Source organism: Rosenbergiella gaditana, assembly GCF_018494065.1.
Taxonomy (GTDB): Bacteria; Pseudomonadota; Gammaproteobacteria; order Enterobacterales; family Enterobacteriaceae; genus Rosenbergiella; species Rosenbergiella gaditana.
In genome coordinates this window covers 1-55,927 of record NZ_JABBFR010000018.1, presented here as the reverse complement: position 1 = coordinate 55,927, position 55,927 = coordinate 1, and the positions used below count along the sequence as shown (strand labels likewise).

The 55,927-nt window shown below is 47.5% G+C and carries 65 protein-coding genes (1 of these 65 cut by a window edge); 50 read left to right on the top strand and 15 right to left on the bottom strand.

Going from position 1 to position 55,927, the window contains the following annotated elements; all coding sequences use genetic code 11:
- The 4 genes in view from recQ to yigL are tightly spaced (at most 48 nt apart) and all read left to right on the top strand, a layout consistent with a single transcriptional unit that may run on beyond the window.
- Positions 1–1,071, top strand: the 3' portion of a protein-coding gene (recQ, locus tag HH682_RS12585; RefSeq protein WP_214237894.1) for an ATP-dependent DNA helicase RecQ. Its footprint begins 753 nt before the window's first position; the window shows 1,071 of its 1,824 coding nt (coding positions 754–1,824); its start codon lies beyond the left edge, outside the window; the stop codon is at positions 1,069–1,071.
- A 35-nt stretch (positions 1,072–1,106) separates the two neighbouring features.
- Positions 1,107–1,727, top strand: coding sequence for a threonine export protein RhtC (gene rhtC / locus HH682_RS12580; protein WP_214237893.1), 621 nt, complete (start codon positions 1,107–1,109; stop codon positions 1,725–1,727).
- Between the two features lie 2 nt (positions 1,728–1,729).
- Positions 1,730–2,734, top strand: a complete 1,005-nt coding sequence (gene pldB / locus HH682_RS12575; RefSeq protein WP_214237892.1) for a lysophospholipase L2 — start codon at positions 1,730–1,732, stop codon at positions 2,732–2,734.
- Positions 2,735–2,782: 48 nt separating this feature from the next.
- On the top strand, positions 2,783–3,589 hold the full coding sequence (yigL, locus tag HH682_RS12570; RefSeq protein WP_214237891.1) for a sugar/pyridoxal phosphate phosphatase YigL: 807 nt from the start codon (positions 2,783–2,785) through the stop codon (positions 3,587–3,589).
- A gap of 40 nt (positions 3,590–3,629) precedes the next feature.
- Here the strand turns inward: yigL and glpQ are convergent, their stop codons facing one another.
- From glpQ to metR, 3 genes are all read right to left on the bottom strand, one after another.
- Positions 3,630–4,694 (bottom strand): glycerophosphodiester phosphodiesterase, encoded by a 1,065-nt coding sequence (glpQ, locus tag HH682_RS12565; protein WP_214237890.1) that lies wholly within the window; start codon positions 4,692–4,694, stop codon positions 3,630–3,632.
- A 6-nt stretch (positions 4,695–4,700) separates the two neighbouring features.
- A complete protein-coding gene (glpT, locus tag HH682_RS12560) occupies positions 4,701–6,050 on the bottom strand; it encodes a glycerol-3-phosphate transporter (RefSeq protein WP_214237889.1) in 1,350 nt (449 codons plus the stop codon).
- A 129-nt stretch (positions 6,051–6,179) separates the two neighbouring features.
- Positions 6,180–7,097 carry an HTH-type transcriptional regulator MetR gene (gene metR / locus HH682_RS12555; RefSeq protein WP_214237888.1) on the bottom strand — a complete coding sequence of 306 codons (918 nt, stop codon included), beginning with the start codon at positions 7,095–7,097 and terminating at the stop codon, positions 6,180–6,182.
- Between the two features lie 320 nt (positions 7,098–7,417).
- Between metR and HH682_RS12550 the strand changes: the two genes are divergently transcribed.
- Complete coding sequence (locus tag HH682_RS12550) at positions 7,418–7,723, top strand: hypothetical protein (protein ID WP_214237887.1); 306 nt, start codon at positions 7,418–7,420, stop codon at positions 7,721–7,723.
- A 56-nt stretch (positions 7,724–7,779) separates the two neighbouring features.
- Here the strand turns inward: HH682_RS12550 and HH682_RS12545 are convergent, their stop codons facing one another.
- The 8 genes from HH682_RS12545 to HH682_RS12510 all read right to left on the bottom strand — a co-directional run bounded on the left by HH682_RS12545 (position 7,780) and on the right by HH682_RS12510 (position 14,665).
- Positions 7,780–8,301 (bottom strand): tetratricopeptide repeat protein, encoded by a 522-nt coding sequence (locus HH682_RS12545; RefSeq protein ID WP_214237886.1) that lies wholly within the window; start codon positions 8,299–8,301, stop codon positions 7,780–7,782.
- A 136-nt stretch (positions 8,302–8,437) separates the two neighbouring features.
- Positions 8,438–10,519 carry a flagellar biosynthesis protein FlhA gene (locus HH682_RS12540; protein WP_214237885.1) on the bottom strand — a complete coding sequence of 694 codons (2,082 nt, stop codon included), beginning with the start codon at positions 10,517–10,519 and terminating at the stop codon, positions 8,438–8,440.
- Positions 10,512–11,636, bottom strand: coding sequence for a flagellar biosynthesis protein FlhB (gene flhB, locus HH682_RS12535; RefSeq protein ID WP_214237884.1), 1,125 nt, complete (start codon positions 11,634–11,636; stop codon positions 10,512–10,514). Before flhB ends, HH682_RS12540 begins: the two co-directional genes overlap by 8 nt.
- On the bottom strand, positions 11,620–12,402 hold the full coding sequence (locus HH682_RS12530; protein WP_214237883.1) for a flagellar biosynthetic protein FliR: 783 nt from the start codon (positions 12,400–12,402) through the stop codon (positions 11,620–11,622). Before HH682_RS12530 ends, flhB begins: the two co-directional genes overlap by 17 nt.
- A 4-nt stretch (positions 12,403–12,406) precedes the next feature.
- On the bottom strand, positions 12,407–12,679 hold the full coding sequence (fliQ, locus tag HH682_RS12525) for a flagellar biosynthesis protein FliQ (protein ID WP_092676732.1): 273 nt from the start codon (positions 12,677–12,679) through the stop codon (positions 12,407–12,409).
- A 1-nt stretch (position 12,680) separates the two neighbouring features.
- The gene (gene fliP / locus HH682_RS12520) at positions 12,681–13,430 is read right to left on the bottom strand and encodes a flagellar type III secretion system pore protein FliP (protein ID WP_214237882.1); all 750 of its coding nucleotides are present in this window, start codon (positions 13,428–13,430) and stop codon (positions 12,681–12,683) included.
- On the bottom strand, positions 13,427–13,807 hold the full coding sequence (locus tag HH682_RS12515) for a FliM/FliN family flagellar motor switch protein (protein ID WP_214237881.1): 381 nt from the start codon (positions 13,805–13,807) through the stop codon (positions 13,427–13,429). Before HH682_RS12515 ends, fliP begins: the two co-directional genes overlap by 4 nt.
- 6 nt (positions 13,808–13,813) lie before the next feature.
- Entirely contained in the window at positions 13,814–14,665 is an 852-nt protein-coding gene (locus HH682_RS12510; RefSeq protein WP_214237880.1) for a FliM/FliN family flagellar motor switch protein, read from the bottom strand.
- A 343-nt stretch (positions 14,666–15,008) separates the two neighbouring features.
- Here HH682_RS12510 and HH682_RS12505 point away from each other — a divergent pair, with 343 nt between their 5' ends.
- From HH682_RS12505 to HH682_RS12475, 7 genes are read left to right on the top strand one after another with little or no spacing between them, the layout of a single operon-like run.
- Positions 15,009–16,001, top strand: coding sequence for a sigma-54 interaction domain-containing protein (locus tag HH682_RS12505; protein ID WP_214237879.1), 993 nt, complete (start codon positions 15,009–15,011; stop codon positions 15,999–16,001).
- Between the two features lie 21 nt (positions 16,002–16,022).
- On the top strand, positions 16,023–16,343 hold the full coding sequence (gene fliE, locus HH682_RS15975; RefSeq protein WP_214237878.1) for a flagellar hook-basal body complex protein FliE: 321 nt from the start codon (positions 16,023–16,025) through the stop codon (positions 16,341–16,343).
- Between the two features lie 12 nt (positions 16,344–16,355).
- A complete protein-coding gene (gene fliF / locus HH682_RS12495) occupies positions 16,356–17,936 on the top strand; it encodes a flagellar basal-body MS-ring/collar protein FliF (protein ID WP_214237877.1) in 1,581 nt (526 codons plus the stop codon).
- The gene (locus HH682_RS12490; protein WP_214237876.1) at positions 17,911–18,942 is read left to right on the top strand and encodes a FliG C-terminal domain-containing protein; all 1,032 of its coding nucleotides are present in this window, start codon (positions 17,911–17,913) and stop codon (positions 18,940–18,942) included. The genes fliF and HH682_RS12490 overlap by 26 nt, the downstream gene beginning before the upstream one ends.
- Positions 18,943–18,952: 10 nt before the next feature.
- Positions 18,953–19,630, top strand: coding sequence for a FliH/SctL family protein (locus HH682_RS12485; protein ID WP_214237875.1), 678 nt, complete (start codon positions 18,953–18,955; stop codon positions 19,628–19,630).
- A complete protein-coding gene (locus tag HH682_RS12480) occupies positions 19,627–20,943 on the top strand; it encodes a FliI/YscN family ATPase (protein ID WP_214237874.1) in 1,317 nt (438 codons plus the stop codon). Before HH682_RS12485 ends, HH682_RS12480 begins: the two co-directional genes overlap by 4 nt.
- Positions 20,940–21,365 (top strand): flagellar FliJ family protein, encoded by a 426-nt coding sequence (locus tag HH682_RS12475; RefSeq protein ID WP_214237873.1) that lies wholly within the window; start codon positions 20,940–20,942, stop codon positions 21,363–21,365. The genes HH682_RS12480 and HH682_RS12475 overlap by 4 nt, the downstream gene beginning before the upstream one ends.
- On the opposite strand, the gene flgN is transcribed toward HH682_RS12475, so the two are convergent.
- The 3 genes from flgN to flgA all read right to left on the bottom strand — a co-directional run bounded on the left by flgN (position 21,362) and on the right by flgA (position 22,902).
- Complete coding sequence (gene flgN, locus HH682_RS12470; protein WP_214237872.1) at positions 21,362–21,805, bottom strand: flagellar export chaperone FlgN; 444 nt, start codon at positions 21,803–21,805, stop codon at positions 21,362–21,364. The genes HH682_RS12475 and flgN overlap by 4 nt on opposite strands.
- Complete coding sequence (flgM, locus tag HH682_RS12465; protein ID WP_214237871.1) at positions 21,802–22,080, bottom strand: flagellar biosynthesis anti-sigma factor FlgM; 279 nt, start codon at positions 22,078–22,080, stop codon at positions 21,802–21,804. The genes flgN and flgM overlap by 4 nt, the downstream gene beginning before the upstream one ends.
- Before the next feature lie 66 nt (positions 22,081–22,146).
- Complete coding sequence (gene flgA, locus HH682_RS12460; protein WP_214237870.1) at positions 22,147–22,902, bottom strand: flagellar basal body P-ring formation chaperone FlgA; 756 nt, start codon at positions 22,900–22,902, stop codon at positions 22,147–22,149.
- A 98-nt stretch (positions 22,903–23,000) separates the two neighbouring features.
- On the opposite strand from flgA, the gene HH682_RS12455 reads away from it, so the two are divergent.
- From HH682_RS12455 to tatD, 32 genes are all read left to right on the top strand, one after another.
- A complete protein-coding gene (locus HH682_RS12455) occupies positions 23,001–23,351 on the top strand; it encodes a flagellar basal body protein (RefSeq protein ID WP_214237869.1) in 351 nt (116 codons plus the stop codon).
- Positions 23,352–23,366: 15 nt separating this feature from the next.
- Positions 23,367–23,786 (top strand): flagellar basal body rod protein FlgC, encoded by a 420-nt coding sequence (gene flgC / locus HH682_RS12450; RefSeq protein ID WP_214237900.1) that lies wholly within the window; start codon positions 23,367–23,369, stop codon positions 23,784–23,786.
- On the top strand, positions 23,786–24,445 hold the full coding sequence (locus HH682_RS12445) for a flagellar hook capping FlgD N-terminal domain-containing protein (protein ID WP_214237868.1): 660 nt from the start codon (positions 23,786–23,788) through the stop codon (positions 24,443–24,445). Before flgC ends, HH682_RS12445 begins: the two co-directional genes overlap by 1 nt.
- Before the next feature lie 29 nt (positions 24,446–24,474).
- A complete protein-coding gene (locus tag HH682_RS12440; RefSeq protein ID WP_214237867.1) occupies positions 24,475–25,245 on the top strand; it encodes a flagellar hook-basal body complex protein in 771 nt (256 codons plus the stop codon).
- Entirely contained in the window at positions 25,245–25,976 is a 732-nt protein-coding gene (flgF, locus tag HH682_RS12435; protein ID WP_214237866.1) for a flagellar basal-body rod protein FlgF, read from the top strand. Before HH682_RS12440 ends, flgF begins: the two co-directional genes overlap by 1 nt.
- 13 nt (positions 25,977–25,989) lie before the next feature.
- Positions 25,990–26,775, top strand: coding sequence for a flagellar basal-body rod protein FlgG (gene flgG, locus HH682_RS12430; RefSeq protein WP_214237865.1), 786 nt, complete (start codon positions 25,990–25,992; stop codon positions 26,773–26,775).
- A 5-nt stretch (positions 26,776–26,780) separates the two neighbouring features.
- Entirely contained in the window at positions 26,781–27,452 is a 672-nt protein-coding gene (gene flgH / locus HH682_RS12425; protein WP_214237864.1) for a flagellar basal body L-ring protein FlgH, read from the top strand.
- 10 nt (positions 27,453–27,462) lie between these two features.
- Complete coding sequence (locus HH682_RS12420) at positions 27,463–28,563, top strand: flagellar basal body P-ring protein FlgI (RefSeq protein ID WP_214237863.1); 1,101 nt, start codon at positions 27,463–27,465, stop codon at positions 28,561–28,563.
- Entirely contained in the window at positions 28,560–28,931 is a 372-nt protein-coding gene (locus tag HH682_RS12415) for a rod-binding protein (RefSeq protein ID WP_214237862.1), read from the top strand. The genes HH682_RS12420 and HH682_RS12415 overlap by 4 nt, the downstream gene beginning before the upstream one ends.
- Positions 28,931–30,262, top strand: a complete 1,332-nt coding sequence (gene flgK, locus HH682_RS12410) for a flagellar hook-associated protein FlgK (protein WP_214237861.1) — start codon at positions 28,931–28,933, stop codon at positions 30,260–30,262. Before HH682_RS12415 ends, flgK begins: the two co-directional genes overlap by 1 nt.
- Before the next feature lie 14 nt (positions 30,263–30,276).
- Complete coding sequence (locus HH682_RS12405; protein WP_214237860.1) at positions 30,277–31,176, top strand: flagellin N-terminal helical domain-containing protein; 900 nt, start codon at positions 30,277–30,279, stop codon at positions 31,174–31,176.
- A gap of 2 nt (positions 31,177–31,178) precedes the next feature.
- The gene (locus HH682_RS12400) at positions 31,179–32,201 is read left to right on the top strand and encodes a hypothetical protein (RefSeq protein WP_214237859.1); all 1,023 of its coding nucleotides are present in this window, start codon (positions 31,179–31,181) and stop codon (positions 32,199–32,201) included.
- Positions 32,202–32,293: 92 nt separating this feature from the next.
- Entirely contained in the window at positions 32,294–33,205 is a 912-nt protein-coding gene (locus HH682_RS12395) for a flagellin N-terminal helical domain-containing protein (RefSeq protein WP_214237858.1), read from the top strand.
- A gap of 191 nt (positions 33,206–33,396) precedes the next feature.
- Entirely contained in the window at positions 33,397–34,671 is a 1,275-nt protein-coding gene (fliD, locus tag HH682_RS12390) for a flagellar filament capping protein FliD (protein WP_250318686.1), read from the top strand.
- 11 nt (positions 34,672–34,682) lie between these two features.
- Complete coding sequence (gene fliS / locus HH682_RS12385; protein ID WP_214237857.1) at positions 34,683–35,069, top strand: flagellar export chaperone FliS; 387 nt, start codon at positions 34,683–34,685, stop codon at positions 35,067–35,069.
- A gap of 1 nt (position 35,070) precedes the next feature.
- Entirely contained in the window at positions 35,071–35,361 is a 291-nt protein-coding gene (locus tag HH682_RS12380; RefSeq protein WP_214237856.1) for a hypothetical protein, read from the top strand.
- A gap of 4 nt (positions 35,362–35,365) precedes the next feature.
- On the top strand, positions 35,366–36,454 hold the full coding sequence (locus HH682_RS12375) for a flagellar hook-length control protein FliK (protein ID WP_214237855.1): 1,089 nt from the start codon (positions 35,366–35,368) through the stop codon (positions 36,452–36,454).
- 9 nt (positions 36,455–36,463) lie between these two features.
- On the top strand, positions 36,464–36,922 hold the full coding sequence (locus tag HH682_RS12370) for a flagellar basal body-associated FliL family protein (RefSeq protein WP_214237854.1): 459 nt from the start codon (positions 36,464–36,466) through the stop codon (positions 36,920–36,922).
- A gap of 9 nt (positions 36,923–36,931) precedes the next feature.
- On the top strand, positions 36,932–37,651 hold the full coding sequence (locus HH682_RS12365) for a FliA/WhiG family RNA polymerase sigma factor (RefSeq protein WP_214237853.1): 720 nt from the start codon (positions 36,932–36,934) through the stop codon (positions 37,649–37,651).
- Positions 37,645–38,514 carry a flagellar motor stator protein MotA gene (motA, locus tag HH682_RS12360; RefSeq protein ID WP_214237852.1) on the top strand — a complete coding sequence of 290 codons (870 nt, stop codon included), beginning with the start codon at positions 37,645–37,647 and terminating at the stop codon, positions 38,512–38,514. Before HH682_RS12365 ends, motA begins: the two co-directional genes overlap by 7 nt.
- Positions 38,511–39,413: a flagellar motor protein MotB gene (locus HH682_RS12355; RefSeq protein WP_214237851.1), complete on the top strand. Its 903-nt coding sequence runs from the start codon at positions 38,511–38,513 to the stop codon at positions 39,411–39,413. The genes motA and HH682_RS12355 overlap by 4 nt, the downstream gene beginning before the upstream one ends.
- A 12-nt stretch (positions 39,414–39,425) precedes the next feature.
- Positions 39,426–40,172 (top strand): C40 family peptidase, encoded by a 747-nt coding sequence (locus tag HH682_RS12350; RefSeq protein ID WP_214237850.1) that lies wholly within the window; start codon positions 39,426–39,428, stop codon positions 40,170–40,172.
- Positions 40,173–40,279: 107 nt separating this feature from the next.
- The gene (gene udp / locus HH682_RS12345; RefSeq protein ID WP_214237849.1) at positions 40,280–41,041 is read left to right on the top strand and encodes a uridine phosphorylase; all 762 of its coding nucleotides are present in this window, start codon (positions 40,280–40,282) and stop codon (positions 41,039–41,041) included.
- Between the two features lie 109 nt (positions 41,042–41,150).
- Positions 41,151–41,732: a LysE family translocator gene (locus HH682_RS12340; protein WP_214237898.1), complete on the top strand. Its 582-nt coding sequence runs from the start codon at positions 41,151–41,153 to the stop codon at positions 41,730–41,732.
- 26 nt (positions 41,733–41,758) lie between these two features.
- On the top strand, positions 41,759–43,243 hold the full coding sequence (rmuC, locus tag HH682_RS12335; RefSeq protein ID WP_420826215.1) for a DNA recombination protein RmuC: 1,485 nt from the start codon (positions 41,759–41,761) through the stop codon (positions 43,241–43,243).
- On the top strand, positions 43,233–43,988 hold the full coding sequence (gene ubiE / locus HH682_RS12330; protein WP_048911243.1) for a bifunctional demethylmenaquinone methyltransferase/2-methoxy-6-polyprenyl-1,4-benzoquinol methylase UbiE: 756 nt from the start codon (positions 43,233–43,235) through the stop codon (positions 43,986–43,988). The genes rmuC and ubiE overlap by 11 nt, the downstream gene beginning before the upstream one ends.
- A complete protein-coding gene (gene ubiJ, locus HH682_RS12325; RefSeq protein WP_214237847.1) occupies positions 43,988–44,593 on the top strand; it encodes a ubiquinone biosynthesis protein UbiJ in 606 nt (201 codons plus the stop codon). Before ubiE ends, ubiJ begins: the two co-directional genes overlap by 1 nt.
- A complete protein-coding gene (gene ubiB, locus HH682_RS12320) occupies positions 44,590–46,227 on the top strand; it encodes a ubiquinone biosynthesis regulatory protein kinase UbiB (protein WP_214237846.1) in 1,638 nt (545 codons plus the stop codon). The genes ubiJ and ubiB overlap by 4 nt, the downstream gene beginning before the upstream one ends.
- 85 nt (positions 46,228–46,312) lie before the next feature.
- Positions 46,313–46,555: a twin-arginine translocase subunit TatE gene (gene tatE / locus HH682_RS12315; protein ID WP_214237845.1), complete on the top strand. Its 243-nt coding sequence runs from the start codon at positions 46,313–46,315 to the stop codon at positions 46,553–46,555.
- Between the two features lie 3 nt (positions 46,556–46,558).
- Positions 46,559–47,092 carry a Sec-independent protein translocase protein TatB gene (gene tatB, locus HH682_RS12310; RefSeq protein ID WP_214237844.1) on the top strand — a complete coding sequence of 178 codons (534 nt, stop codon included), beginning with the start codon at positions 46,559–46,561 and terminating at the stop codon, positions 47,090–47,092.
- Positions 47,092–47,844: a Sec-independent protein translocase subunit TatC gene (gene tatC / locus HH682_RS12305; protein WP_214237843.1), complete on the top strand. Its 753-nt coding sequence runs from the start codon at positions 47,092–47,094 to the stop codon at positions 47,842–47,844. Before tatB ends, tatC begins: the two co-directional genes overlap by 1 nt.
- A gap of 85 nt (positions 47,845–47,929) precedes the next feature.
- Positions 47,930–48,718: a 3'-5' ssDNA/RNA exonuclease TatD gene (gene tatD / locus HH682_RS12300; RefSeq protein WP_214237842.1), complete on the top strand. Its 789-nt coding sequence runs from the start codon at positions 47,930–47,932 to the stop codon at positions 48,716–48,718.
- Here tatD and rfaH read toward each other — a convergent pair whose 3' ends face one another.
- A complete protein-coding gene (rfaH, locus tag HH682_RS12295) occupies positions 48,719–49,207 on the bottom strand; it encodes a transcription/translation regulatory transformer protein RfaH (RefSeq protein ID WP_214237841.1) in 489 nt (162 codons plus the stop codon). It lies immediately after the preceding gene.
- A gap of 181 nt (positions 49,208–49,388) precedes the next feature.
- On the opposite strand from rfaH, the gene ubiD reads away from it, so the two are divergent.
- The 6 genes from ubiD to hemG all read left to right on the top strand — a co-directional run bounded on the left by ubiD (position 49,389) and on the right by hemG (position 55,787).
- Entirely contained in the window at positions 49,389–50,864 is a 1,476-nt protein-coding gene (gene ubiD / locus HH682_RS12290) for a 4-hydroxy-3-polyprenylbenzoate decarboxylase (protein WP_214237840.1), read from the top strand.
- Between the two features lie 46 nt (positions 50,865–50,910).
- The gene (fre, locus tag HH682_RS12285; protein ID WP_214237839.1) at positions 50,911–51,612 is read left to right on the top strand and encodes an NAD(P)H-flavin reductase; all 702 of its coding nucleotides are present in this window, start codon (positions 50,911–50,913) and stop codon (positions 51,610–51,612) included.
- Positions 51,613–51,809: 197 nt separating this feature from the next.
- Positions 51,810–53,141 carry a Xaa-Pro dipeptidase gene (pepQ, locus tag HH682_RS12280; protein WP_214237838.1) on the top strand — a complete coding sequence of 444 codons (1,332 nt, stop codon included), beginning with the start codon at positions 51,810–51,812 and terminating at the stop codon, positions 53,139–53,141.
- Complete coding sequence (locus HH682_RS12275) at positions 53,141–53,752, top strand: IMPACT family protein (protein ID WP_214237837.1); 612 nt, start codon at positions 53,141–53,143, stop codon at positions 53,750–53,752. Before pepQ ends, HH682_RS12275 begins: the two co-directional genes overlap by 1 nt.
- 34 nt (positions 53,753–53,786) lie before the next feature.
- On the top strand, positions 53,787–55,238 hold the full coding sequence (gene trkH, locus HH682_RS12270) for a Trk system potassium transporter TrkH (RefSeq protein ID WP_214237836.1): 1,452 nt from the start codon (positions 53,787–53,789) through the stop codon (positions 55,236–55,238).
- Between the two features lie 9 nt (positions 55,239–55,247).
- Entirely contained in the window at positions 55,248–55,787 is a 540-nt protein-coding gene (hemG, locus tag HH682_RS12265) for a menaquinone-dependent protoporphyrinogen IX dehydrogenase (protein ID WP_214237835.1), read from the top strand.
- Positions 55,788–55,927: the final 140 nt, after the last annotated feature.

The following is a 55,927-nucleotide window of genomic DNA, read 5'->3' as shown; positions in this document are numbered from 1 at the left end:
ATTACCGCTCGTTTACAGAGCCGTGGGTGGAGTGTTGGCGCCTATCACGCAGGTCTCGAAGCGGATGAGCGAGCGCGGGTGCAAGAAGCCTTTCAGCGTGATGATCTTCAAATCGTCGTGGCGACCGTCGCATTTGGGATGGGGATTAATAAACCTAATGTCCGCTTTGTCTTCCATTTAGACATTCCGCGTAATATCGAGTCCTATTATCAGGAAACGGGGAGAGCGGGGCGTGACGGTTTACCTGCTGAAGCGATGATGCTCTACGATCCCGCAGATATGGGATGGTTACGTCGTTGCTTAGATGAGAAAAGCCCGGGATTAAGCCAGGATATAGAGCGGCATAAGCTTAATGCCATGGGGGCTTTTGCCGAGGCCCAAACCTGTAGACGCTTAGTGCTCCTTAACTATTTTGGCGAAAATCGCCAAGCAGCCTGCGGGAATTGCGATATCTGTCTGGATCCTCCTCGCCGCTACGATGGTTTGGTCGATGCACAAAAAGCGTTGTCCACGATTTATCGGGTCGGCCAACGTTTTGGTATGGGGTATATTGTTGAGGTGCTAAGGGGAGCAGCAAATCAGCGTATAAAAGAGTTCGGTCACGATAAGTTACCGGTTTATGCGATTGGCCGCGATCAAAGTCATGAGCATTGGGTTAACGTGTTACGGCAGCTGATCCATCTTGGATTGGTCACCCAAAATATTAGCCAGCATTCCGCTCTGCAACTTACGGAAAGTGCCCGGCCCGTTTTACGCAGTGAATCACCGTTGCAGCTTGCGGTTCCTCGAATAATAGTGACCAAAACCCGCCCTGTGATGAGCCGTTTGTCTGGTAGTCATTATGATAAAAAGCTATTTGCCAAACTACGTAAGTTACGCAAGGCGATTGCTGATGAGGAAAATATACCTCCCTACGTCGTGTTTAATGACGCAACACTCATTGAGTTGTCTGAGCTTCAACCGATATCCCCGTCTGAAATGTTGGGGATAAATGGTATTGGGCAACGTAAATTGGAGCGTTTTGGACGCCCCTTTATGCAGTTGATCAAGCAGCACTTAGATGATGAGTAACTCACCCTGTCGCTAAGCTATTATAAGGAGTTTTTATGATATCCCTTTTTCTAACCGTCGCCTTAGTGCAGATAGTTGCCTTGGCAAGCCCAGGCCCTGATTTTTTCTTTATCTCACAAACCGCAGCGAGCCAATCACGACGTGATGCCTTTAAAGGCGTGATCGGTATAACCCTTGCCGTCGCTATATGGGCGGCAGTTGCACTGCTTGGGCTGAATCTGATTCTGAAACAGATGGCTTGGTTACACCAACTCATCCTTCTGGCTGGAGGGGCTTACCTGATATGGATGGGTATTCAGATGATTAAGTCTGCACGCCAACCTCGCATCGCAGGCGAAGAGACTGGACCAGTATCAATCCCACGTAAGAAAAATACTTTTTTACGTGGACTGCTGACGAATCTTTCTAATCCTAAAGCCATTATCTATTTTGGCAGTATCTTCTCGTTAATTGTTGGCGATGATGTCAGCAGCGCGACACGCACTGCAATTTTTATCTTAATCGTTGCAGAAACACTGATTTGGTTTAGCCTCGTGGCAACGTTATTCTCATTACCTTGGGTTAAGACAAAATATCAGAAGCTGGCTAAATGGATTGATGGCGTCGCGGGAACATTATTTGTGGCATTTGGCTTACATCTCATTTTTTCGCGTTAAAAATGAAAAAACAACAGTCACAATGGACGCATCGAGAGAAATCCTTCTCAGCGTTTGTCACCGGTCCCTTATTATCGTTTTGGCGTCAGCGACAAGAGCGTCAGTTCGTCGGTAAAGAGGGGGTGGTCATTCGCTATATGCGCATGACCGCCGCAGCGCATAAGAAGGCGATTTTAGTTGTACCGGGCCGCTCGGAAAGTTACATCAAATACCCAGAAGTGGTATGGGACCTATTCAATTGTGGTTACGATGTTTTCGTTATTGACCATCGAGGGCAAGGACTCTCGGGACGGTTGCTCGACGATTCTCAGTTAGGCCATGTTGCACAGTTCTCTGATTATGTTGATGATTTAGAAACGTTATGCGAGTTGGAACTGTCTGGAAGTCGCTACCATCAGACTTTCGTGCTCGCGCACTCCATGGGCGGCGCTATCGCGACGCTCTTATCGCAGCGCCACCCTTCGCTTTTTACAGCAACCGCCCTTGTTGCACCGATGTTTGGTATTGTACTACCGATGCCGGAATGGGTTGTTGAGCGAATACTTAATTGGACGGCTACTCGGCCTCATCTACGGGAAGGTTTTGCGTTTGGTACTGGCCGCTGGCATGCAACCCCCTTTGGGATTAATAATCTTACGCATAGTCGCGTCCGTTATCAGCGTAACCTGCGTTTTTATGCCGACCAGCCCGAGCTGCAACTCGGCGGGCCGACAACCCACTGGGTACGCGAGGCGATTTTTACTGGCCGTTATATCGAGAGTATTGCGCCAGAACTGCATCATCCCGTCTTGCTGCTACAAGCCAGTGAGGACCAAGTGGTCGATAATCAGGCTCAGGATCGATTTTCTCTCGCGAGAAACTTAGCGGGCTTTCCCTGTTACGGTGATCACCCACAAGTAATGGAGGGAGCTCGCCATGAAATTTTATTTGAAAAAGACGAGATCCGTGCCGAAGCGTTACAGAAAATCACGGAATATTTTTTAACCTTTAATCCTAATACAGTTTAATTTCTCAGGTTTGAAATGGTTTTGAGCCTGTACAGTTGAGAGGTCGTCATGTACCAAATTGTTGCTTCTGATCTCGATGGAACATTGCTCTCACCAGAGCATTCAATCACCGATTTTGCCGCTCAAACGTTACAACGCGTCACCGAACAAGGTGTTTCGTTCGTCTTTGCAACCGGTCGGCACCATGTTGATGTGGGACAGATCCGTGAGAAACTTGGGATAGATGCTTATATGATCACGTCAAATGGCGCACGTGTACACGACACTGCAGGGAATCTTATCTTTGCACACAATCTTGAACAAACGATCGCTGAAGAGTTGATTACGCTCTGCTATAACGATCCTGAGATCCTTACGCAAATTTATCGTGATGATGAGTGGTTTATTGCTCGAGAAAGTCGCGATGAAGCCTCTTTCTTTATGGAGTCAGATTTTCGTTATCAAATCTATCATCCTGCAGATTTTTCAGTCGACGGGGTAAGTAAAGTCTTCTTTACCTGTAATGACCACCAGCACCTTGTACAGCTCGAAGAAGCCTTAGTTTCCCGCTTTGGTGATCGCGTTAACGTCAGCTTCTCACTGCCTATTTGCTTAGAGGTGATGGCCGGCGGGGTCTCAAAAGGCCATGCGTTAGATAGCGTATCTTGTCGCCTAGGGTATAGCCTTAAGGACTGTATCGCGTTTGGTGATGGGATGAATGATAAAGAGATGCTGAGTATGGCGGGAAAAGGCTGCATCATGGAAAACGGGCAACAGCGGTTAAAAGACCTCTTACCCGAGCTAGCCGTAATTGGTCATAATGGCCAAGATGCGGTACCGCAATATTTACGACAATTGTATGCAGTGACTGAGTAATAGGTAGAAAGGCTGCTGGGTTATCAGAAGCCTTTCAAGGCTAGTCAGTGTGTGGATGAGTCGCTAACCATGAGACGGCTTTATCCGGAAAATCGGTGAATAGTCCGGCAACCCCTGCTTGCTGATAAAGAATTTGATATAACTCGTCTATGTTGGTGACGTATGTAGGCAGCTGATCCGCGCGAACGGTATAAGGGTGTATGGGTAAGTTATAGCGATGTGCGGCAGCGACCATTGGCGCCAAACGAATATGACCTTGAGTAGAGTGTGAATCGATTAGCATGTGATAGTCAGGGCCAATACCATCCACTGTTTTTGATAATTTCTCAATCCCCTCTGGCGTCATCATCCAATCGTAATCGTAATTACGCCATTGACCATTGTGTAGCGTTTGCGTCTCGTTATCTTTGGTATAAGCGACTAACTGCACCTGCTTTAGATTCATCCCCAATTGTGGCTCTAGAGTATTTTTAATCCGCTGTAGTTCATCATAATCAAAACACTGTAACCATGCTTTGTCAGTAGGCTTAGTGTAACCATACTCTTTAAGGGTTGTCAGAACCGCTTTACTGATATCTTTACCTTCTTTGCGGTGGAACCACGGCGATTTAATTTCGGTATAGATACCAATATTTTTACCTGTAGAGTGGTTAAGCCCTTGGATAAACTCCAACTCTTCTGCAAGAGTGTGTATACGAAATTCTGAGCGATTCATTGGGAAACGCCGCGGATAGTTTTGAACGTGTTTTTCCCCTTCTAAATGAAAACCTTCGGTGAAATGTAATTGTCTGATTTCGGCGAGGGTGAAGTCGATAGCGTAATAACGGCCATCTTCACGATGGCGATTAGGGAACTGCTGAGCAACGTCGGTGACACGGTCTAGAAAGTGATCGTGTAGCACTACGAGTTGATCATCACGTGTCATGACGACATCTTGTTCGAGGTAATCTGCACCTTGCGCATAAGCCATGGCCTTAGCGGGGAGAGTATGCTCAGGGAGATAGCCACTCGCCCCACGATGAGCAATGACGAGTTTATCCTCACTGCCTTGAGCGAATAAACTGCATGAGAATAAGGCTAACCCCGTTAATAAATATTTCATCATCCTCTCCTAGTCATTGTGCAGTAGGGCTTGTTTATGCTTCTTTTCGCTGAATGTGGTTAACAGGAGAAGAAGAACGGCCAACACTGATCCCACTATCATGACAAGGAAACCACCGTCCCATCCAAAGTAATCCACGGTGTAACCTACAATCGCGCTTGCCGCGACCGAGCCGCCTAAGTAGCCGAATAGTCCTGTGAACCCCGCAGCGGTACCCGCTGCTTTTTTGGGTGCTAACTCTAGGGCATGTAAGCCAATAAGCATTACCGGCCCATATATTAGGAAGCCGATAATGGTCATACAGGCCATATCTACGCCCGGGTTACCTGCTGGGTTAAGCCAATAGATGATCGTGGCAATAGTGACTAAGCTCATAAAGATGACACCAGTGATCCCACGATTACCCTTAAAGACTTTGTCAGAAACCCATCCGCAGAGTAGGGTTCCCGGGATACCGGCATATTCATAGAAGAAGTAGGCCCAAGACGATTTGTCCAACGTGAAATGTTTTACTTCTTTTAAGTAAGTTGGCGACCAATCAAGGATACCGTAACGCAGTAAGTAGACGAAAACATTGGCTAAGGCGATATACCACAGAAGCTTATTGGGTAAAATATACTGACTAAAAATCTGTTTAGTGGTTAATTCAGTTTCACTTTCAGCACTGTAATTTGGGGGGTAGTCATTTTTGTAGGCTTCAATAGGCGGCAATCCACAGGACTGTGGCGTATCTCGCATCATAGCGAAAGCGAACAGTGCAATGACGATAGCCAGAAATGCGGGCATATAAAATGCCGCTTTCCAGTCACCAAACCACATCATACCCAATAAAAAAAGCAGTGGCGGGATGCCGCCACCCACATTGTGAGCACAATTCCATACCGAAACGATACTGCCGCGCTCCTTCTGGGACCACCAGTGAACCATCGTTCTACCACAAGGTGGCCAACCCATTCCTTGAAACCAACCACATAAAAAAAGTAGAAAAAACATCACCATGATGCTTGAGGTTGCCCAAGGGAGAAACCCCATCATCAGCATGACCAGTGCCGCTAAGATGAGCCCTGCCGGTAGAAAATAGCGTGGATTAGAACGGTCAGAGACCGAACCCATAATAAATTTCGAGAAACCATAGGCAATAGAGATCCCCGATAAGGCGAAGCCAAGGTCACCACGACTAAAACCTTGCTCGACCAGCGACGGGATCGCTAAAGCAAAATTTTTCCGGACTAAATAGTAAGCGGCGTAACCAAAGAAAATACCTATAAAAATCTGCCAACGTAGGCGGCGATAAGTGGGGTCAATAATCTCATCGGCGAGTGGTGCGGCATGTTTAGCCGGTTTAAATAGATTGAACATCGTCTTCTCCTTAATCGGACGAACACGAAAGAGGGACTTTCGCGTATGCATGCGGCAAGGATAACGATTATTGTGCGCAGTAACTTTGACTTATCACACAAATGTTACAAAACATTTTGTACGCTAAGGCTAGGTGGTGACTAATGCACCCGATGCATCCCGTACGAAAGGCAGTTGGCGGGCATGTTGTTGAGCATGGGTGATAAAGGCATCCAACATAGGTTGACGGTTCTCTCCTTCACGAGTCGCCGCATACAGACGACTCCAAAGGCCATTATCAAGTGTACGAGTGACTACCAGCTTCTGTCGCTCAATATTTTCCACTACCCAGTGAGGTAAGGCGGCAATCCCCATATTGGCAGAGACCATCTGAATCAGTAATAAGGTGTTATCGACTGTTTTTAAGGAAGGGCTTATTCCTGCGGGTTGCAGAAAATGTCGCCAGATATCCATACGTTGTCGCTGTACCGGATAGATAAGTAAGGTCTCGTCTTTCAGGTCTTCCGGTAAAATCACCGCTTTGGTCGCTAAAGGGTGGCCCACCGCAACCACGAGCCTCACCTCAAAATCGAACAGTGGTGTGTAATGTAATCCGCTCTTAGGCAATATATCTGAGGTCAGTACCAGGTCTAATTCACCTTGTTGTAGGGCCGGTTGCGGATCAAAAGTAACACCCGATGCGAATTCGACCAAGACCTGAGGCCACTGCTCTCGAAAGCTATTTAACGCGGGAGTCATCCATTGGATACAGCTATGACACTCTATTGCAATGCGCAGCGTGGTTTGTTGAGGCGCTTGGCATGCCTGTAGTGCTTGGTGGACTTGGGGTAAAACGCTATCCGCGAGTTGCAATAACACTTCACCTTGTCGAGTAAAACGCAGCGGCTGGCTTTTACGTATAAACAGCTTGAAGCCTAGACGTTGTTCGATATCACTAAACTGGTGGGATAGGGCTGATTGAGTTTGGTGCAAATGAGCGGCTGCGGCGGCTAGTGACCCCGTCTGTTTCAATGCCTGCAGTGTTTTCAGATGCTTAATCTCAATCATGGTACGCCTTAACGTTAGAAATCATCACTTTATTTATCACACTAGACAATGTACTGATTATTATCAGGCGTGTAAACATCTGGATGTCTAAACATCTAGGTTATTTTTCTTCAATGTGATCACGCATTTTTTTCATTACTTTATTTCCGGATAGGATTACACCCGTGCAGCGTACAATTACTCAGCCGAAACTCTGGCTAACCTTGACGTTTAGTCATTGATTACTTAGATTTTAGTGGATGTATTGATAAGGATGCTGGGAAGAGGGCTAAGGTGCCGCCTCAGCAGTGTTGAACTAACGAGGGAGCTGTGACAGTACTATGAAAAAGAATGACACCATGCTTGGTCATACCGCGCGTGCCCACCACTTGGAATGGGAAACGTATCTTATGTGGGCGGCTGATAGCTTTAAGCTGAATCATGGTGCAACCCAGTTAGAAAGCAACACCCTCGCTCGGCTGATTCCAGCGTTATCCTCACTCGCGACTCAGCATGATCTCGAACTACTCGAATCGTTTGAAGAGTATGAGTATCCCAATGAGATAGGCCCAAGTGTTTATGATATACACGGAGCGTGCTTGTCAGATATCGACTGGATGGTTAAACGATTAGATAAGGCACTGTAATACCCCGCCTGAGCTGCGAGCAGAACAGCTGACCGCGGGGAAGCGCCTGACAGCGATTATTTTTTAATCTGATTCTGTGCGCTACACGCCATTACATTGCCTTTCTTACAGGCTAGCGTCGCGTACTGTCGTGCCTTAGGCAGATTTTTATCAATACCGCGTCCATAACGATAAAGATTCGATAAATAGAGATAAGAGGTTGCATCCCCCAACTCTGCGCCTTGTTGATAAAGCTCACGCGCACGCGTTAAATCCTGCGGGATGGCATAACCGTTCTCAAACATATGCCCCAAAGCACTGTAGGCCGCAGGTTGCTTTAACCCCGTCCCTAACTGGTAGTAGCGTAGTGCTTGCGAATAGAAAGGTTTGCCTCGTAGTTCATACATCGTTCCCGCCGCAAGACAAGCTTCACCCTGCTGATGTTCACACCCTTTGATATGTTGGTCGAGCTCGGCTTGTTTAGCATAAGGAACTGATGACGAGGATGAAGAAAAATAATCAACAAACCGATGGTAAGTGCTGCAGCCCGACAGTGTTAACGCCAATAGTGCCACACTGGTAGGGATCAAAAATTTCATAGGCCCTCTCATTCAATATGGATCCTGCAGGGACTCGTTCCCTGAGGGTGAGTGAAAAGAGTATACGCCGATAATCCCTTGAGCGCTTTGCGCTGAACTCTGAAAGAGAGACTTATCCCTGTAAAAAAGATCATTTTTACGTTAAGTGTCCGCGTATGGCGACCTCTCGATCTTCAGGAACTTCATTATAGGACAACACAAAGAGCTCACTAGAGAAGGAACGTGCATAACGAGAGAGCAATGGGCGTAATGCAGGAGGAACGATCAATACTGGCGGTAAGTTCTCCGCTTTCATTTGTTGAGTGATCAACGGCATATTGGTTTGTAGCTGTGATAACAAATGGGGATCGAGGGGAATATTATCCAACTCTTTATTACCCGCCGCTTGTTGAGCCCTGAGTAACAGGTTCTCCAACTCATCGCTTAACGTGAATACAGCGAACTGAGGTCGGTTTTTATTGATCCCTTGGACAATTTGTCGGCGTAATGCATAACGTACATCGGCCGCGAGGAGCAGAGGGTCTTTAGTGACTTGATGACCCATTAATAATGCAGTGGCAATCGTTACGATATCTTTTAAACTGACACCGTCAATCAGTAAAGTGCGGTAAATACGTAACTGCTGAGCGTAAGTGAGTGCTTGTTGCAGGTCTTCGCTTAAGCGCGGAGCTTGATCGGCTAAACGTTTATGCAATTGGGTAATATCATCGTATTGGAAAAGGTCAGGCAGGTGGAGCTTAGCCACTTTATTGACATGGGTCGCAATAACACTTGCACAATCGACCACTTGATAGCCGAAGCGTAAGGCCTGGCTTTTCTGGCTGGGATCAATCCAGATCGCAGACATCCCATAGGCTGGGTCAGTCCCTAGAATTCCATCGAGCTCACCGTAAATTTCATTACTGGCCAGTGCCATCAACTTATCCGCATGGACTTCTCCCATGGCGGCTTGGATACCCTGCACCATAATACTGTATTGGGTAGGTTTTAAACGGAAGTTCTCTCTTACCTGAATTTCAGGGAGCAACATGCCGCTACTTTCTGACAGTATCTGACGTACACCGGTAATCCGTTGAGAGAGCAAGCTACCTTGCGAAGGATCAATAAGAGTGACCAGCTTATAACCCAAGTTTAGCCCGAGGGGTTCGGTCTGAGTGAGACTTTCCCACGCCAATGGCGGGGCCTGAGCGTCAAGGTGACTGTCGATCTCTGTAGACGGTATTACCTTCGCGGCAGTAATCCGTTTCGACTGTCGCCATGCGGTAAAGGCTAATAATAGGGTGAAACTAAGGAAAGCGATATGTGGCATGCCTGGCACGAGTGCCATAACGAGCATTATACCCGCTACCGTATAAAGTACGGTAGGTTGAGCAAGCAGTTGCTCGCGGACTTCATGACGAATATCTTGCCCATCACTGACGCGAGTGACGATAATTGCCGCAGCAGTGGAGAGAAGTAAAGAGGGGAGCTGCGCAACAAGGCCATCACCAATGGTCAGTAATACGTATTGCTGAAACGCTTGGCTTGCATCGAGCTGATACTTCACCATCCCAATCGCAATACCGCCCACCATATTAATCACCAGGATTAACATCCCTGCGATGGCATCACCCCGAACAAACTTTGAGGCACCGTCCATCGACCCATAGAAGTCAGCTTCTCGAGTAACGTCCGCACGTCTTTCACGGGCTTGCGTTTGAGTGATGGCTCCAGCATTTAACTCGGCATCAATGGCCATCTGTTTACCGGGCATGGCATCAAGGGTGAAGCGAGCAGAGACCTCAGAAATCCGTTCAGCCCCCTTGGTGATTACCACGAAATTAACGATCATTAAAATGATAAAAACCACCAAGCCAACCACAAAATCACCGCCGATGACGACTTGACCGAAGGCTTCGATGACTTTACCTGCTGCGCCTTCACCTTCATGGCCATGTAGCAGGACCACCCGAGTTGAGGCGACATTCAATGATAGCCGCAACAAGGTTGTGATAAGCAGCAATGTCGGGAAAATACTAAAGTCGAGTGGGCGCTGCGCATTGACCGAGACCAACAGTATTAAAATGGCCAATACAATATTGAAGGTAAATAGGCAATCAAGGACCAAAGGATTCAAAGGTAAAATCACCATGGATAATACCGACAAAAGAAGGATCGGTAGTCCTAATGGAAATTTTTTCGCGGAATGAAACCACGGAGTGAGTTGGAATTTATTCACTAAATTGTCCTTCGGCTGACAGCGATAACGTTTTATTGATACGTGGTTTTTGTAACGACTGGTTTTCACGCCAACGGCGCAACTGCATTACATAAGTTAAGACATGTGCGATGGCCTGATAAAGCTGGTGGGGAATTTGTTGATTCACTCGCGTCGAGGCATACACCGCACGGGCTAATGGGGGAAATTCCACCACTTCAATCGCATGTTCTTTACCGAGTTGACGGATAAACAGCGCGAGATCATCGATACCTTTTGCGACAACATAGGGGGCAGCAGCAGCTTGAGGATCATATTTTAATGCAACGGCATAATGGGTTGGATTAGTAATAATGACATTAGCTTGTGGGACGCTATGACGCAGCTGACCCTGAGCGATTTGTCGCTGTAGCTGCCGTAAACGCCCTTTTATTTGTGGGTTGCCTTCAGTATTTTTAAACTCATCCTTCACTTCTTGGCGGCTCATCCGCATTTTTCGCTGAAATTGATAGCGGCTTAATGGCCATTCAACCAAGGCAAAGCCAGCCATCAGTAATATAAAATAACCGAAGAGTTTTACCGCTAGCGTTAAGCCTGTAGCGAAAACACTCGGCCAGCTGAGACGAGAAAGAAGCATGATCTCGGGGAGGGAGTGACGGAGCACGACGACCAGCATCAATAAGATAATCACGCTCTTCACCATCACTTTACTTAACTCGATCAGGTTATCCATGGCGACTAAACGTGCGATACCGGTGAGTGGATTGAGCCGCTTGATATCGGGAAGCAGTTTATGCAGGCTAAAGATCCATCCGCCGCTAAATAGCGCGACTAAGCTTGCAGCCAGTGGCACGATACAAAAGCTGAGTACAATCAGCAGTACAGTATGCAGTGAACTGCCAACGAGAGAAAGTAGGGCATCACCGCTATAAGGCGCCACAGCTTGTTGAGGCAGGCGTTGAAATAATTCAGCAATAAGATGCCAATACCATGGGGTTAACAGTAGCAAGGTGGCGAAGGCGACAGCCAAAGACGCGGCAGAGGAGAGCTCTTTCGCACGACCGGCATCCCCTTTTTGACGTGCTTTTTTGAGTTTGGCAGGGGTCGCTTTTTCCGTTTTATCACTGGCTTGAGACATTGGCCCCTCGCAACAGATCAAACTGATGAATAATTTGGTTGGTCAACGATAAGTAGTGTTCTGACAAGGACGGGATCAGCAAAACAATGCTCACGATACCCGCTAAGGTTGCCAACGGAAAGCCTAGTGAGAATAGGTTAAGGCTCGGAGAGACCTTATTGAGTAACCCAAATACCCCTTGGATCAGCAACATGATGACCGTCGACGGCAGAGCTATAATGACCGCCGCCGAGATAATCCAGCCAAAACTATTGATCACTACCTGCAAGGTTGGCCAACTCAGCGCAGCACCTATAGGCCAATAGATAAAGCCTTTATATAACACGGTGATCAGGAGTAAGTGCCCGTTCGCAGCAAAGAAAATCAGCATCATGGTTAAATTGAAGAGCTGTGAAATCAGGGTATTGCTTGTCCCATTAACGGGATCATTTTGAACGGCCATCGACAGTCCCATATTCATAGCAATAATTTGCCCTGCGGTTTGTAATGATGAAAAAGCGAACTGCAGAAGCTGACCGAAAATGACTCCCCAGCTAATTTGTTCCGCCACTAATATCAACATCGTACTCGATAGCAGCGCAGGTAAAGGAAAGGGATTGAGTAACGGCCCGATAAGCGCCGTCAGGACGAGAGAGAGCAGTAGCCGAATTTTTCGAGAGATCAGCGCGCTTTCTGCTAATGGGCTAAATTGTAAAAAGGCAAGTATACGCACCCAAGGCAACAATAGGGTAAGGAGATGACTGTAAAAGCCAGTTAAGTCAAGCATGGGGCTATCCAGTCAGAGAACCAGCTTGATGAAACAAGAGCTCAGTAAAATCAATCAATTTGATCAATATCCACTTACCCGCGACGATTAACACGAGGAGAGTCACCACCAAGCGAGGCAGAAAACTCAGCGTTTGTTCATTAATTTGAGTCGCGGCTTGGAATATACTGACACATAGCCCGACTAGCAGCCCGGGCAAGATAATGACGGCTGAAATGAGCAACACCAATTGAATGGCACTGCCCATCTGGTCGCTAATACTATCCAGCGTAAACATCTTAAAATCCCTGAATACTGTGAGTAAGCGTACCCGTAATTAATGTCCAGCCATCACATAAGACAAACAGTAGAAGTTTAAAAGGTAGGGAGACAACCATTGGCGATAACATCATCATGCCCATGGCCATTAGAATACTTGAGACGATCAGATCGATGACCAGAAAAGGAAGATAGATCATAAAGCCAATCTGGAATGCGGTTTTCAACTCACTCAGCAAGTAGGCCGGCGTAATGATGGTTAAATCCTGTTCTTGAGGATTACCGCTGACTTTGGCTATGCTCATTATCTGCGCCAAGGCCGGTTTGCTGGTTTGAGCGAGCATAAATTTTTTCAATGGGTCACTGGCTCGCTGTAAAGCATCGGTAAGTGAAATTTGTTGTGCTTGATAAGGCTGCACGGCTTGTTGATTGATGGTCGTCCAGACTGGCCTCATCACCAGCAAGGTAAGACATAAAGCGATACCGGTTAGGACTTTATTTGGAGGCGTTTGCTGTAGGCCCAATGCTTGGCGCAAGATCGCTAACACTATAATAAAGCGTGTAAAACTGGTCATCATCAATACCATAATCGGTAATAGACCGAGTAGGGTCATCAACACCAGAATTTCGATATTGACGCTATATTGCTGCGAGCCATTTGCGGCTTGCGAGCTGAATAGCGGTAATCCGGGTTGTGCGGCAAACAGTGGAGCAGAAGATAACAGCCCGATAGCCGGCAGCAAGCAACCTGCTTTAGCGGTCAGATTCATGGTGTCAAATCACTCAACGATTGCCCAGTAAATTCAATAATACGTAAGCCGTACTTATCATTTACTACAACAACCTCTGCTTTACCGAACAGCACTCCGTTGACTTTTAAATCAAGCGGTTCCCCCGCCATCTTATTTAATTCAATGACTGAACTATTATCGATTGCTAATAACTCGGCAAGCGAGACAGTCACCGACGCGACTTCCAGCGTTAAGGTTAAGGGGATTCGATTAAATAGCTGTCGCTTACGCTCTTCGGCTTTTTGCTGTGCGAAATCGGTGCTCGATGCCTGATCTGTCACTTGGGGGGAGAGATCATCCAAGTTAATATCGTCCAGAGAAAAAGCGGACGGCGTCGTATTATTATCGTAATTCATACTGTGTTACCTGGTGTAATGATCAATAAAATCTGACAACACGAGTTGCCCTTGATGTTCAGAAACTTTTGCCTGAAACAGGACTTCATCGCCTAAAATAATCGGCACCGACTCATTCAAAAAAACAGGCAATACATCATCAACATTCAACGTTAACAAGCGCTCAAGTGTCGTTTCAACGCTGGCGAGCTGAGCCGTTAAGGTGAAAGGCACGCGCCGTAGCTGCCGTTCTAACTGGTCGTCGGATATCGCCGCTGGGGGAGTATGTTCGTTTTCTTGGCGTAAACCACTTAGAATTTGGTCAATAAGTTGATGATCAAAGTGTAATGTTATTACCCCTTGTGAGTAGCCTCGTAATTGAAAAGAGAGAGACCAAGCCCAATGGCTGTGTTGTTGGTTATGATGGGGCTGTAATGCGATAGGGAGTCCAATCACTTCAGGGGTCAAAAATATCTGACTGATTTCATCCCCAAGCCGCTCTTGTAAACGTAACTCTGTCTGAGTGATCTCACTAGCATCGCTGAGTTCTGGGCTATCGGTGACACCATAAAAGTCGTGTAATAACTTCAGTAATAAAGGACGGTCGATTTCAAAGGCTATTTTTCCGGCTGAGCAGGAATATATTTGATGGCATTTTTTATTTTCTTCGATAGAAAAAATAATATTAGCGAGCGAAGTATTTATTCTGAATTTATTGAGAAAATAACGACTCAAGTTTACATCGAAATTATCATAATTTTTATTAATATGTTCTGCGAGCTTATGCCACGGTTTGCCCAGCTGACTGACGGCAAGGGGCAATACACTGTCATCCGCCTCAATGTTTAGTTTTTTTATTGTGTCTTTAGCGAAAACCATGCTTTACCCGGCGTTCTGATGCTGTGTCTGGTAAAAAATACCAAGCATTTGGTAAGGGATTATGAAGAATATTATGAGATATTGGTTGCGGCTTGCAAGGGTTTTGTTTAGATTTGTATCAGAAGATTCTGTAAAATCGATCTAAAAACCAGCAATTATAGACTGAAAAGTAGACGAGAGTGGATAGGTAGCTCCATTTCTGTATGAATCATCGCCAACTTCAATGAATTTTATACTATAAAGACGTTATCTCTCTAGAATTCGTATATAAATCGAACAGATTAATGCGTCGTTGTTAATTATAAAACATTAATAAATTTTACTTTACACTTGGGAAATATCAATGGGTACTTATTCTTCTGGGATAAATACTGCTGATGCTGATCTAATTTCATGCGCTGCAAAGAGTATCGACACTTTACGCCTAGCTGAAAAAATAGCCAAGGTTAATGTGCCTGTTCTGATTTATGGTGAGTCAGGAACCGGTAAAGAGTGTATTGCTCGCTACATCCATCGACAACAATTTGGGGCATTGACCTCCGCGCCCTATATCGGCGTCAATTGCGCGGCTATCCCCGAAAGCTTGTTAGAGGCCACGCTATTTGGTTATGAAAAAGGGGCCTTTACTGGGGCAGTCCACACTATGCCAGGTAAATTTGAACAGGCGAATGGAGGAACGTTACTCCTTGATGAAATTGGGGATATGCCACTATCACTGCAGGTTAAGCTACTCAGAGTCTTACAAGAGCAAGAAGTTGAACGGCTGGGAAGCACACGGCGTATAAAACTTAACATTAGGATTATTGCTGCCACACATCAAGATATCCCTCTAGCGGTCAAAGAGGGACGGTTTCGACAAGACCTTTTCTATCGCTTAGCCGTTTTACCCATTACCATTTCGCCACTACGTGAACGTCCAGAAGATATTTTGCCGTTGGTCTATCACTTTATGCAGAAGTATCGGGCTTTTACGCCGTCAGAGATTACTGTTCCCGCCTCGGTGAAACGTGCATTAGTTGACTATGAATGGCCAGGTAATGTTCGTGAGCTTGAAAATAAGGTGCAGCGTGGTCTGATTCTCTGTCAAGGTGGTAGCCTCACGACTGAAGACCTCGGTTTATCAGTGACTTGCTCTGCGCAAAAAATATCGCACAGCGACGTAGATAGCATTCCTGCTATTAGGGATTTGGGGAAACAGGTGGAGCAACAATATGTGCTAGAAGTCCTCAAACAGTTTAATGGCAACAAAACGCTGACCGCTGAAAAACTCGGAATCACCCCCCGAGCCTTGCGTTACCGCCTTAGCTCGATGCGTCAAGCGGGTTTATGTCGTTAATTCCTCTGGAGGAATGGATAAATGAGTATCGATCCTAATATTTCGCTGTTTTCGCCATTGATGCAAAGTGGTGAAATTATCACGCAGAAACCGATTATTGCGCCACAAGCGGGTAATCCGACTGACAGCTTTCAGTCGGCCCTCTCACAAGCTGTTGGCAAGGTTAATCAACTACAGTTAGCGGCAAGTGAACAGCAGCAAGCTATTAATACCGGGCAAAGTGACGACTTAGCTGGGGCAATGGTAGCGAGTCAACAAGCAAACATCAGCTTTAGCGCGTTGCTGCAAGTGCGTAATAAGTTGAGTAGTGCGCTAGACGATATCTTAAGCACCCCCCTTTAATGCGGAGCCATGATGCTTGATTCACTTAATGCTTGGTTCGCAAAGCGTAATTTTTCGATTGAATTATTAAAAAAACCATGGGTATTAGCTTTAGCTGGCGGGGTATTAACCCTACTCATCGTCACGACACTGTGGCGGGGGCAAGTAGATTACGTTCCCTTGTACGGTGCCCATCAGCGTCTACCTAATGATGCCGTTGCCAGTGCTTTAGCTGCTGAGCAGATCGATTTTCGTATTAACCCAGAAAATGGCCAAGTGCTGGTAGCCGATAACGTTTTACCTCGCGCTCGGATGGTATTAGCAGGAAAAAATATTCAACCAATCGTTGCTCCCGGCTTTGAACTGATGGACAAAGATGAGGTTTTGGGGGCCAGTCAATATATTCAAAATATCCGCTATCAACGTGGGTTAGAGGGTGAGTTGGCACGTAGTATTATGTCACTGCAAGGTGTTGAAGAGGCACGGGTTCATCTGGGTATTCAGGCTGAGAGCGGTTTTGTACTCTCAAATCAGCCGGCAAGTAGCGGTTCTGTTTTGGTGACCTTGGCCCCGGGTATTCGTCTAACGTCGCAACAAGTACGGGCTATCACTCAGTTAGTGGCAGGAAGTGTCCCAGGATTGACGGCCGGTAATATTCATATTGTCGACCAAACCGGTGCGCTGCTGAATGATAGTACGCAAGATACCCCGAGCGTAACGCCGGATATTATACGTAGTATCAGCCAGCCCATTACTCAGAATTTAACGCAAATTCTCGATTCTGCCGTGGGACAAAAGAACTACCGTGTCACGGTAATGCCGGATATCGATTTTCGACGCACCGAAGAAACGCAAGAGACCTATCAGGGTGATCCTAAAGTTTTAGAAGAGCAGTTAAATAACGATAGCAGTGATCAAGCGATGGCATCGGGGCTCCCAGGGACCTTAAGTAATCGTCCAACGACAGCGACGTCAAATACAGCAGATGCCCCGAAATTGGACCGTACCGTTAGCCAAACGCAACGCAAATATGCCTACGACCACCAAATCAAACACATTAACTATCCGGTTCAGCAATTAGCCAAGCTACAGATTGCGGTGGCATTGAATACGGGAACAGAGACGGTTGCCAAAATGTCTGAAAGTCAGCTAGCCCAGCTCAAAAGTTTATTAGAAAACGCAGCGGGTATCGACGATCAGCGTGGCGATAAGTTAACGCTTGATAAACTCGCCTTTATTGCCCCCGTCGCGGTATCCGTACCGACACTGAGCTGGTGGCAACAGCCGGATATTCAGTTCTGGGCGATTTGGGGGGGTATCGGCGTTTTAGTCATCCTAATCATCTTGTTCATTCTTCGCCCAACCGTTAAGGCTATCATCGCCCAGCGTTCGGCGAACGTGACGACGGAAAGTCCAGCTAACACAGATCGAGGTGTCGCGGCGAGCGGTGAAAAACATCAGTTTGAAAATGAATCCGACCTCCCGCCACGTGCGTCAGGAATTGAAGATAAAGTGAGTTATTTACAACAGCTGGCGGCTAACGAGACTGACCGCGTGGCTGAAGTAATCAAACAGTGGATAAACAGTAATGACCGACCCCGCGACAACGTCTAATGTTTCATTGCTTACTCGACAACGTAACAGTGTTGAGCAAGCTGCCATTCTTCTCCTCAGTATTGGCGAAGATGCTGCTTCACAGGTGATGCAAAAGCTTTCTCGTGAGGAAGTGATTGTACTGAGCGAAACCATGGCACGGTTACAAGGCGTCAAAGTGTCACAAGCCCATCAGGCGCTGAACCACTTCTTTGACGATTATCGTCAGCAAAGTGGTATTCATGGCGGGTCGCGTGCTTATTTACAGACTATTTTGCAAAAATCTCTGGGCCAAGAGATCGCCACCAGTGTGATGAACCATATCTATGGTGACGCGATTCGCTACCGCATGGCTCGATTACAGTGGGTGGATACCTCTCAACTCTCGGCCTTAATCAGCCAAGAGCATGTTCAACTACAAGCCATATTTTTAGCCTTTCTGCCACCTGATGTGGCGGCTGACGTACTGGCTATGCAGCCTCTAGACCTACAAGATAAAATCTTGTTCAGGATTGCGCGCCTAGACGATATCAACCGAGATGTCATTGCTGAATTGGATCGGCTTATCGAACGAGGGATTACCACTATTTCCGAGCATGGGTCACGCATCACCGGCGCGCGGCATGCGGCGAATATTATTAATCGCCTACCGGAGCAGCAAAATCAATTAATGGCGCAGATGAAACAGCAAGATGCGGGATTATTCAAAGCGCTTGAAGACCAAATGTATGAATTCTTTATTTTGAGCCGCCAAAGTGAAGAGACCTTACAGCGTCTTTTTGATGAGGTGCCACTTGAAGAGTGGGCGATTGCGTTGAAAGGTGCTGAACCCGTTTTACGCGATGCACTCTTCAGCATTATGCCAAAACGTCAAGTTGGCCAATTGGAGCAAACATCTACGCGGCTTGGTCCTGTCCCCATCAGTCGAATTGAACAAGTGAGACGGGATATTATGGCGACACTACGCCAGCTAGCTGAAGAGGGTGAAATTACCATTCAAATGTATGCAGAGCGTACGGTCGAGTGATGGATAGACGATGAGCAAAACAGTGATCCCCTACCGCTTTCCAGCGCTACAAACCGACCACTCGCTTGAGACAGGATTAGCTAGTGATGAATGTGTCGCCATCGATAGCCAGTCACTGATAGAAGAAGCGCAAAGGGCAGGATTTCAGCAAGGGTTCGTAGAAGGAAAAAACCAAGGTATAGAACAGGGGCTGTTGGAAGGGAAACAGCAAGGTTACGACGAGGGGCACTCAACAGGTGTTGCCGCCAGTAAAGCCCTATTTGATCAGGCGAGTGAGCCAATCACCACACTGGTGGCGACACTCAACGATTTTTATGCAACCGCTGAACAGCAGCAAAGAGAGGCGACCTTGGCCTTGGTGACGCGGATCGCAGGGCTGGTAATTCAACATGAGATAGCGACTCAGCCCGAATTATTGCTGACTTGGATTGATGATAAATTGGCGAATGAACAGTTGAGCGGCTCAACATTCTCAGTGCGAGTGTCTGAGGATGATTATCAAGCATTACGACAATTAGCCCCGGAAAAAATCGACCAATGGAAACTCCAGGCACAGGCTGATCTCCGCCGTGGTGAGTGTGTTATTGATACAGTGGAGCAGCATTTCGATCTGGGATGCCAACAACGTCTTGAGAGCTGCTTAACGACGCTTGAACAGAGCCTAACGACGACGAGTACTGGGGAATGAAAGGGCTTGAACAGGCTCTCTCTACCCTCGCGGCCGTTCCCCTAAGTCAAGACTTTGGGAAATTATGTCGGGTCACCGGGCTATTAATGGAAGTCAGTGGCTGCCCATTAGCTATCGGAGAGCGTTGCGAAGTGGAAACAGTCGATAAAAAAAGAATTATCGCTGAAGTCGTGGGCTTTAATCGCGAACTCACCTATTTAATGCCTCTTCACAGCCTTGCAGGGTTAAGGAGTGGGGCAAGAGTCCTTCCTTCCACTCAGCGTCCAAAGTTAACCTTGGGCCTAGAGTGGCTAGGACGGGTAGTCAATGGTTTGGGAGAACCCATTGATGAGAAAGGCCCTACAACAGGGAATGCCTCTCTGCCGCGACAGCTACCCCAAATACGGGCTTTATCGCGTCGCCCAATCTCTGCCCCTTTAGATGTTGGGATCCGTGCGATCAACGGTTTATTGACCTTGGGCCGCGGCCAACGCGTAGGCTTGATGGCCGGAAGCGGTGTAGGAAAAAGTGTTTTGCTTGGCATGATGGCACGAGCGACTGATGCACAAATTGTGGTCGTCGGGTTGATCGGCGAACGAGGACGGGAAGTGAATGAATTCCTCTTACATACCTTAGGGGAAGAGGGATTAAAAAAGGCGGTTGTGGTCGCTGCACCCGCCGATGAAAGCCCCTTGATGCGCTTGAAAGCGACTGAACTCTGCCACGCAATTGCCGCCTTTTTCCGCGATCAAGGTTTCCATGTATTACTGATGATTGATTCTCTGACTCGTTATGCCATGGCGCAGCGTGAGATCGCATTATCCCTCGGAGAGGCACCTGCAACGAAAGGCTACCCAGCTTCCGTTTTCTCGTTGATCCCCCGCTTAGTTGAAACGGCAGGTAACAGTGCGAGTGAGGGAAGTTTAACGGCAATTTATACTGTATTGGCTGAGGGGGATGACCAACAAGACCCTATCGTCGATGCGGCCCGTGCCGTCTTGGATGGTCATATTGTATTGTCTCGAACCTTGGCCGAAACGGGCCATTTTCCGGCTATCGATATCAGCCAATCTGTGAGTCGTTGTATGGGGTTAGTGACCACTGCGGAACATCGTCATCTGGCGCGGGCTTTTAAGCAGCATTATAGTCGTTATCAAGAGATCAAGCCGATGATCGCCTTAGGGGGATATGTATCGGGTGCCGACCCCGAGGTTGATCGCGCTATGCAACTGGCCCCTGCTATTGTGCAATTCTTACAGCAAGAGGATCAGCAATTAAGCGACTTTAACCAAAGTCTTGAGGATCTCTTTTCCGTTATGCAGGGTGAACGATGAGTCACCCCCTCTCACCCCAACTTAAGGCTCTTGAGCGCTTAAGGCAGCAACGTCGAGTACAGTGCCAGCAGCGTGTGGTAGAACAGCAACAGCGTGTCGAACGAATGCGTAATAAGCTGGATACCCTGCAACACTTTATCGACTCGCCAAAGCCTTCTATGGCTAGCGGCTTAGTATTAAGTAATCAGGAGATTTATTCACGAGAATTGCGTCGGTTGTATCAATGGCAACAGCAACAGTACCAGTGTGCTGAGCAGGAATTAGCCCAGCGCAACGCCCAGCTTATCGCGAGTCATCGCCAAGAAAAACAACTGGAACATTACTGCCAAGCGAAAACGGATGCAGAAGAGAAGAGACAGCAACAGCATGCTCAAAAGCTGAGTGACGAGTTAGCGGCGTTACGTTTCAGTAGCAAAAGTTAGCCCATATTATCGGGGTGATAAAGCCATGCTACGGGGTCTACTTCTGGCATACACTCGGTCAAGAGGCTGTGCTGCATTTCAAGAAGTTGTTGATTAGAACTATTTGCTTGTTGGCAACGCTGCAGTTGTACAGGGAGATCCTGCCATACTTTGAGCAAATGCTGTTGTGCGGCAGGGGCAAGGCCTTGAAGTAGCTGGCTCATTCCATGATGGTTGGCAGTTAATGATAATTGCTGTAAACCACGTATACGTTGCTGAGCGTGTTGGTGAATCTGTCGATAATGTTGCATCAACTGCTCGGTATGGCTTTCAAGTTGTGACGGCGTAAAGCTTAAAATAGCTTGTCGCTGAGCTGAAAGAAGGGTTTCAATCCTCTGAAAGTGTTGATGGTCATCAAGCAAATCCGCCACTAACTGCCGCACTATTTCAATTCGCTTCATTCAGACCTCTGAAAAAAGGCGAGCATCGATTGGGCTAGCGCATCAGTGTTGAGACTCAGCTCACCTCGGCCTAGTGCCGCTTTAACTTTTGCGACGTTATCGAGGTCCACCTCAGGCAGTTGCCCTAAATGTTCACGAGCTTGAGTCAGTGTCTGCTCTGTCGAAGGCGAGGAAACTTTTGACGACGTCACTTTTTCACTATTTTCGGTTTTAACCGGTTGAGTCAACGATGTGCTGACTCTGTCATTGGGCGACGTCGGGGTTAGTTTTATCATAAAAAAATCTCCATTTATTACCTACAACGACTCAGGTCGCCGAAAAATTAAGGCGAATAACGAATTTTATTCAATTACGTGAATCAGTACCTGTTGAGCATCCATCACCGTCCCACTTAATATTCGACCACTACTACTATTTTTAACGCGAATGATCGCGCCTTTACCGCCGTTTTGTAACGCGACACCTTCTGTCGTTAACGCCAGGCCATCTTGCTGGACGACGAGGATGACAGGTTGATTACGTGAGATGACTCTTGGCGTGCTTAAGAGGGGTAATGTCAGCGGTTGCCCCTCGACCACGGCACGCTTAAGGGTCATCTGTATCGCGTCATTGGGTTGCGTAATAAAGTTAATGCGCATCCCGGGCTGCAGGGAAATGGGCATGACTTTTATATCGCTGGTCGTTAGCTGCGTACCCGCAGGTAGGGCTTTATCCCCCACGACCCCCGCTAAGCGTATTTCCACATTGGCCTGTGCCCTAATTTTCCACGAACCACTGGGCGAGTTACAGCTGATGATCAGGGGGAAGCGGGTCGGTGACTGAGGCAATAATGGGGCAGTGAACGCTAATGGCGTGCTACAGGGCGAGAGATGCTCGTTAGCATTGAAGAGTTGTATGCTCGGCGCGATCTGTAATGATTGCCATCCTTGTTGTTGACCCATCCGCTGAACCTGTTGGACAACCCACAGTGTTGCTTGCCTCTCAATCGGCGATGCAGCGCAGGCAATGTTTAACGACAATCCGATAAGACTTCCCAATAACGCGTAACACGCGACGCGCTCAAAGCGGAAGTAGCACTTCCTCTTTACCGATGACATAGATTTAACTCCCTGAAAAATATATCAAAAAATAGAATTACTTTTTGGCATGAAAATTGCTTAACAATTTCAGGGACTAGTGAATAAGGCTTCTTTTAATGAGCATATCTTTCAGCCGTGCGTTAGGCAATAGCGTGCAGGCCATCGACTTACGATTACAACGGGCTGAAATATTAAGCAGTAACTTAGCGAATACTGACACTCCAAATTATCAGGCCAAAGATATTGATTTTTCAGCTGAAATGCAACGCCAACGTGGAGAGATGACTTCCCAACCGGCTCAGGTACTTTACCGAGTCCCCCAGCAAATCGGCGCGGACGGGAACACGGTTGAATTACACACTGAACAAGCGGCTTTTGCCAATAATAGCCAGAGTTTTCAGGTGAGTTTGTCTTTCCTTTCGATGCAGTTAGCGAGTATGCAAAAGGCCATTGAGGGGAAGAGTTGATGTATAGGAGCCATGATGGGGTTTAATGCGATTTATCAAATTGCCGGGTCGGCAATGAACGCACAAATGATTCGCTTAAATACTGTTGCCAGTAACCTGGCTAACGCTGATACCCCGGCCTCGTCTGCGGACGGTGTCTATCAGGCACGCGTTCCCGTTTTTAGTGCGGTAATGAACCAAGCATCGTTGGATACTCCTTCTGCCGCCAGCGTTGCCGTCACGGCAATAAGCCAGCAGCCAGGTTCAGTCGCCCGCTTTGAACCGAATCATCCTTTAGCGGATGCACAAGGCTATGTCTATTATCCTGCGATTAATACGGTAGACCAGATGGCGGATATGATGTCAGCCAGTCGAAGCTTCGAAACCAATGTTGACGTACTGACAAACGTTAAAAGCATGCAACAAAGCTTGCTGCGCCTAGGTGAGGTCACGTAATGAATATTAGCAATAGCACAACCGCGACAGCGGCCAGTACGGCCAGTCGCACAACGGCGACGACCAATGCCAATAGCCAAATTAGCGATATGTTTTTACAGCTCCTGGTTGCGCAGATAAAAAACCAAGACCCGACTAATCCCACAGACGGTAAAGAGTATGTCAGCCAGTTGGCACAATTAAGCCAAGTTCAGTCTATGGACAGCATCTCAAGTTTAATGACCAGTACCTCTCGGCAAGTTAGCTCGCTACAAAAACAGAGCATTGGCACATTAACCGGACAAAAAGTAATGGTGGCTACAGACCAGTTATCGACGGATGGCACAACCGCTGTCACTGGCCGTACAACGCTGGCCCATGCAGCGTCACAGGTCACCCTGACACTGAAAGACTCGGCGGGTAATAGCTATCCCCTTGCCCTCGGGGCGGCGTCTGCTGGGGATATGAATTTTACTGTGGATCCTAAAGCATTGGGGCTTCCTGCCGGAACCTATAGCATGAGTGTGACGACAGATAATAATCAAAATGGCTTATCCACTGAGTTGCTAGGCACGGTTAATGCCGTACGTTTTCCGCTGTCTGGGAGCGATCCGGTTTTAAGCTTGCAAGGTATTGGCGACGTTAATTACAGCACTATCACCCAATTTACGATGGCGTAGCCCTCGACAATATTTTAAGGAAACTAAAGATGAGTTTTACTATTGCTATTCGTGGGTTGGATGCGGTCAGTGCCCAGTTAAATACTATCTCAAACAATATCGCCAATGCGGATACCGTGGGGTATAAGTCCGGTCGTGAAAATTTTTCTGCACTTTATGTGAATGGTGCGGGAAATGGCGTACTTGACCAAGGTACGCAGCAAAGCTTAGGGACGAATGGCGCGGTGGTCAGTGGTTCTAGTAGCTTAGATTTAGCCATCAGTGGCAAAGGTTTTTTCGTCTTACAAGACACGTCGGGAAGCCAAAAATTTAGCCGAGCTGGCTATGTACAAGTGGATAAGGATGGGTTTTTAGTTAATAACAGCGGACTACAATACAAGGGCTATCCGGCGAACGTCACAACCGGCCCCGTCTCGCCGATCCGTGTTCCGCAAACACGCGATAATGGCTCATTAAGTGGTATCAACCTTGATGAGAAAGGCAATGTTCAAGCGACCTACACTAATGGTCAAACCGAGACCATCGGGCAAGTGGCACTAGCGAGCTTCGCCAATATGGACCAATTGCAGCCCGAAGATGGCACGGTATGGCGTGCCACCCAGGCTTCGGGAGCGCCGCAATTTGGTATTGCTCAAACCGGTGTGTTAGGCAGCTTACACAATGGCTCGCTCGAATCGTCCAATGTCGATCTAACGAGTGAACTGGTGAGTTTGATGAGTGCACAACGTAACTATCAAGCCAATACCAAAGTCATTAGCACGGATAGCAGCATGTTCACTGCACTGTTCCAAGCGATTTAATGGATAGATTACTCTACACCGCACTCAGCGGGGCTAATGTTGCACAGCAGCAGCAGCAGATCCATGCGAATAATTTGGCTAATGTTAACACGGAAGGTTTTCGCGCCGATTTTGCGCTGGCTCAACAGCAAGCACTATCACAACGTGAGAATGAAACACGGTTCTTGAGCGCAGAGCAGCCTTCCGGGGTGGACCTTTCTACCGGTGCTATCCAGTCGACAGGACGAAATCTCGATGTCGCCATTCAAGGCCATGGTTACCTCACACTCGTGACGCCGACGGGAGAAGCCTACACGCGCGATGGTCAGTTAACCGTCGACCAGCAAGGGCAAATGTTCGCCCATGGCTATCCGGTTGCGGGCGATAATGGCCCGATTATATTGCCGCCATTCTCTTCAGTCAGTATTGGCGCTGATGGGATCATTTCCATTGTGCCGCAAGAGAGCGGTAATACCACACCCATTGACGTCGATAGAATCAAATTAGCCGCTCCTCCCGCCGCGAGCTTATCGAAAAATGAGCAAGGATTGCTGGTGAGTAGTAATCAAAATAATCCCGTGGATGAAACGATAAGTCTTACCTCGGGGCATCTTGAAGGATCGAACGTCTCGGCAATCGGTGAAATGCTTGCCAGCATGTCAATCAATCGGCAGTTTGAAACGCAAATCAAAATGATGAAAACCGCCGATGATTTGGCTTCAGCGGGTAATCAGCTACTCAGAAACAGCTAAGCGAGAGTAAACCATGAATCCAGCTTTATGGATAAGTAAAACAGGCCTAAGCGCCCAAGATGCGCGTCTGACGTCCATTTCTAATAACTTAGCCAACGTGAATACAACGGCCTTTAAAAAAGACCGTACCTTATTTGCGGATCTGTTTTATCAAAATCAACGTGCGCCAGGCAGCCCACTCGATCAGCAAGACAACACCCCCATCGGCACGCAATATGGGACGGGGGTGAAGATAGTTGGCACCCAAAAAGAGTTTAGTGTCGGCAATATCCAAAATACCGGACAAAAGTTAGATGTTGCCATTACCGGAGACGGTTTTTTCCAAGTGCAGTTAGCGAATGGGGATGTCGGTTATACCCGAGCGGGAAATTTCCAACGTAACCAAGATGGTGTACTCACTACCGCACAAGGCCTACCCTTACAGCCACAAATCGAGATTCCAGCGAATACGACGGATATCCAGATTGGTAAAGATGGCACGGTGCGCGCAACCGTTGCGGGCCAAACCGATCCTGAGGAGTTAGGGCAGCTGACGCTGGTTAACTTTATGAACCCTGCGGGACTTTCAGCGCAAGGCGATAACCTTTATCAGGAAACAGCGGCGAGCGGTGAACCAACAGAAGGGACGCCCGGCGAAGATGGGCTAGGCCAGCTGGAGCAAGGCGCGCTGGAAGGATCCAATGTACAAGTGGTTGAAGAGATGGTGGATATGATCACGGTACAGCGAGCTTATGAGATGAACGCCAAAATGGTCTCTGCTGCTGACGATATGCTGAAATTTGTGACCCAAACGCTATAGGAAAGATGATGCGCTACCCGTTAATTGTGATTATCACAATGGCTGTTCTGTTGTCAGGATGCGAAAGCTCCCCTTATCTAGTGAAAAAAGACGATGAAGCCTACGCGCCACCTGATGAAATTTTGGCTCCCGCCCCGACTAATCATGGCGGGGGAGTGTTTACCACAGGATTTAATTGGTCATTGACGCAAGACAGACGTGCTTATCGGGTAGGCGATATTCTGACGGTTAGACTGGATGAAGCAACACAAGCCAGTAAGCAAGCCAAGACCGGATTTGATAAAAAAAATGACACAACCTTTGGCATTCCCAATGTTTTCGGTCATTCATTCAATAGTCTTTCTACTTCGGTAGAGGGCGATCGAAATTTTAATGGTAATGGTAGTTCACAACAACAAAATAGCTTGAAAGGCTTTATTTCGGTGGCGGTCTACCGTGTATTAGCCAACGGCGTGTTGGTCATACGCGGCGAGAAATGGTTAACCCTTAATCAAGGGGATGAATATATTCGCATTACCGGTTTAGTCCGTGCTGATGATATTGATCGTGATAATTCAGTGAATTCGCAACGTATTGCTAATGCGCGGATCTCCTATGCGGGACGAGGAGCACTAAGCGACGCGAACAGCGCCGGTTGGCTTACTCGCTTCTTTAACCATCCACTCTTCCCAATGTAAGGGGCGTTCAGTGCGTTGTCGAATAACTCTATGGGTCCTATTATCGGTACTCTTCCCCTCTTCAGTATTCGCTGCTCGTTTGGGCGATCTGGTCGATGTTGAAGGGATCCGTGGTAATCAGCTTATTGGGTATAGTTTAGTGGTCGGTCTTGATGGTACGGGTGATAAAAATCAGGTCCGTTTTACTAACCAATCCGTGACCAATATGCTGCGTCAGTTTGGGGTACAGTTACCCCCTAAAATTGATCCTAAGGTCAAAAATGTCGCGGCGGTTGCCGTGAGTGCTCTCTTACCTCCTGGTTACAGCCGCGGACAGTCGATTGATGTGACAGTGTCATCGATAGGGGATGCGAAAAGCTTACGGGGAGGCACGCTGCTCTTAGCGCAATTACGTGGTGCGGATGGCGAAATTTATGCGTTAGCGCAAGGGAGCCTGGTGGTAGGGGGACTGCAAGCCCAAGGGAACAGTGGTTCAAGTATTACTATTAATACCCCTACCGCAGGACTCATTCCCAATGGTGCGACTGTCGAACGCGAAATTACGACCGATTTTCAGAGTAATAACCTAGTCTATCTCAACTTACACCGTCCTGAGTTTAAAACTGCCAACAATATTGCCGCCGCATTGAATCAAACTTTTGGTTATGGTACCGCGACGGCAGAGAGTGCAACACGTATTGCGGTCAAGGCACCGTTAAGCCCCGGGAGCCGAGTCGCTTTTATGTCTGCTTTGGAAGATGTCGACGTTATTCCCGGAAAAATGTCGCCCCGCGTAGTGTTCAATTCACGCACCGGCACTGTGGTGATTGGGGAAAATGTGGTGGTGCATGCGGCGGCAGTTTCTCATGGTAATTTAACTGTTACCATTCGTGAGTCTGCCAATGTTAGCCAACCGGGGCCGTTAAGTAATGGTAGAACCGCAGTCACCCCGCAAAGTGAATTACGCGTCAACCAAGGGAATGGCCATAGCGTGGTGATCCCGACTGCCACTACGCTACGCAGCATCGTTAGTGCACTGAATGGCTTGGGGGCAACACCCGACGATATTATGTCTATTTTACAAGCACTGCATGAAGCGGGTGCATTAGATGCCGAATTGGTGGTGATATGACAATCTCCTTAGCCCCCTCAGCCGGTCTCGGCGAGGCGCTGATCCCCGGTGATATCGGTAACCAGCAAAAGCCGCATACTTTATCGCAAGCCGCTGAGCAGTTTGAAAACCAATTTCTCAGGCAGATGATCAAAGAGATGCGTCAAGCAACCGACACATTAGTAAAAGATTCGCCGTTAGAGAGTAAGCAGCAGTCCCTGTGGCGTGACTTTTATGACGACCAATTAAGTGCGAATCTCGCTGCAACGCACTCCACCGGTTTGGCAGAAATGATCGTTAAGCAGCTTTCTCCCACTGCTGCCCCTTTAGAAATGGGGACTGATGGTCGTTCTTTATCAGCAGAACAGAAATCTACGGATAAAGGCTGATGATGAATCTTTTTACGATAGCCGCTCAAGGTGCGCAGGCCGCTCAGAACCAGCTCTCAGTCAGTGCGGGGAATATTGCTAATCAGCAAACAGCTGGCTATTCGCGTCAGCAGCTTACCCAAAGTAGTTCGCTGGTCGACTCAGTAGGCAACGGGGTCAGGACCAGTGATCCCAGTAGAATAACGGATCAAACACTCAATCAGGCACTCTGGCACACCCAGAGTTCGGTGGGGTATTACCAATCTTTTAATAGCTGGGGAACCTCATTAGAAAAGGTTATCTCCTCCAGTGCTTCACAGCCGTCGACGTTGTTAACTGGCTTTTTCAACGCTATCAGCGCGTTAACCAACCAGCCTGATTCCACGGCTTATCGGCAGCAACTGATCAGTAATGCCACTAGCTTAGCCAATGGCTTATCGCAAACTAGCCAGAACCTTGCTGATCAGCAGACCAGTATTGGTCAGCAACAGCTGTCTACAATTCAGCAAGTCAATCAACTCTCCTCGCAAATTGCTGATCTCAATCAGCAGATTGAACGCCTAGGACCAGGCGCTGAAAGTAATAGTTTGCAGGATCAACGTGACCAGCAGGTTAAAATGCTGAGTGGGCTGATTGCCGTTTCGGTAGAGAAAACGGATACCGATAGTTATACCTTAACGACGCAAGGCGCGACCTTAGTTAAAGGAAAGCAAGCGGCGGTGGTTTCTTCGAGTACCGACACGCAAGGGGGCTGGCCATTACAGAGTCGCTTTGGCCAAGAATCATCAACCCTATCCACGGCAATCGGTGGACAACTGGGTGCTTTGCATGACTATCAACAGCAGGTTCTTTCACCGTTGCAAACGCAGGTAACAGGCTTGATGAAATCGGTGAGTCAGCAGGTCAACAGTACATTGGCCAACGGTTATGACTTACAAGGTGACAAGGGTAAGGCTTTATTTGCATTATCCACGGATAGTACAGGCGTGTCTCGGTTAGCGACGACGTCGTTAACCCCTTCACAGCTCGGATTATCGCTTGATAAAACCACACCTGCTAACGGTAATAATCTCACCGCCTTGACGGGGCTTCAAACTAGCAGTGGTCTCAAGGATCAAGCAGCGGCGATAACCAGTGATTTAGCGCTCGCCAATAGTCAGAGCAGTAATCAGCTCTCGGTTGCTAATGCAGTGAATCAGCAGTGGCAGCAGCAACGTGACAATTTAAGCGCGGTGAATAAAGATGAAGAAGCGGTTAACTTACAAACCTACCTACAATCTTACCAAGCCAACATGAAGGTGATGTCAGTAGGCAATCAGCTATTCAGCGAATTATTGAATATTTTTAGCTAGCTGAGGAGATCATTATGCGAATTAGTAGTCTCAGTCAGCCACAAAGAATGCTGACGACCTTAGAAACGAGTAATACTCAGATACAGAAGTTACAGGATCAGTTGTCGACGCAGCAAAAGCAGACCTTACCTTCAGAGGATCCGCTTAATGCCGCCCGTACGGCAGCGTTGACCCAACAACAGGCGATGACTGCGCAATATCAGCAAAACATCACCACGGCGAATGATGCATTGACCCGTCAAGATACTTTGCTAAGTAGCATGAGTGATTTGGTTTTATCGCTGCAAGATCAGCTACGTAGTATGAATAATTCCACGCAATCGACGACCAATACCACCGGACACACTGCGCAGCTCACCAGTTTAAGTGAAGGAATTGTCAGCTTACTCAATAGTCAGGATGAAGAGGGGAATTATATTTTCGCTGGCACCAATAATCACCAACCACCGGTCATCAAGGTGAAAGGTGAGTACCAATGGCAGGGGAATGATGAGACGCAAAGCGTCCAAGTGGGTCAACAACAAAGCATCAGTGGGAGTACAGCGGTGAGTTCGCTCTTCGCAGCGGGTGGCGACACCCTAAGCTTTTTAAATAAACTCGGCGAATTATCTCAGTCCGCGAGCCAGTCACCGCCAGATACCACCACACTGTCAGCATTGATGCAGCAAAGTAGCGATGCGTCTGCCCAGGTCAGTAGCGCCAGAGCCTCGATCGGCAGCAGGAAAAATCAGCTGACTCAGCTCTTCGATAGGTATACGGATCTTACTGCTGCGAACAGTGAAGTCCTCAACCATTTGCAAAGTACTGATACTGTCGAAACGACCTTACAACTGCAAGCTTGGTTAAAGACGGTTGAGTACAGCAGTAAGGCTTATGGCTTAATGAATCAGTTTTCCCTATTTGATGTGATTTAATCATGTTGTCACCACTCTCTCCAGGCTCCTTCAATCGTCCACTTAGCGGTGAAGGGGCAACACGGTCACAACCGTCCTCTGCACCGACAGTCAATGAGGTGATTGAGCGCGTGTCATCATCCCGTCACGGATTACGGTTTCCGGACGAGTTACTGATTAGTCGCGATCCTCAGCGATTCAATACCCAATTAAATCTACAAATCACGGCGGTACAGCGTGCCACCGATTATCTGGCCGAAGCAGAGTTATCACTAAGAGGCTTGGCGCAGGCGATGAGTCGTGAAAAGCGACAACTACAATTGCGTCGCACCCGCCAACTTGTTGAACGGCGCGTTCAGCAATCTGGCGGGACGGTAGACCGTAATTTTAATACCTGCCTAGACCGCCCCGCACAGATTATTTTTCAGTGCGAGGCGCTAGAGGCATTACTCATTACTGAGCAACGAGAAATCATCACTTTTGGCTTAGGAGAAGGGACATTTCGTCGTTGGGCTTCACTGGTTATCACGCCAGAGATGTCGCTAATGCAACGCATCTTTGCCCTGAATCGCGCCTTGGGTCAGTTTAGGATCTGGTGTTATTACGACTTGCCGAAACAACAACTGTTATTTACGTTGCCGGAAAGCCAATGGCTTCAACAAGCCAATTGGACAGTACGCGGCGGCGGCGTCTGTTTTGCGGCGGACAGTTTGACGTTATTACATCCTCTCCCTACAACCTGTTTCGAACAGCAGTTACAACACTTACTGACGGGCGAAACAACAGCTGTCGCGCTCAGCGCTGAGCAAGCCATTCGGCATTTACAGCAGGAACGGCAAAAATTACTGCGGCAACGGCAACAGGTTGACCAACAGTTAGCGCAACGATCCATTCCCTTAGAGAGCCAGCAGGCGTATCGCTTAGCACAACTCGTTCGTCAGCAGCTTGCCGAGTGTCATGGTGGATTTCGTAGCTTAAATCAAGCCTTACAGTGCCAAGGTAATCTACCGCTCGCCGTGGTGTATCAATTAATTATTGGCGAGTAGAAAAAATTTACCTTAGCCCTTTATTTTTGTGTGACGCCAGTCGTTATTAACTTTAGTTACTACACATCGTCCACTTTTGAAGGAGCCGCCAGATGGCTATTACACTCTTTACTAACTCATCCGCAATGTCTGCCAGCAATGCATTGCAAAAAGCCAACACCACATTGGCCAGTGCAATGGAGCATTTAGGGACCGGTAAACGTATCACTAAGGCTTCTGACGATGCGGCAGGGCTGCAAGTCGCCACCCGTCTGCAAGGGCAGACCAATGGTATGGCTGTGGCACAGCGTAATATCGCCGATGCCTCGACTATGCTACAAACCGGTGAAGGGGCGATGGATGAAGTCAGTAATATCATGTACCGCATGAAAGATCTGGCGACCCAAGGCGCAACCGATACCAATACTGCAGATAGCCGCAAAGCGATTGATACTGAGATGGATAGCCTAAAAACAGAGCTTAGCAGCATCATGGGCAATACCTCTTACGCGGGGAGTAAATTATTTAGCGACACTAAAGACGCAACTGGAACGGTAACTAGCAAAGCGAAAATGGGCGATGCAATGACCTTCCAAACCGGTTCGGAAAGCGGTGAAACCACTAAAGTAGATGTCTCAGCACAACTCAAAAATGTGTTTAGTAGCATTGATACGCTATCGACGGCTTCCGTACAAGATACCGCAGCCGATGCGACAAACAATAAACCAGCTGTTTCGGGTACTGCCAACGCTAATGCGATGATTGATACCTTGAATACGGCACTCGATAACGTCTCCAGTCTACGTTCTTCTTTCGGTGCCTCAATCAATGGTCTAAGCCATGCTGCTGCGAACTTAACCAATATGAAAGACAACACTGATCAAGCGTTGGGTAACATTCAAGATGCGGATTTTGCTTCCGAAGCCTCGAAAATGACTCGTAGCCAAATGTTGGCGCAAACCAGCACCTCTATGCTTAAGCAGTCGAATAGCATGTCGAGCCTAGTGATGAGCATCTTAGGCTAAGCGCCTTAGCGCGAGAGGGAGTGACCCTCTACTTTCCTCTTCGTCAATAAAGCGGAAGTTCCTCTTCCGCTTTGTCGTTTCTTATCAGCCACGGGGCGGCACTTAATAAATTGGCATGATTATTGCTTAGTAAGAAACGTAAAGCCGATCCCCTAGTCAGTTGATGAGTTTTTCAAGCGGGTATAACCACCATGACCGATATCAGTTCTCTTGATCCGCAAACCCTCGCGACGCAAATGGCCGGATACGATATTCAAGCGTCGCAAAGTGCAGCCACTAAACAGCAAAGTTCACTGACCACGCAAAGTAATAACCTCAGCAAATTAAAAACGGCACTCACGACTTTTCGTAGCAGCCTTACCAGCTTGAATAGTTCGACGCAGGGAATGTTGGCAAACAGTGCCACCTTAACTCCCTCCACCGTCGCGACGGTATCGACCACCTCGCAAGCGAATCGCGGGACTTATTCTCTGACCGTAAGTCAATTGGCTTCCGCGCAGCAGACGGCTTATACCAGTTTGAGCGATGATAAGGTGAAGCAAGCCACAGGCTCATTAACCTTAGCGATAAAAGATAAAAGCATTACTATTGATATGGGTAAGCTTAATTCATTGGCGGATTTTGCCGATGCAGTGAATCAAGCGACCGATAATCCAGGTGTCACTGCTTCGTTAGTGAAAACCGATGGTAAAGTCCAATTGATGTTGAGTAGCGACGAGAGCGGTGTGGGCAATGCCTTAACCTTAACCACCAGCCAGTTGGATAGCCAAACAGCGGCGGCGCTCAATCAAGGCGTAGAGATCTCTGCGGCGAAAGATGCGAAAGTCAGTATCGGCTCTCTGGCTTTCAGCAGTAGCTCTAATAAATTAGACTCTCTGATTGAAGGGGTCACCATCAATTTACAAACGGTGACTACGGCGGATACTCCGTTAACCCTTACTGTCGGGACAGATACCAGCGGCACCCAAAAAAACCTTCAAAGCTTTATCGATGCCTATAACAGCTTACGCTCAGTATTAGACACTCAAGGATCCGCTAGCGGGGGCAATGATGGCTTAGTCTCTTCGCTGAATACTGAACTAAACAGTGTAATCCGCGGAACGGCGAATGGCTTTGATATGACTCGCTTTGGTATTACCTCAGATAAAGACGGCAAGTTGACCCTGAACAGCGAAACCTTGAAAACACAATTGGGTAAGAATCCGCAATCGATTAATCAATTCTTTAATAGCCAAGGCTTACTCTCCACCATTGATAAATCGATGAATAACTATCTCAGCACCAGCCATGGCGTCCTGCAAAGTCGGCAAGAGGTGTTAGATCGACAACAAACGGATATCACCGATCGGCAGACGAAAATTACCACCCGCTACAACGATGCCTATAACCGCTACTTAACGCAGTTTACGAAATTAAAAAGTGCGATGCAGGATATGAACAATACCCTAAGCAGCTTATTAGGTTAACGAGACAGATTATGTACAGTAATGACAACCTTGATGGCTACGACTACCTCTCTGCAGATTTAGAGCGCCAAGTGGCGACAGCGACACCTCATCAGTTAGTGCTGATCATGTTTGGCGGATTAATGGATGAATTAGTCAGAGCAAAAAGCCATATTCAAGCCAAACGCTATGAACAAAAAGCGAACAGTATCAATCGTTGTATTGATATTCTTAATGCCTTGAGTAGTGCTCTGAACGTTGAACAAGGTGGGGAGCTGGCGAGTACGTTAGCTAGCCTTTACGACTACTCTGTCCGCTGTCTCTATGAGGCAAGTCATCAACTCTCGATTGATAAAATCACGGAAGTCGAACAGTTATTGGGTGAGATCGAGACCGGTTGGCGCGAGATGGCGGTGTAATATGCTGGATGAACGACGCCTTAAACAGTTAGTTTCCGCAATGAATGACGCAATCCGCCAACAGGATTGGGACGCCCTTTCTATTGCGAATCAACGACTGACCTCAAGCTTACATGCCGAGGGGGTGACTGATCAGCAGCGTCAGCAACTACAGCGTTTTTATCATGCCGGCTTGGCAGAATGCCAACGTAACGCCGATACGTTGTGGCATAAAATTCAAAAAACACTGGATGACCGTGAGGCCATGGCTGCATACGCCTGTTTCGGGGATGCTGAGAGTTTCTCGGGGTAGATGGATGAACGTGCTATCGCTAACCCCTCCGACTTCTATCCCCTCGGCAACGACAGCGCCTAGCTCGATCGCCGCAGTCTCGGCGCAAGCCGAGCAGCCAGCGACTCATTTTCTGCTATCGACAGGGCAAGGAGATAGCGCGCCGGCCAGTGAGACAGCACTACATTCTTCAGACGCACTGACAGATGAAGAGGCTCAACCGTTAATCGATAGTTTGCAGGCCCAGTTTTCTTACCGAGACGGCGCCGACCAAAGGCTGGCTAATGATATCGGGTCGGGCGATGCACAGACTCCGTCATGGTTGAGGACGCCACGTTCAGATACGTCCTCTCTCTCTTTTACGCGTCGGTTAGAACCCAAACAGGCGCTGGACGACAGTACGTCGAGTATCGGCGACGATCATCATACAGAGGAGGACGATGGGACAATATTGTCGAACGTACCCCTCTTCCTGCCACCGATTGATCGCTCGTTGAGTCTCTCGCCTGAGAAAACGTCAATACCGTCTGTAGACTCAGACAATAATCATTCCACTCCTCCAGCAGCACTGGCTCAAGTGCCTCTCGCGGACGTGATACCACAAGGCGAGCCCATGCGGGGCGCGCCAGCAGGGGGGCCTTCTTCCATGACGCCCACCGTCCCCATGAAAGTCGGGGAGCAGGCCTTACTCAGTCTGCCGCTGGCGATGGGTAGCGATCATACAGGGTATGGGCAGCCATTAGTGACGGCACTCAGTGGCCACTTAACGTGGCAGATCACTCAACAACTGCATAGTGCTGAGTTGCAATTACACCCGGTTGAATTAGGTGCCATGACGATCACACTGCATAGGAATGCCGAGAGCTTACAGCTACATATCCGTGCAGACGTCCCTGAAACTCAGCAACTATTACAGCAAACGGCTAATGAGCTAAAAGAGAGCTTAACGCTTAGTCAAGGTGGACAGGTAGAGGTTGATGTCTCGTCGCAAGGCCATCAACAACGTCGTCAACCCCCCCACCGGCAAAACCCTAAGGTCCTCTCAGCGAATAACCTTAGTTTCTCCGACGCTCAGGCGTCGGCGACCGATCACTCCATTTTAATTACGCTATAAGAGTCCTTCATGAAGAAACCATTAATCATCCTATTGATAGTTATCCTCCTCGCGTTGATCGGGGGTGGTGGTTGGTGGTTGATGAGCCATCATACTGAAGATAAGAAGGGTACAGAGGGGATTGGCAGTTGGTTTACGAGTAAACCTCCTCAAGCCAGTTTTATCGAAATTAAAGACTTAGTCATTACTTTACAGGCTGAGGAGAATCGTCCGCGTTACCTTTTATTAGACGTGGTATTAGTGGTGCGAGGCGAAGAACAATCGACACAATCTCAGGCCTTTGAACCGGCGGTACGAAGCGCTACGGTGGCCTTGCTGAATAACCAACCATTCGATGATGTACGGTCGCGAACGCTTCTCACGTTACATGATCAATTGCTTAAGCGGTATCGAGACGAGGCAGCGCATCTTGGCTTTCAGGCGCTACCTTTCGACGACATTATGATTAGTAAAATGGTTTTTCAATGAGTGGACAGCATGTCAGTCAATGAATATGCGCAAACCGACGCCCTCAGTGCTGAACAAGAGGCTGGCTATATTCGGCAGTATCTGCCATTGGTGAATAAAATCTTACGGCAGCTGAGTTACCACGCGAACGCGGTAATCGACACTCATGATTTGCAGCAAATTGCATTAGTGGGGCTGTTAACTGCATTGCGCCGGTATGGGATCCCGGATGCTGAGTTTCCAGGTTATGCGAAATATCGCATCCGAGGTGCCATTCTCGATGAATTACGTCAAGCCGATTGGCGGCCAAGAACGGTAAGGCAAAAAACGCATCAACTCTCGCAACAAATTCAGCAAATAACGCAGCAGCTGGGGCGAGAACCAGAATTTAGCGATCTGCAACAAGGATTAGCGATCGATGCACAGGCCTATCACGACTATCTACAAAGCGAATATTTAGCCAGTATAGAGAGCCTTGATGCGGTGATGGAAGGTGAAGGCGACGCACAGTTTGGCACGCATCGCGATAACCCTGAACGCTTTTACGCTAGGCAGCAACAACTCTCGCAGGCGATAGCCATTTTGGATACGCGCGAGCAATTAATTCTTACGCTCTATTATCACCATGAAATGAATTTAAAAGAGATTGCCTTGGTACTCGAAGTGAGCGAAGCGCGTGTCTGTCAATTGAATAAGCGATTAAACGATAAATTGGTCGCCCATATAAAACAAAGTGAGTCGGTATGTTAAAGATAGGCGGGATACTTATTGTATTTATCTGTTTAATCTGGGGGTATATGCACTCCGGCGGTCGATTGGTGGCATTTTGGCAGCCTGGAGAGATTGTCATTATTTTGGGTTGTGGTATCGGCACCCTAGTCCTCGCCAATGCTGGCACTGTACTGAAACAGATCCTCGCACAGCTAAAAGAAGTGATGCGTAAAAGCCGCTATAACCCGGACTATTCTCAGCAACTGTTAATGCTGATGTATGAGCTATTGGATAGTGTGCAGAATGGGGGGCTGAGAAGTTTGGATAATCATATCGAAAATCCTAATGATAGTGCGCTATTCCAGCGTTATCCCCTTATTGCCAGCGATGCCGAACTCTGTACTTTTATCGCCGATAATTTCCGCATGATGGCGATGGGTAAAATTAACGAACATGAGCTGGAAGGCTTGTTGGAACAAGAACTTAACTCGGTAGAAGAGAATCTACTGCAGGCCTCACGCTCCCTACAGCGAATGGGAGAAGCCATGCCTGGGTTTGGTATTTGTGCCGCGGTGTTGGGGATTGTGATCACTATGCAATCTATTGATGGATCGATAGCGGTCATCGGCGTGAAAGTGGCCGCCGCATTAATCGGCACTTTCCTTGGCGTATTTATCTGCTATTGCCTAATCGATCCCTTAGCTAACGCGATGGAGCAGTTGGTTAAAAAGAAGATGACCTCTTTCGAATGTTTACGCACCATCATGGTTAATCAAGTGGCAGGTAAGCCACCGCTACTTGCCGTGGATGCCGGGCGCAAAATGTTACCTGTAGACAGCAAACCTTCCTTTACGCAGCTAGAAAATTGGGTCGATTCGCGCCAGGACGCACAACCGGAATGAGTGGACGCCAGAAAGGCCATACCACGATCATTAAGCGTAGCTCGCGTCGCGCCCATACTGGCGGGCACGGCGGTGCATGGAAAGTGGCTTTTGCAGACTTTATGCTGGCCTTAATGTCCCTGTTTATGGTGATGTGGATTATGGGGCAGGTCTCAGAGAAAGATCGTAAAGCGATCATGTATACCTTGAATAATCAGTCGATTTTCGATAGTCACTCCTACAGTCCGATCTCCTTCTCTGCTCGTGATCCTGCGCCCGCAAATGCTCCAGAAGTGACGCCAAGTGCAGTGGGTAACTCGACCAGTACTCCACAGTCAGTGACAAATTCATCGACCGGTACAGTCAAGCAAGTCATCGCCAAAGAGTCTGATAAGGATCAAAAACGCCTAGAGCAAGCACTGCAAAGCTTAATGATAGGGAAACAAGCCCAGAGCAACATGCGAATTGAACGGTTAGCCCAAGGCATTCGGGTGGTCGTTAATGATGATCAACATCGTATGATGTTCGAACGCGGGAGTGTCAAGGTAACGGCTTATTTCCAACAGTTGTTAGCAAGCCTCGTGCCGGCATTGAAACAGAGTGGTTCTCATCTGATGATTATTGGTCACACTGATGCGACACCCTATCAACAAAACCCGTTTTACGATAATTGGAGTTTATCCGTTAACCGCGCGCAATCTGCACGGCAGGTACTTCTACGTGCTGGTTTTGAAAGTGATAAAATTATCCAGATTTCAGGTGTTGCGGATCAGAAGTTGCTGGATCCTCAACAGCCGACCAATGCGATTAATCGGCGTATTGAATTTATTATTCTCTCCGCGTCAGGGTTATCCGCTTGGGAGAAATCCTTTGCCATGCCCGCAACCCATTCCATACCGATATCTTCAGCGGGCGAGTAGTGGGGGCAGGGCATGCGTCATTTACTTATCACGATGCTTTTTTTAGTGATGCCTTACAGTTTTGCCGTTACTACGCTTCCCTCTAGTGAGCACCCGGCCGATAAGCAGCAACGCGAACGGAATCGACTGCGTTTATGGCAGCAAGCCGAACATCGACATTCTATAGTTGCAACATCCTCGTCGACTGACTCAGCAGAGGATAAGAAACGACGTCGGCAAGTCTCACTTTCTCTTTTGAATCGTGGAATTATCCCGGAAAGCAGCGGCCTAGGCTGGGCCCTGTTAACTCCCGATGAGTTACTGCGTGAAACAGGATCACCTAAGCTACTGGCCACACTTGAAAAAGTGGTCGCGACCTTACAGGCGCAGATAGGACTTCCTTATCGCTGGGGAGGGCAAACTCCTAATCAAGGGTTTGATTGCAGTGGGTTAGTCTGGTTCGCCTTTCGCCACTATGTCAATTGGCCTTTACCGCGAACGGCAAGCACACTATTTAATGATAAACGGATGACTGCGGTAGGTGTGGGGAGGTTACGCCGAGGAGACCTGATTTTCTTCACTATTCATCGACAGACTTCACCCGACCACGTTGGCGTTTATTTAGGCAATAACCAATTTATTGAAGCCCCTCGCACGGGATTAGCAATTCGTATTAGTCAGCTTGATACCCCATTTTGGCAACAACACTACGCAGGCGCACGTCGTGTGTTGACTGACCGGACATTACGTGACCAGTTTTTCGACAAAGGGGATGATTAGAAAACTAATTTTGAGAACGTTATCGATTTTTCTAGCAACAATTGTTGGCCTTCGGCTAGGGTGTCATAAGATAGACGTCAATAATTTTCAGTATAAGTGAGGGTCGTATGTCGAAAGCAGAAGTTTTTCACCTTGGGTTAACACAAGCGGATCTACAGGGCGCTACATTAGCCATTGTTCCAGGCGCACCGGAAAGAGTCAGAAAAATTGCGGATTTAATGGATAATCCACAACCGCTTGCATCACATCGCGAATTCACCTCTTGGCGGGCTGAAATCGATGGCCAAGCCGTTATTGTCTGTTCAACAGGTATTGGCGGCCCTTCAACGTCGATTGCGGTTGAAGAGTTGGCGCAATTGGGCATCCGTACTTTTCTACGTATAGGCACAACGGGTGCCATTCAACCGGATATTCAAGTCGGTGATGTGTTAGTCACTACGGGTGCGGTACGACTGGATGGTGCAAGCCGTCATTTTGCACCAATAGAGTTCCCTGCCGTAGCTGACTTTAGCTGTACTACCGCCTTAGTCGAAGCAGCTAAAGCCTTGGGTGCCTCGACCCATATCGGTATCACTGCGTCTTCGGATACGTTCTATTCTGGTCAAGAGCGCTATGATACCTATTCCGGTCGCGTTGTCAGCGCATTCCAAGGGAGCTTGCAAGAGTGGCAGCTAATGGGTGTCCTTAATTATGAAATGGAATCTGCCACGCTGTTTACGCAGTGTGCCAGCCAAGGACTGCGTGCGGGAATGATTGCTGGCGTCATTGTGAATCGGACACAGCAAGAGATCCCTGTTGAAAGTACGATGCAGAATACAGAAAATATGGCAGTACGCATTGTCGTGGAAGCCGCTCGTCGTCTGTTATAAACCACTCTCGCTTTATTAGGCAGAAAACGTATAGTGTTGCTATTAGTTCGATTAACTCAAGAGGTGGGTTGTAGTGATAGCGACACTGTTAACATTTAGCCTTGCAGCAATGCTCCTTACCTTAACGCCTGGCCTTGATACCGCACTCATTTTAAGAACGTCTATCGCGGAAGGTCGTAAAAATGGCTTTAAAGCGGCATTAGGGATTAATGCAGGCTGTTATATATGGGGGACAATTGTGGCAGTAGGTCTAGGTGCCCTTCTTACTGCCTCGCAAGTTGCCTACGACTGCTTAAAATGGGTGGGAGCTGCCTACCTGCTTTGGTTAGCTATACAGCTTGTGCTCGCACGTCCACAACCCTTAGCGGTATCCTTCACGAGCATTAAACCTAACACGACAAATTGGTTTTTACGTGGCTGTTTAGGGAATATATTAAACCCTAAAATCGGCATTTTTTATGTCAGTTTTTTGCCGCAATTTATCCCCGTGGGCCAATCGCCAGTGATTTGGACCTTCTTGTTAGTCTCCATTCATGTTGCCATTGGAACCTTATGGTCAACGGTTTTGATCAGTATCGCCGCTAAAGCATCCGGTTATTTACAGCAACCTAGAATTATTCAATGGATGAATCGCGTGACGGCCGGTATTTTTGTACTATTCGCTGCAAAACTCGCTTTGGGTTCTCGCTAAAGCATAAAGATATTACGAGGGTAATCTTGGATTTTCAGAATGTGATATATGTGGCTTTGGTTCTGTGCGGCATGGTGGTGGGCTGGTTAATTGCGCTCCTACGCACAGGGCGTTCAACTGCGGTGAGAGAGGCGGAGTTCGCGCACCTCTCGCAGAACTTACAGCGTAGTGAGCAACGTTGTAGCGAACAGCAACAGCAGCTTCAGTTGTTACAACAACGGCAAAGCGAGTGGCAGGCTAAAGCCGCTGCTGCACAGGAAAAACTTCAGTTACTCGACTACTGGCAGCAACAAACGGAACAGCTAAATCAAGAATTGCGCCACCAGTTCGACCTTAATCGTGCGCAAGAGGCTGAGCTAAGGGAAGTCACCACACGTTGGCAAGAGTCACAACGTGCGATGGAAGAGAAGCATCAAGTATTGACCGACAGTGAAAAACGGCTGACTACCCAGTTTGAAAACTTAGCGAGCCGTATTTTCGAACAGACCCATCGTCGAGTTGACGAACAAAATCGTCAAAGCCTTAGTGGATTATTATCCCCTCTACGAGAACAACTGGATGGCTTTCGTCGCCATGTTAGCGATAGCTTTAGTCAAGAGGCTCGGGAAAGACATACGCTTACGCATGAAATAAAACAGTTACAGCAACTGAATAGCCAAATGGCACAAGAGGCCCTTAATCTCACCAATGCCCTGAAAGGCGATAATAAAATTCAGGGTAATTGGGGGGAAGTGGTTTTAGCTCGGGTATTAGAGGCTTCCGGACTACGCGAGGGCTATGAATACCATACACAGGTAAGTATTCAGAGCGAGCAAAGGCGCTATCAACCCGACATTATTGTGCGATTACCTCAAGAGAAAGATGTGGTGATCGATGCTAAGATGACCTTAGTTGCTTACGAACGCTACTTTAATGCCTCGGATGACACCGCACGACAGCAAGCCGCCCAAGAACATATTATAGCGGTACGTCAGCACATTCGTGGACTAGGGCGTAAAGACTATCAAGGGTTACCGGGTTTACGTAGCCTTGATTATGTCTTGATGTTTATTCCGGTTGAACCCGCTTTTCTTCTGGCGCTGGATCGGGAACCTGAGCTCATTAATGAAGCGCTATCCCATAACATTATGCTAGTCAGTCCCACCACATTATTAGTGGCGCTACGTACCATTAATAATCTATGGCGTTATGAGCATCAAAGCCAGAATGCACAAAAAATCGCTGAGCGTGCGGCAAAACTCTACGACAAAATGCGCTTATTTGTAGAGGATATGACAATGCTCGGGGGGACTTTAGATAAAGCCCAATTCAGTTACCATCAAGCGATGAAAAAACTCACTCATGGGCGGGGTAATATGCTGGCTCAAACTGAAGCGTTTCGCCAGTTAGGGGTCGAAGTTAAACGTCCTATTGACAAGCAATTAACCGAACAAGCCATGTCAGATGAGCCGGACTCTGATACACTTGATACAGACGCATTGACTAAGCAGGTAAATATAGATGGCAGATAATTCCAAGGACACCACCCACTTTGGCTTCCAAACCGTGGCTAAAGATGAAAAGGCCGGCAAAGTAGCCGATGTATTCCATTCCGTCGCGGCAAAATATGACCTTATGAACGATTTGATGTCGATGGGGATCCATCGCGTCTGGAAACGTTTTACCATCGATTGTAGTGGTGTGCGTCGCGGTCAACGTGTACTCGATCTTGCGGGTGGAACCGGCGATTTAACCGCGAAGTTCTCTCGCTTAGTGGGTGAAACAGGTGAAGTTGTGCTGGCTGATATTAATAGCTCAATGCTTAAAATGGGGCGTGAAAAACTGCGTAACCTAGGTATTGCAGGCAATGTTAGCTACGTACAAGCGAATGCCGAAGCGCTCCCATTCCCTGATAATTATTTTGACTGCATTACCATCTCCTTTGGTCTACGAAACGTTACCGATAAAGATAAAGCTTTAGCGTCTATGTTCCGTGTATTAAAGCCGGGCGGTCGCCTATTAGTCTTAGAGTTTTCTAAACCGTTACTTGAGCCGCTGAGTAAGGTTTATGATGCTTACTCTTTCCATATTCTTCCGCGTATCGGGCAGCTTGTTGCGAACGATGCAGAAAGCTATCGTTACCTCGCCGAATCTATCCGTATGCATCCTGACCAAGAGACGTTGAAGCAGATGATGGAAGATGTCGGGTTCGAGAACAGTACTTATTACAATCTCACTGGTGGGATTGTTGCGCTACACCGCGGGTATAAATTTTAATGCCAACCATGCCAATGATCACTGCGCTACTCGAGCAAGGACTTAATCGGACGCTTTGGCAGGATCGCGGGGCGAAAAGTACTCGACAGCGCTTAAAAGGGAAAATTTTAACCCTTAATATTCGTGAGCTGGGTCAGCCGATAGTGCTGTACTTTAGCGAGCAGCAAATCGATGTACTGAGTACGGCAACACCAGAGAGTGATTGTACCGTCACTCTGAGTATCACCGTTCTGCCACAGCTTCAGGATCGCAAAAACCTGACATCATTGATCAAGTCGAGTCAGTTAGAGGTAGAGGGTGATCTGCAGGTCATTCAGCTTTTTTCAACGCTGATTGATTTGGCTGAATTCGATCCAGCGGAGTATCTCGCTCCGTGGGTCGGTGATTTATTGGCACAGTCTGTGACTCAGACGGGTAAAAATATCGCCTCCTTTGTACAGCGGACCTTTATCCGACGGCAGTCACAAGTCAGTGATACACTGATTGAAGAGTGGCGCGTCGTTCCGGGTGCTCTTGAACAAGCGTGGTTTTGTGAAGAAGCGCAGGCTGTCGAGCGACAGTGTCAAGCGTTGGAAGATCGTTTATCGAAATTGGAGACTCTATGACGTTCGGTGAACTGCGTCGGCTCTATTTTATTATTCGTATATTTTTAACTTACGGATTAGATGAGTTAATTCCTCGTACTCGTTTAACCTTCCTACTTAGGCTATGGCGCAAGGGCCTTTTTTGGATACCGAATAAGCACCAAGATAAAGCGGTCGGTCTGCGTCTACGTCTTGCCCTTGAACAATTAGGCCCGGTCTGGATCAAGCTGGGACAAATGCTCTCCACTCGACGTGATCTCTTTCCACCTGAAATCGCGGATCAATTAGCCTCACTTCAAGATCGTGTTCCCCCTTTCGATGGTGTTCGCGCTAAAGCACAGATTGAAAAGTCGCTGGGCGGGCCAGTAGAAAACTATTTCGATAACTTTGATATCAATCCGTTAGCCTCGGCGTCGATTGCACAGGTTCATACCGCCATTCTCAAAGAGAATCAAAAGCACGTTGTGATTAAGGTAATACGTCCCGATATCCTGCCCGTTATTAAAGCTGACATGCGACTGATTTATCGGTTGGCAAGCTGGTTACCGAGAATCTTACCGGACGGTCGTCGCCTTCGTCCGATTGAAGTTGTTAAAGATTACGAAAAAACCCTGATTGATGAGTTAAATTTATTGCGTGAAGGGGCAAACGCTATTCAACTTCGCCGTAATTTCGAAGGGAATAACCTTCTCTATGTGCCTGAGATTTACTCTGATTATGGCAGTGAAACCATGTTAGTGATGGAACGTATATATGGTATCCCCATCTCTGATACGCAAACTCTGGTTGAGCGAGGCATTAATATGCAACTCCTCGCCGAGCGTGGGGTACAGGTCTTCTTTACCCAAGTCTTCCGTGATAGTTTCTTTCATGCGGACATGCATCCAGGCAATATTTTTGTCAGCCATGATCATCCCGACGATCCACAATATATTGCCATCGACTGCGGAATTGTCGGGTCATTAAATAAAAATGATAAGCGTTATTTAGCCGAAAACTTTATCGCATTTTTCAATCGCGATTATCGCCGTGTGGCAGAACTCCATGTCGATTCTGGATGGGTACCACCTGATACAAATGTTGAAGATTTCGAATTTTCGATTAGAACAGTCTGTGAACCTATCTTTGAGAAGCCTTTGGCTGAAATCTCTTTTGGCCATGTGTTACTGAATCTCTTTAACACGGCACGCCGATTCAATATGGAAGTACAGCCGCAACTGGTGCTGTTGCAAAAAACCTTGCTTTACATTGAAGGCATTGGCCGCCAACTTTATCCGCAACTCGATTTATGGAAGACGGCGAAGCCTTTCCTTGAAGACTGGATTAAAGATCAAGTGGGGCTCCCTGCGCTCTGGCGTACGGTGAAAACCAAAGCTCCGATGTGGGCGGAACGGCTACCCGAATTGCCTGAGCTCGTTTTTGATACGCTTCACCATCATAAACTGCTAAAGCACAGTGTTGATAAGCTCGCGGATCAACTTAACCAACAACATAATCGCCATACTCAAGTTCGTTATTTATGGGGAATGGGGGCAATATGTTTACTCAGTAGCACAGCAGTGATGCTGGTTCACCCAGAATTGAAATGGATGTCTGGGGGATTACTGGCAGGAGCCATAATCAGCTGGTTGGTTGGCTGGCGAAAAACTACGTAAAGAGTCATGGCAGAGCACAGCATTGCCGTTGAACATCTGGTATGATTAATTTTAATTAACAAGCTATTATCATTTTGAGGTCATCATGGCTGGGATCAGTATTACCAAACTCCTCATCATTGCCGTTATTGTTATCCTGTTTTTCGGAACGAAAAAGCTACGTAACCTAGGCTCCGATTTAGGGTCATCAATAAAAGGGTTCAAAAAAGCAATGAGCGACGATGAAACGAAAAAAGATCAGGATGCCGATTTCTCAACAAAATCTCTTTCTGATTCTGAAAACGCTTCACCATCTGAAGTTAAGCATAAAGACAAAGATCAGGTATAACCCGTGTTCGATATTGGATTTAGCGAGTTACTGTTAGTTTTCGTGATAGGGCTTGTGGTACTGGGCCCTGAACGACTTCCCGTAGCCGTCAAAACGGTTGTCGGTTGGATCCGTGCTATCCGGTCTTTGGCTGCCAACGTACAACATGAATTGGCGCAAGAGCTAAAGCTTCAAGAGCTACAGGACAGTGTTAAAAAGGTGGAAGAGGCCGGTAAAGGCGTACTCTCTCCTGAGCTTAAAGAGTCGATAGAAGAGTTACGTAAAACCGCCGAGTCTGTAAAGCAGACTTACCATGAATCGATTGATATTGAGCGTAGCGAGGATGTAGCGTCTCACACGGATTCTGTGGAAAAAGCGAAAACATCTGAATCGCTTCAGGCAGCCACTAAAGTGACTGAGCCTACAGGGGTTACGTCACGCTTAGTGACACCAGAAGACGAACAAGCCGCTGCTACGGCTAAGCCGACCTCACCCCCTGAAACGACTCAGGGCGTTGTCAAAGAAGCAACCCCCTCTACTAGCGAAGATAAAAGTTAATGGAAGTCGAAGATACTCAACCGCTAATCAGTCACTTAATTGAGCTACGTAAGCGGCTGCTTAATTGTATTATTGCTGTTTTTGTTATTTTTCTAGCCTTAATCTATTTTGCTAATGATATTTACCAACTCATTGCCGCGCCACTTATTAGACAAATGCCGGTTGGGGCTAGCATGATTGCGACAGATGTCGCTTCGCCTTTTTTTACCCCGATTAAGCTGACTATTATCGTCTCTGTATTTTTAGCGGTTCCTGTAATTCTTTATCAAGTCTGGGCATTTATCGCACCGGCGCTCTATCGCCACGAACGTAAACTGGTGATGCCATTACTTTTCTCAAGTAGCCTGCTATTTTACGTGGGGGTGGCGTTTGCCTATTTTATTGTCTTCCCGCTTGCGTTCGGTTTTTTTGCTAAGACCGCCCCGCAAGGCGTGCAGATTGCTACCGATATTAGTAATTATCTCGACTTCGTTATGGCGATTTTTTTAGCCTTTGGCGTCGCATTCGAAGTGCCTATTGCGATAGTTCTGTTGTGTTGGACCGGCTTAACGACTCCCGACGATCTGCGGAAAAAGCGTCCCTATATCTTGGTCGGTGCGTTTGTGGTCGGAATGCTATTAACACCTCCTGACGTTTTTTCTCAAACTTTACTCGCTATTCCGATGTACTGCCTATTTGAAGTCGGCGTATTCTTCTCCCGTTATTATGTAGGAAAAGGACGTTGGGATAAGGAACAGGATAGCGAATCCTGAGGTCCCACTCTCAGGTTCTGCGGGATAAGCTGCGGAACAACGTTGAACCAGGCCACTTTAGTGTGGCCTCGCGTTGGAAAATAAGATGTTTGATATTGGTGTTAACCTAACAAGTACGCAGTTTGCAAAAGATAGAAAACAGATCGTCACTCGTGCCCAACAAGCAGGGATAACCGGAATTTTAATTACCGGTACCAATGCGTTGGAAAGTCAGCAGGCACAATTCCTCGCCACCCAACATCCAGGTTATTGTTGGTCTACCGCAGGTGTACACCCACATCATGCCAGTGAGTGGTCGCAAGAAACCGCAGGGACACTGCGTCGTTTAGCGAGCCAACCTCAAGTTGTCGCCATTGGTGAGTGTGGTCTAGATTATAATCGGAACATATCGATCCCCGCGCAACAAGAGTATGCGTTTAACGCTCAACTCGAATTGGCGGCCGAATTAGCGATGCCAGTCTTCCTTCATTGTCGTGAAGCACACGATCGTTTTATGGCGATCTTAACGCCATGGTTAACGAAACTGCCCGCGGTAGTGGTGCACTGTTTTACGGGAACACAACGGGAGTTAGAAGACTATATTGCTCATGGTATGATGATTGGGATTACCGGATGGGTGTGCGATGAGCGTCGTGGCCTAGAGGTTCGAGAATTATTGTCACGGATCCCTGCTGATCGCTTATTACTTGAAACTGATGCACCCTATTTGCTCCCACGAGATATGCGGCCTCGGCCACCTTCACGGCGTAACGAACCCTGTTATCTTCCTCACATTGTCCAGCAGGTAGCAACCTGGCGCGCAGAAGACCCACAAACCTTGGCGGTACAAACCGACAGTAACGCCCGTCGTTTATTTGGCCTTAGCGGATTGTAATTATTTTTTGGTAAACGCGTCATTCTCAATGCTGCGTGTCACCGTCTTATTTAATAGATTGAGTAATAAGATTGAGCGTGTTTCGCCATCGGTTTCTTGGTAAATAGCGCTCATCCCTTCAAAAATACCGCCAGTAATCATGACGCTTTCACCGGCTTGCGGTAAGGCTGCGCTGTCATTACTTTCTGAAGGGCAGGCTTGTAAACTGGCGATAACTTGCTCCGGTACTCGAGCCAGTGTTGAGCCAAAGCGCACAAAATGGCTGACACCGCGTGTGGCGCTTATAGTGGTGGTGTGGATAACCTCAGGATCGAACTGTAAGAAAAGATAGTTCGGGAAGAGGGGCTCAGAGACCTTCTTAACTTTCGCCCGCACCAACTTTTCCGTCTCAATCAACGGGACAAAGCAGGTGACTTGCTGTCTTTCTAGATGTTCTTGTGCGCGAGCCATCTGCCCACGTTTGCAATACAGTAAATACCAACCAGCCATAATCTCTCCAAAGATAACGGTGAATGATAACAAAGAGATATTTATTGGTATAGTTTACTTCTACGTTGAGCTCACGAGATCTCAGTAAATTCTGGAATTTAATCAAATAAAACGCAGCGCCAGCCGCTATTCATACATATAATGGCATCATTGCTAATAATAATCGTAGATATCACCTTTTATGAAATATCAGGACTTAAGAGACTTTATTCAGCAGTTGGAAGCCATCGGTGAATTAAAACGGATAACATTACCGATTGATCCTAATCTTGAAATGACTGAGATTGCTGACCGAACCTTAAGAGCAGGGGGACCTGCATTATTGTTCGAAAACCCTAAGGGTTACGATATGCCGGTGTTGTGTAACCTGTTTGGTACGCCGCGTCGTGTTGCGCTAGGCATGGGGCGAGATGACGTGAGTGCGCTACGTGAAGTCGGTGAACTCCTTGCGTTTTTAAAAGAACCTGAGCCTCCTCGTGGATTTCGCGATCTCTTCGATAAACTCCCACGTTTCAAAAATGTCCTGAACATGCCAACCAAAAGGCTGCGTTCAGCGCCTTGCCAACAACAGGTTGAGCAAGGAGACGATGTCGATTTACACAAAATTCCTGTCATGCGCTGTTGGCCAGAAGATGCTGCGCCGCTCATCACTTGGGGATTGGTCGTTACGCGGGGGCCTCATAAAGAGCGTCAAAATCTCGGTATCTATCGATTACAGGTTATTGGTAAGAATAGACTGATCATGCGTTGGTTATCACATCGTGGTGGGGCGCTCGATTTCCAAGAGTGGTGTAAAGCGCATCCTGGAGAACGCTTCCCGGTGAGTGTCGCCTTAGGCGCCGACCCGGCCACTATCCTAGGGGCGGTGACGCCTGTACCCGATGGATTGTCTGAGTATGCCTTTGCAGGGTTACTCAGAGGAACCAAAACAGAAGTAGTGAAATGCCTCTCCTCTGAACTCGAAGTTCCTGCCAGCGCTGAAATTGTGCTGGAAGGGTATATCGAACCCGGTGATCTCGCCCCAGAAGGTCCTTATGGTGACCACACCGGGTATTATAATGAAGTGGATGATTTCCCTGTCTTCACCGTTACGCATGTTACACATCGCGATAAGCCTATCTATCATTCGACTTATACTGGACGCCCGCCGGATGAACCCGCCGTACTCGGTGTTGCACTGAATGAGGTATTGGTTCCGATTCTAATCAAACAGTTTCCAGAAATCGTTGATTTCTATTTACCACCGGAAGGCTGTTCCTACCGCTTAGCGGTCGTGACGATTAAGAAACAGTATGCAGGCCATGCAAAGCGCGTTATGTTTGGCGTATGGTCTTTCTTACGGCAGTTTATGTATACCAAATTCGTGATAGTTTGTGATGATGACGTCAATGCTCGTGATTGGAATGACGTTATTTGGGCGATCACGACACGCATGGACCCTGCCCGTGATACGGTGTTAGTCGAAAATACTCCGATAGATTATCTCGATTTCGCATCACCCGTTTCAGGGTTAGGCTCCAAAATGGGCATGGATGCGACCAACAAATGGCCAGGTGAGACAGATCGTGAATGGGGACGTCCAATCGTTAAAGACCCTGAAGTCACTGCTCGTGTGGATGCCCTATGGGATGATTTAGCTATTTTCCCGAAGCAATAAAGGCCAACACTTCAATAAACTTGTCTATGCCTGACAGAGGTAATGAATGACTATTTTGAGCTGTAATGTAATTTCTGTAGAAACCATCACCGAGACCGTTTATCGCGTGAGAATTGTTCCTGAAAACGAATTTACTTTTCGTGCTGGCCAATACTTAATGGTTGTGATGGATGAGCAAGATAAACGTCCTTTCTCGGTGGCCTCAACGCCGATGGAAAAAGATATTATCGAATTACATATTGGTGCATCGGATATGAATCTTTATGCCATGGCCGTCATGGACAAAATCCGTCAGCAGAAAACGATTCAAGTTGATATGCCTCATGGCGATGCTTGGTTACGAGAAGGCGGTCAACGGCCAATTATTTTAATTGCAGGTGGAACAGGATTTTCTTATGCCCGCTCTATCCTGTTAACCGCGCTAGCGGAAAATCCAGAGCGTGAAATTGAATTATATTGGGGAGGACGTGAGCCTCAGCACCTCTATGATTTAACTGAGCTAGAAGCGTTGGCGGTACGCCATCCCTCGTTAAAAATTATTCCGGTAGTTGAGCAACCTGATGCTGAATGGCAAGGGCGCACAGGAACGGTTCTTCCAGCAGTACTGACTGATCATGTCTCGCTTGCTGAGCATGATATTTATATTGCTGGTCGCTTTGAAATGGCTAAAATTGCCCGTGAGCGTTTTTGTATCGAAGCTGGCGCACAAGTTGAAAATATCTATGGGGATGCATTCGCGTTCCTATAACCTCTCTCTCGTGCGGTGAGATAGACTTAAATAAAGAGGCTGGTAAATAATGATTTATCGGTCTCTTTATTTGTGGGGTGATCACCAAACCAGTCCCCAATATTTTAGCCTCTATCGTTCTTCCTCTTATCACTAAGGCGCCAGTAAAAAGCTGTGCTACCATAAGCGCTGATTTTGAACCGTTTGGAGAAGGCAGAATGAATTCGTTACCCGCACTCTATCGTGCTCATCTTAATAGCTTGGTCGCTCACGCACGTATTATTTTGGCGCGATCACAGCGCGATGCATTATTGATTCATTCTGGAGAGCTAATCACCGCATTCCAAGATGACCATGCTTATCCCTTTAAAGTTAATCCCTTATTTAAGGCTTGGCTACCGGTTACCGAAACAGCAAATTGCTGGTTATGGATTGATGGTCAGACGCGTCCAACGCTCTATTTTTATTCTCCGACCGACTACTGGCACAAAGTTGATCCGCTCCCTGATACTTATTGGAGCCGAGAATTTACTGTTGTGGCCTTAAAACAGGCCAATGATATTGCGGCGTTACTCCCCGCTCAGCGCAGTAACGTGGCTTATCTTGGATCGGCGACTCATCGCGCAATAGAGCTCGGGATCCCTGCATCGCAGCATAACCCGCGACAGATTATCGATTATCTTCACTATTACCGCAGTTTTAAAACAGATTATGAGCTGTATTGCATGCGTGAAGCGCAGCGCAGCGCGGTAAAAGGGCATTTAGCGGCACGTGATAGTTTCTTCGCGGGGGCGAGCGAGTTTCAAATCAACAATGATTATCTCGCGGCTACGGGACAACGTGATACCAATGTGCCTTACGGTAATATTGTTGCGATCAATGAGCATGCCTCTGTCTTACACTACACGCACTTGGATCATGAGCGCCCTAAAACATCCCGTAGTTTTTTGTTAGATGCCGGTAGCGAATATAACGGCTATGCCGCCGACTTAACTCGCTCTTATGCTGAGTCACCGACGACGTTATATGCCGAGTTAGTGGCAGCGGTAAACCAACACGAATTGGCGTTAATTGATTCGTTGAAAGTGGGGCAGCGTTACAGCGACTACCATCTACAAATGAATCAGCGCATTGCCACTATGCTTTGTGAAGCCGGCATTATGAAAGATATTAGTGAGGAAGCGCTGGTCAGTGAAAATATTACCTCCACCTTTATGCCACATGGAGTAGGCCATTCACTAGGATTACAAGTTCATGATGTCGCTGGATTTATGCAAGATGATCAAGGAACACATCTTGCGGCACCAGCAGAATATCCTTGGCTGCGTTGCACGCGCATTATTGAGCCGCGGATGGTACTGACGATTGAACCAGGTTTATACTTTATCGAGTCGCTCCTCGCGCCTTGGCGCAATAGTGCATATACCCGGCACTTTAATTGGAAGGTAATAGACGAATTGAAGGGCTATGGGGGGATTCGTATTGAAGACAATGTCATCATTTGGCCCGAGCACGTCGAAAACATGACGCGTGATTTACAGCTACCCTAATGCATAGTTACCCAGTCCCTAGGCAGGCACAAACTTTAGTTGAGGAGACGATCAAAAAAAGTCGTTTCATCACCTATATTGTGCACACTGCTGGCATTGAAGCGGCGAAAAATGTTGTTCAAGCAATACGCGCGCAACATCCCACTGCTCGGCATCATTGCTGGGCCTTCGTTGCGGGAGCCCCTAACGACTCGCAACAATTAGGCTTTTCTGATGATGGTGAACCGTCAGGAACGGCAGGTAAGCCCATGTTAGCGCAATTAATGGGGAGTGGATTGGGTGAGGTCACTGCCGTCGTCGTACGTTATTACGGTGGGGTGATGCTAGGAACTGGCGGTTTAGTTAAAGCCTATGGGGGCGGGGTACAATCAGCACTTAAGCAAGTTGAACGTCAAATAAAGGTCCCTAAAAACGCCTATTGGCTCCACTGCCAGTATGCCCAATTAGCTGAGATTGAACGTATCATTCAGCGTTTCCAAGGTGATCTCCTTGACACTCATTTCACTGAACAGGTAACTGTCTATATTGCTCTGCCTGAGGCATTTTTAGCAGAGTGTAATGAGGCACTTAGTCAGTTTAGTCGCGGTGAACTCCATTTACAGCAGCAATAAATAATCCTGAATCAGGTCGAATAGGACAGGCAGCATGCAATTCCGAGCCCTTACCCGTATTGTAGGTCTTTTAATTATTATCTTCTCCGGCACCATGATGTTGCCAGGGCTTGTGGCACTGATCTACCGAGATGGAGCCGGAAGAGCCTTTAGCCAGACTTTTCTCACCGCGTTAGTGATTGGTTCTTTACTATGGTGGCCTAACCGTAAACATCGACGTGAACTTAAACCTCGGGAAGGCTTTTTTATCGTCGTCCTTTTTTGGATAGTACTGGGCAGCGTCGGGGCATTACCTTTTATGTTTGCCGAGCGACCTCATCTTTCAGTTACCGACGCCTTCTTCGAATCGTTTTCGGGTCTTACTACCACGGGGGCAACAACACTGATTGGTCTAGATACCTTACCCAAGGCAATATTGTTTTATCGGCAAATGTTGCAGTGGTTGGGCGGTATGGGGATTATTGTCTTAGCGGTAGCAATCCTACCGATATTAGGGGTAGGGGGTATGCAGCTCTACCGTGCAGAAATGCCGGGTCCCTTAAAAGATAATAAAATGCGTCCGCGGATTGCTGAAACGGCTAAAACATTGTGGTTGATTTATGTATTGCTCACGATAGCTTGTGCGTTGGCACTATGGTTTGCCGGAATGCCGTTATTTGATGCAATTGGCCATAGCTTCTCGACCATATCCATTGGCGGTTTTTCTACCCATGACTCGAGTGTCGGCTACTTTAATAGCCCACTGATCAACAGCATTATCGCAATTTTCCTCTTAATTTCTGGCTGTAACTACGGACTCCACTTCTCGCTGCTTTCGGGTAGAAGCCTTAAAGTCTATTGGCGTGATCCTGAGTTTCGCGTATTTATTGGTGTGCAGTTAAGCTTGGTTATTATCGCAACCCTGATTTTAATGACGCATCATGTCTATCACGGTTTTTGGGCAACATTGGACCAAGCCTTTTTCCAAGTAGTTTCCATGGCGACCACCGCCGGGTTCACTACTGATAGCATTGCTCACTGGCCACTATTCTTACCTGTTCTTCTATTATGTACAGCATTTATCGGGGGATGTGCCGGATCGACTGGTGGTGGGCTTAAAGTGATTCGTATTCTCTTGTTGTTCAAACAAGGTAACCGCGAGTTAAAGCGCTTAGTACATCCTAATGCAGTCTATACCATTAAATTGGGGGATCGCCCTCTACCTGAGCGAATCATCGAAGCGGTATGGGGATTTTTCTCAGCTTACGCACTCGTCTTTTTGGTGAGTATGATGGCAATTATTGCAACCGGCGTGGATAACTTCTCTGCATTTGCAGCTGTGGCCGCCACACTGAATAACTTAGGCCCTGGTCTAGGAGTGGTGGCAGATAACTTTGCTTCGATGAACGATACTGCGAAGTGGATACTTATTTCGACTATGCTGTTTGGGCGTTTAGAAGTTTTTACGCTATTAGTTCTTTTCACGCCAACATTTTGGCGTCAATAAGGTGTATGAATGAAAACTCTTCTTCTTTATTCAACGCGTGATGGACAGACCCATAAGATTGCGCAAGCTATTCAACTCGAGATGGTACCGCAGCAGGTCGACCTTTATGATTTAACGGTATTACCAAGTATAGATTGGTCGCTGTACGATAAGGTAATAATTGGAGCCTCGATTCGTTATGGGCGCTTTGCCCCACAACTGGCCGAATTTGTCGATGCGCATACACGCGAGTTAAGTCAGCGCCACAGTGCTTTCTATTCAGTAAACCTCACCGCCCGTAAACCTGATAAAGCGTCACCCGAAACAAATGTCTACACGCATAAGTTTTTGAGTGCTTCTACTTGGGTGCCTGATGAGGTTGCGGTGTTTGCCGGTGCGTTACGTTATCCCCGTTATCGATGGTTTGATCGCTTTATGATTGGACTCATCATGAAAATGACCGGGGGGGAGACGGATAAGACTAAAGAGGTTGAATACACACAATGGGAAAAGGTACGTGAATTTGCCCAGAGAATTGCTGAGAAAAAGAGCAAGTTGGTGGGAAATTGAGTGGTTCGGTTAGAAAAGAAACGAACGAGAATTTTTTTTAAATAATCCCTTGCGCTCTGAGCTGAACTCCCTATAATGCGCATCCACTGACACGGCAAAGCGAGATACGCAGCGCGGTGACAGGGACTGAAGCGATTCGG

What these genes read in the sequence shown, in the direction of transcription:
- rhtC (WP_214237893.1), top strand. Translation starts at nt 1,107, where the DNA reads ATGATATCCCTTTTTCTAACCGTCGCCTTAGTGCAGATAGTTGCCTTG.
- pldB (WP_214237892.1), top strand. Translation starts at nt 1,730, where the DNA reads ATGAAAAAACAACAGTCACAATGGACGCATCGAGAGAAATCCTTCTCA.
- yigL (WP_214237891.1), top strand. Translation starts at nt 2,783, where the DNA reads ATGTACCAAATTGTTGCTTCTGATCTCGATGGAACATTGCTCTCACCA.
- glpQ (WP_214237890.1), bottom strand. Translation starts at nt 4,694, where the DNA reads ATGATGAAATATTTATTAACGGGGTTAGCCTTATTCTCATGCAGTTTA.
- glpT (WP_214237889.1), bottom strand. Translation starts at nt 6,050, where the DNA reads ATGTTCAATCTATTTAAACCGGCTAAACATGCCGCACCACTCGCCGAT.
- metR (WP_214237888.1), bottom strand. Translation starts at nt 7,097, where the DNA reads ATGATTGAGATTAAGCATCTGAAAACACTGCAGGCATTGAAACAGACG.
- HH682_RS12550 (WP_214237887.1), top strand. Translation starts at nt 7,418, where the DNA reads ATGAAAAAGAATGACACCATGCTTGGTCATACCGCGCGTGCCCACCAC.
- HH682_RS12545 (WP_214237886.1), bottom strand. Translation starts at nt 8,301, where the DNA reads ATGAAATTTTTGATCCCTACCAGTGTGGCACTATTGGCGTTAACACTG.
- flhB (WP_214237884.1), bottom strand. Translation starts at nt 11,636, where the DNA reads ATGTCTCAAGCCAGTGATAAAACGGAAAAAGCGACCCCTGCCAAACTC.
- HH682_RS12530 (WP_214237883.1), bottom strand. Translation starts at nt 12,402, where the DNA reads ATGCTTGACTTAACTGGCTTTTACAGTCATCTCCTTACCCTATTGTTG.
- fliQ (WP_092676732.1), bottom strand. Translation starts at nt 12,679, where the DNA reads ATGTTTACGCTGGATAGTATTAGCGACCAGATGGGCAGTGCCATTCAA.
- fliP (WP_214237882.1), bottom strand. Translation starts at nt 13,430, where the DNA reads ATGAATCTGACCGCTAAAGCAGGTTGCTTGCTGCCGGCTATCGGGCTG.
- HH682_RS12515 (WP_214237881.1), bottom strand. Translation starts at nt 13,807, where the DNA reads ATGAATTACGATAATAATACGACGCCGTCCGCTTTTTCTCTGGACGAT.
- HH682_RS12510 (WP_214237880.1), bottom strand. Translation starts at nt 14,665, where the DNA reads ATGGTTTTCGCTAAAGACACAATAAAAAAACTAAACATTGAGGCGGAT.
- HH682_RS12505 (WP_214237879.1), top strand. Translation starts at nt 15,009, where the DNA reads ATGGGTACTTATTCTTCTGGGATAAATACTGCTGATGCTGATCTAATT.
- fliE (WP_214237878.1), top strand. Translation starts at nt 16,023, where the DNA reads ATGAGTATCGATCCTAATATTTCGCTGTTTTCGCCATTGATGCAAAGT.
- fliF (WP_214237877.1), top strand. Translation starts at nt 16,356, where the DNA reads ATGCTTGATTCACTTAATGCTTGGTTCGCAAAGCGTAATTTTTCGATT.
- HH682_RS12490 (WP_214237876.1), top strand. Translation starts at nt 17,911, where the DNA reads ATGACCGACCCCGCGACAACGTCTAATGTTTCATTGCTTACTCGACAA.
- HH682_RS12485 (WP_214237875.1), top strand. Translation starts at nt 18,953, where the DNA reads ATGAGCAAAACAGTGATCCCCTACCGCTTTCCAGCGCTACAAACCGAC.
- HH682_RS12480 (WP_214237874.1), top strand. Translation starts at nt 19,627, where the DNA reads ATGAAAGGGCTTGAACAGGCTCTCTCTACCCTCGCGGCCGTTCCCCTA.
- HH682_RS12475 (WP_214237873.1), top strand. Translation starts at nt 20,940, where the DNA reads ATGAGTCACCCCCTCTCACCCCAACTTAAGGCTCTTGAGCGCTTAAGG.
- flgN (WP_214237872.1), bottom strand. Translation starts at nt 21,805, where the DNA reads ATGAAGCGAATTGAAATAGTGCGGCAGTTAGTGGCGGATTTGCTTGAT.
- flgM (WP_214237871.1), bottom strand. Translation starts at nt 22,080, where the DNA reads ATGATAAAACTAACCCCGACGTCGCCCAATGACAGAGTCAGCACATCG.
- flgA (WP_214237870.1), bottom strand. Translation starts at nt 22,902, where the DNA reads ATGTCATCGGTAAAGAGGAAGTGCTACTTCCGCTTTGAGCGCGTCGCG.
- HH682_RS12455 (WP_214237869.1), top strand. Translation starts at nt 23,001, where the DNA reads ATGAGCATATCTTTCAGCCGTGCGTTAGGCAATAGCGTGCAGGCCATC.
- flgC (WP_214237900.1), top strand. Translation starts at nt 23,367, where the DNA reads ATGGGGTTTAATGCGATTTATCAAATTGCCGGGTCGGCAATGAACGCA.
- HH682_RS12445 (WP_214237868.1), top strand. Translation starts at nt 23,786, where the DNA reads ATGAATATTAGCAATAGCACAACCGCGACAGCGGCCAGTACGGCCAGT.
- HH682_RS12440 (WP_214237867.1), top strand. Translation starts at nt 24,475, where the DNA reads ATGAGTTTTACTATTGCTATTCGTGGGTTGGATGCGGTCAGTGCCCAG.
- flgF (WP_214237866.1), top strand. Translation starts at nt 25,245, where the DNA reads ATGGATAGATTACTCTACACCGCACTCAGCGGGGCTAATGTTGCACAG.
- flgG (WP_214237865.1), top strand. Translation starts at nt 25,990, where the DNA reads ATGAATCCAGCTTTATGGATAAGTAAAACAGGCCTAAGCGCCCAAGAT.
- flgH (WP_214237864.1), top strand. Translation starts at nt 26,781, where the DNA reads ATGATGCGCTACCCGTTAATTGTGATTATCACAATGGCTGTTCTGTTG.
- HH682_RS12415 (WP_214237862.1), top strand. Translation starts at nt 28,560, where the DNA reads ATGACAATCTCCTTAGCCCCCTCAGCCGGTCTCGGCGAGGCGCTGATC.
- flgK (WP_214237861.1), top strand. Translation starts at nt 28,931, where the DNA reads ATGATGAATCTTTTTACGATAGCCGCTCAAGGTGCGCAGGCCGCTCAG.
- HH682_RS12405 (WP_214237860.1), top strand. Translation starts at nt 30,277, where the DNA reads ATGCGAATTAGTAGTCTCAGTCAGCCACAAAGAATGCTGACGACCTTA.
- HH682_RS12400 (WP_214237859.1), top strand. Translation starts at nt 31,179, where the DNA reads ATGTTGTCACCACTCTCTCCAGGCTCCTTCAATCGTCCACTTAGCGGT.
- HH682_RS12395 (WP_214237858.1), top strand. Translation starts at nt 32,294, where the DNA reads ATGGCTATTACACTCTTTACTAACTCATCCGCAATGTCTGCCAGCAAT.
- fliD (WP_250318686.1), top strand. Translation starts at nt 33,397, where the DNA reads ATGACCGATATCAGTTCTCTTGATCCGCAAACCCTCGCGACGCAAATG.
- fliS (WP_214237857.1), top strand. Translation starts at nt 34,683, where the DNA reads ATGTACAGTAATGACAACCTTGATGGCTACGACTACCTCTCTGCAGAT.
- HH682_RS12380 (WP_214237856.1), top strand. Translation starts at nt 35,071, where the DNA reads ATGCTGGATGAACGACGCCTTAAACAGTTAGTTTCCGCAATGAATGAC.
- HH682_RS12375 (WP_214237855.1), top strand. Translation starts at nt 35,366, where the DNA reads ATGAACGTGCTATCGCTAACCCCTCCGACTTCTATCCCCTCGGCAACG.
- HH682_RS12370 (WP_214237854.1), top strand. Translation starts at nt 36,464, where the DNA reads ATGAAGAAACCATTAATCATCCTATTGATAGTTATCCTCCTCGCGTTG.
- HH682_RS12365 (WP_214237853.1), top strand. Translation starts at nt 36,932, where the DNA reads ATGTCAGTCAATGAATATGCGCAAACCGACGCCCTCAGTGCTGAACAA.
- motA (WP_214237852.1), top strand. Translation starts at nt 37,645, where the DNA reads ATGTTAAAGATAGGCGGGATACTTATTGTATTTATCTGTTTAATCTGG.
- HH682_RS12355 (WP_214237851.1), top strand. Translation starts at nt 38,511, where the DNA reads ATGAGTGGACGCCAGAAAGGCCATACCACGATCATTAAGCGTAGCTCG.
- HH682_RS12350 (WP_214237850.1), top strand. Translation starts at nt 39,426, where the DNA reads ATGCGTCATTTACTTATCACGATGCTTTTTTTAGTGATGCCTTACAGT.
- udp (WP_214237849.1), top strand. Translation starts at nt 40,280, where the DNA reads ATGTCGAAAGCAGAAGTTTTTCACCTTGGGTTAACACAAGCGGATCTA.
- HH682_RS12340 (WP_214237898.1), top strand. Translation starts at nt 41,151, where the DNA reads ATGCTCCTTACCTTAACGCCTGGCCTTGATACCGCACTCATTTTAAGA.
- ubiE (WP_048911243.1), top strand. Translation starts at nt 43,233, where the DNA reads ATGGCAGATAATTCCAAGGACACCACCCACTTTGGCTTCCAAACCGTG.
- ubiJ (WP_214237847.1), top strand. Translation starts at nt 43,988, where the DNA reads ATGCCAACCATGCCAATGATCACTGCGCTACTCGAGCAAGGACTTAAT.
- ubiB (WP_214237846.1), top strand. Translation starts at nt 44,590, where the DNA reads ATGACGTTCGGTGAACTGCGTCGGCTCTATTTTATTATTCGTATATTT.
- tatE (WP_214237845.1), top strand. Translation starts at nt 46,313, where the DNA reads ATGGCTGGGATCAGTATTACCAAACTCCTCATCATTGCCGTTATTGTT.
- tatC (WP_214237843.1), top strand. Translation starts at nt 47,092, where the DNA reads ATGGAAGTCGAAGATACTCAACCGCTAATCAGTCACTTAATTGAGCTA.
- tatD (WP_214237842.1), top strand. Translation starts at nt 47,930, where the DNA reads ATGTTTGATATTGGTGTTAACCTAACAAGTACGCAGTTTGCAAAAGAT.
- rfaH (WP_214237841.1), bottom strand. Translation starts at nt 49,207, where the DNA reads ATGGCTGGTTGGTATTTACTGTATTGCAAACGTGGGCAGATGGCTCGC.
- ubiD (WP_214237840.1), top strand. Translation starts at nt 49,389, where the DNA reads ATGAAATATCAGGACTTAAGAGACTTTATTCAGCAGTTGGAAGCCATC.
- fre (WP_214237839.1), top strand. Translation starts at nt 50,911, where the DNA reads ATGACTATTTTGAGCTGTAATGTAATTTCTGTAGAAACCATCACCGAG.
- pepQ (WP_214237838.1), top strand. Translation starts at nt 51,810, where the DNA reads ATGAATTCGTTACCCGCACTCTATCGTGCTCATCTTAATAGCTTGGTC.
- HH682_RS12275 (WP_214237837.1), top strand. Translation starts at nt 53,141, where the DNA reads ATGCATAGTTACCCAGTCCCTAGGCAGGCACAAACTTTAGTTGAGGAG.
- trkH (WP_214237836.1), top strand. Translation starts at nt 53,787, where the DNA reads ATGCAATTCCGAGCCCTTACCCGTATTGTAGGTCTTTTAATTATTATC.
- hemG (WP_214237835.1), top strand. Translation starts at nt 55,248, where the DNA reads ATGAAAACTCTTCTTCTTTATTCAACGCGTGATGGACAGACCCATAAG.